Source organism: Alteromonas sp. KUL49 (genome assembly GCF_006538345.1).
GTDB lineage: Bacteria > Pseudomonadota > Gammaproteobacteria > Enterobacterales > Alteromonadaceae > Alteromonas.
In genome coordinates this window covers 403,700-461,370 of sequence record NZ_BJKL01000002.1, presented here as the reverse complement: position 1 = coordinate 461,370, position 57,671 = coordinate 403,700, and the positions used below count along the sequence as shown (strand labels likewise).

49 protein-coding genes, 1 other RNA gene and 1 pseudogene (1 of these 51 cut by a window edge) are annotated in these 57,671 nt (G+C 44.6%); 22 read left to right on the top strand and 29 right to left on the bottom strand.

The window, feature by feature from the left end; all coding sequences use genetic code 11:
- From coaE to EYS00_RS05135, 6 genes are all read right to left on the bottom strand, one after another.
- Positions 1–244 carry the 5' portion of a dephospho-CoA kinase gene (gene coaE, locus EYS00_RS05160; protein WP_165399315.1) on the bottom strand. It extends 368 nt beyond the left edge of the window, so the window shows 244 of its 612 coding nt (coding positions 1–244); its start codon is at positions 242–244; its stop codon lies off the left edge, out of view.
- On the bottom strand, positions 244–1,143 hold the full coding sequence (locus EYS00_RS05155) for an A24 family peptidase (RefSeq protein WP_130635481.1): 900 nt from the start codon (positions 1,141–1,143) through the stop codon (positions 244–246). The genes coaE and EYS00_RS05155 overlap by 1 nt, the downstream gene beginning before the upstream one ends.
- 61 nt (positions 1,144–1,204) lie before the next feature.
- Positions 1,205–2,416, bottom strand: a complete 1,212-nt coding sequence (locus tag EYS00_RS05150; RefSeq protein ID WP_130635480.1) for a type II secretion system F family protein — start codon at positions 2,414–2,416, stop codon at positions 1,205–1,207.
- A 73-nt stretch (positions 2,417–2,489) separates the two neighbouring features.
- The gene (locus tag EYS00_RS05145) at positions 2,490–2,918 is read right to left on the bottom strand and encodes a prepilin-type N-terminal cleavage/methylation domain-containing protein (RefSeq protein WP_130635479.1); all 429 of its coding nucleotides are present in this window, start codon (positions 2,916–2,918) and stop codon (positions 2,490–2,492) included.
- 352 nt (positions 2,919–3,270) lie between these two features.
- Positions 3,271–4,125 carry a carboxylating nicotinate-nucleotide diphosphorylase gene (nadC, locus tag EYS00_RS05140; RefSeq protein ID WP_130635478.1) on the bottom strand — a complete coding sequence of 285 codons (855 nt, stop codon included), beginning with the start codon at positions 4,123–4,125 and terminating at the stop codon, positions 3,271–3,273.
- A 19-nt stretch (positions 4,126–4,144) separates the two neighbouring features.
- Entirely contained in the window at positions 4,145–4,633 is a 489-nt protein-coding gene (locus EYS00_RS05135) for a TIGR02281 family clan AA aspartic protease (RefSeq protein WP_130635599.1), read from the bottom strand.
- Between the two features lie 449 nt (positions 4,634–5,082).
- Here EYS00_RS05135 and ampD point away from each other — a divergent pair, with 449 nt between their 5' ends.
- From ampD to lpdA, 6 genes are all read left to right on the top strand, one after another.
- Complete coding sequence (gene ampD, locus EYS00_RS05130) at positions 5,083–5,622, top strand: 1,6-anhydro-N-acetylmuramyl-L-alanine amidase AmpD (protein WP_130635477.1); 540 nt, start codon at positions 5,083–5,085, stop codon at positions 5,620–5,622.
- Positions 5,623–5,684: 62 nt separating this feature from the next.
- On the top strand, positions 5,685–6,551 hold the full coding sequence (gene ampE, locus EYS00_RS05125) for a beta-lactamase regulator AmpE (protein WP_130635476.1): 867 nt from the start codon (positions 5,685–5,687) through the stop codon (positions 6,549–6,551).
- 317 nt (positions 6,552–6,868) lie between these two features.
- Positions 6,869–7,615 (top strand): GntR family transcriptional regulator, encoded by a 747-nt coding sequence (locus EYS00_RS05120; protein ID WP_130635475.1) that lies wholly within the window; start codon positions 6,869–6,871, stop codon positions 7,613–7,615.
- A 172-nt stretch (positions 7,616–7,787) separates the two neighbouring features.
- Positions 7,788–10,463, top strand: coding sequence for a pyruvate dehydrogenase (acetyl-transferring), homodimeric type (gene aceE, locus EYS00_RS05115; protein WP_130635474.1), 2,676 nt, complete (start codon positions 7,788–7,790; stop codon positions 10,461–10,463).
- Between the two features lie 21 nt (positions 10,464–10,484).
- The gene (aceF, locus tag EYS00_RS05110; protein ID WP_130635473.1) at positions 10,485–12,485 is read left to right on the top strand and encodes a dihydrolipoyllysine-residue acetyltransferase; all 2,001 of its coding nucleotides are present in this window, start codon (positions 10,485–10,487) and stop codon (positions 12,483–12,485) included.
- Between the two features lie 131 nt (positions 12,486–12,616).
- Positions 12,617–14,041 carry a dihydrolipoyl dehydrogenase gene (gene lpdA, locus EYS00_RS05105; RefSeq protein WP_130635472.1) on the top strand — a complete coding sequence of 475 codons (1,425 nt, stop codon included), beginning with the start codon at positions 12,617–12,619 and terminating at the stop codon, positions 14,039–14,041.
- Between the two features lie 65 nt (positions 14,042–14,106).
- Here the strand turns inward: lpdA and EYS00_RS05100 are convergent, their stop codons facing one another.
- Both EYS00_RS05100 and EYS00_RS05095 read right to left on the bottom strand, forming a co-directional pair.
- Positions 14,107–15,387, bottom strand: a complete 1,281-nt coding sequence (locus EYS00_RS05100) for a serine hydrolase (protein WP_130635471.1) — start codon at positions 15,385–15,387, stop codon at positions 14,107–14,109.
- A 121-nt stretch (positions 15,388–15,508) separates the two neighbouring features.
- Positions 15,509–16,555 (bottom strand): AraC family transcriptional regulator, encoded by a 1,047-nt coding sequence (locus EYS00_RS05095; protein WP_130635470.1) that lies wholly within the window; start codon positions 16,553–16,555, stop codon positions 15,509–15,511.
- Between the two features lie 209 nt (positions 16,556–16,764).
- On the opposite strand from EYS00_RS05095, the gene EYS00_RS05090 reads away from it, so the two are divergent.
- From EYS00_RS05090 to EYS00_RS05075, 4 genes are all read left to right on the top strand, one after another.
- Positions 16,765–17,043 carry a DUF1289 domain-containing protein gene (locus tag EYS00_RS05090; protein ID WP_130635469.1) on the top strand — a complete coding sequence of 93 codons (279 nt, stop codon included), beginning with the start codon at positions 16,765–16,767 and terminating at the stop codon, positions 17,041–17,043.
- Between the two features lie 65 nt (positions 17,044–17,108).
- Positions 17,109–17,930: an HDOD domain-containing protein gene (locus EYS00_RS05085; protein ID WP_130635468.1), complete on the top strand. Its 822-nt coding sequence runs from the start codon at positions 17,109–17,111 to the stop codon at positions 17,928–17,930.
- Positions 17,931–17,999: 69 nt separating this feature from the next.
- Positions 18,000–18,800, top strand: coding sequence for a YdiY family protein (locus tag EYS00_RS05080; RefSeq protein WP_242618651.1), 801 nt, complete (start codon positions 18,000–18,002; stop codon positions 18,798–18,800).
- Positions 18,801–18,992: 192 nt separating this feature from the next.
- Positions 18,993–19,736 (top strand): YdiY family protein, encoded by a 744-nt coding sequence (locus EYS00_RS05075; protein ID WP_130635467.1) that lies wholly within the window; start codon positions 18,993–18,995, stop codon positions 19,734–19,736.
- Positions 19,737–19,812: 76 nt separating this feature from the next.
- Here EYS00_RS05075 and serA read toward each other — a convergent pair whose 3' ends face one another.
- The 7 genes from serA to ssrS form a co-directional block, all read right to left on the bottom strand.
- The gene (gene serA / locus EYS00_RS05070) at positions 19,813–21,042 is read right to left on the bottom strand and encodes a phosphoglycerate dehydrogenase (RefSeq protein WP_130635466.1); all 1,230 of its coding nucleotides are present in this window, start codon (positions 21,040–21,042) and stop codon (positions 19,813–19,815) included.
- Between the two features lie 89 nt (positions 21,043–21,131).
- Positions 21,132–21,788, bottom strand: coding sequence for a ribose-5-phosphate isomerase RpiA (gene rpiA / locus EYS00_RS05065; protein WP_130635465.1), 657 nt, complete (start codon positions 21,786–21,788; stop codon positions 21,132–21,134).
- Positions 21,789–21,864: 76 nt separating this feature from the next.
- The gene (locus EYS00_RS05060) at positions 21,865–22,482 is read right to left on the bottom strand and encodes a 5-formyltetrahydrofolate cyclo-ligase (protein WP_130635464.1); all 618 of its coding nucleotides are present in this window, start codon (positions 22,480–22,482) and stop codon (positions 21,865–21,867) included.
- A 2-nt stretch (positions 22,483–22,484) separates the two neighbouring features.
- On the bottom strand, positions 22,485–24,128 hold the full coding sequence (locus EYS00_RS05055) for an ATP-binding protein (RefSeq protein WP_130635463.1): 1,644 nt from the start codon (positions 24,126–24,128) through the stop codon (positions 22,485–22,487).
- 88 nt (positions 24,129–24,216) lie between these two features.
- Positions 24,217–25,158 (bottom strand): nucleoside hydrolase, encoded by a 942-nt coding sequence (locus EYS00_RS05050; RefSeq protein ID WP_130635462.1) that lies wholly within the window; start codon positions 25,156–25,158, stop codon positions 24,217–24,219.
- Positions 25,159–25,172: 14 nt separating this feature from the next.
- The gene (locus tag EYS00_RS05045; protein WP_130635461.1) at positions 25,173–26,072 is read right to left on the bottom strand and encodes a ribokinase; all 900 of its coding nucleotides are present in this window, start codon (positions 26,070–26,072) and stop codon (positions 25,173–25,175) included.
- A gap of 21 nt (positions 26,073–26,093) precedes the next feature.
- Positions 26,094–26,276, bottom strand: a non-coding RNA gene (ssrS, locus tag EYS00_RS05040) — 6S RNA.
- 410 nt (positions 26,277–26,686) lie between these two features.
- Here ssrS and EYS00_RS05035 point away from each other — a divergent pair.
- The 7 genes and pseudogenes from EYS00_RS05035 (at position 26,687) to EYS00_RS05005 (ending at position 37,055) form a co-directional block, all read left to right on the top strand.
- A complete protein-coding gene (locus EYS00_RS05035; RefSeq protein WP_130635460.1) occupies positions 26,687–27,253 on the top strand; it encodes a UPF0149 family protein in 567 nt (188 codons plus the stop codon).
- 9 nt (positions 27,254–27,262) lie between these two features.
- Positions 27,263–28,582, top strand: coding sequence for a Xaa-Pro aminopeptidase (gene pepP, locus EYS00_RS05030; protein ID WP_130635459.1), 1,320 nt, complete (start codon positions 27,263–27,265; stop codon positions 28,580–28,582).
- Entirely contained in the window at positions 28,579–29,805 is a 1,227-nt protein-coding gene (gene ubiH / locus EYS00_RS05025) for a 2-octaprenyl-6-methoxyphenyl hydroxylase (RefSeq protein WP_130635458.1), read from the top strand. The genes pepP and ubiH overlap by 4 nt, the downstream gene beginning before the upstream one ends.
- A 7-nt stretch (positions 29,806–29,812) precedes the next feature.
- Positions 29,813–31,000, top strand: a complete 1,188-nt coding sequence (locus EYS00_RS05020; RefSeq protein ID WP_130635457.1) for an FAD-dependent monooxygenase — start codon at positions 29,813–29,815, stop codon at positions 30,998–31,000.
- Positions 31,001–31,872: pseudogene (locus tag EYS00_RS05015) on the top strand (EamA family transporter).
- A gap of 26 nt (positions 31,873–31,898) precedes the next feature.
- Positions 31,899–33,179 (top strand): Xaa-Pro peptidase family protein, encoded by a 1,281-nt coding sequence (locus tag EYS00_RS05010; protein WP_130635456.1) that lies wholly within the window; start codon positions 31,899–31,901, stop codon positions 33,177–33,179.
- Between the two features lie 225 nt (positions 33,180–33,404).
- Complete coding sequence (locus EYS00_RS05005; protein ID WP_130635455.1) at positions 33,405–37,055, top strand: M4 family metallopeptidase; 3,651 nt, start codon at positions 33,405–33,407, stop codon at positions 37,053–37,055.
- 65 nt (positions 37,056–37,120) lie between these two features.
- Here the strand turns inward: EYS00_RS05005 and EYS00_RS05000 are convergent, their stop codons facing one another.
- A complete protein-coding gene (locus EYS00_RS05000) occupies positions 37,121–37,975 on the bottom strand; it encodes a LysR family transcriptional regulator (RefSeq protein WP_130635454.1) in 855 nt (284 codons plus the stop codon).
- Between the two features lie 138 nt (positions 37,976–38,113).
- Between EYS00_RS05000 and gcvT the strand changes: the two genes are divergently transcribed.
- From gcvT to gcvP, 3 genes are all read left to right on the top strand, one after another.
- The gene (gcvT, locus tag EYS00_RS04995; protein WP_130635453.1) at positions 38,114–39,193 is read left to right on the top strand and encodes a glycine cleavage system aminomethyltransferase GcvT; all 1,080 of its coding nucleotides are present in this window, start codon (positions 38,114–38,116) and stop codon (positions 39,191–39,193) included.
- A 28-nt stretch (positions 39,194–39,221) separates the two neighbouring features.
- Positions 39,222–39,611, top strand: a complete 390-nt coding sequence (gene gcvH / locus EYS00_RS04990) for a glycine cleavage system protein GcvH (RefSeq protein WP_130635452.1) — start codon at positions 39,222–39,224, stop codon at positions 39,609–39,611.
- A gap of 93 nt (positions 39,612–39,704) precedes the next feature.
- Positions 39,705–42,602 (top strand): aminomethyl-transferring glycine dehydrogenase, encoded by a 2,898-nt coding sequence (gcvP, locus tag EYS00_RS04985; RefSeq protein ID WP_130635451.1) that lies wholly within the window; start codon positions 39,705–39,707, stop codon positions 42,600–42,602.
- A gap of 192 nt (positions 42,603–42,794) precedes the next feature.
- On the opposite strand, the gene EYS00_RS04980 is transcribed toward gcvP, so the two are convergent.
- Positions 42,795–43,547: a hypothetical protein gene (locus EYS00_RS04980; RefSeq protein WP_130635450.1), complete on the bottom strand. Its 753-nt coding sequence runs from the start codon at positions 43,545–43,547 to the stop codon at positions 42,795–42,797.
- A 212-nt stretch (positions 43,548–43,759) separates the two neighbouring features.
- Here EYS00_RS04980 and EYS00_RS04975 point away from each other — a divergent pair, with 212 nt between their 5' ends.
- Complete coding sequence (locus EYS00_RS04975) at positions 43,760–44,875, top strand: NAD(P)/FAD-dependent oxidoreductase (protein WP_130635449.1); 1,116 nt, start codon at positions 43,760–43,762, stop codon at positions 44,873–44,875.
- On the opposite strand, the gene EYS00_RS04970 is transcribed toward EYS00_RS04975, so the two are convergent.
- From EYS00_RS04970 to EYS00_RS04930, 9 genes are all read right to left on the bottom strand, one after another.
- Positions 44,865–46,343: a serine hydrolase gene (locus tag EYS00_RS04970; RefSeq protein ID WP_130635448.1), complete on the bottom strand. Its 1,479-nt coding sequence runs from the start codon at positions 46,341–46,343 to the stop codon at positions 44,865–44,867. The genes EYS00_RS04975 and EYS00_RS04970 overlap by 11 nt on opposite strands.
- Positions 46,344–46,384: 41 nt before the next feature.
- Positions 46,385–46,564 carry a hypothetical protein gene (locus EYS00_RS04965; RefSeq protein WP_141252465.1) on the bottom strand — a complete coding sequence of 60 codons (180 nt, stop codon included), beginning with the start codon at positions 46,562–46,564 and terminating at the stop codon, positions 46,385–46,387.
- A complete protein-coding gene (locus EYS00_RS04960; RefSeq protein ID WP_130635447.1) occupies positions 46,561–47,232 on the bottom strand; it encodes a TrmB family transcriptional regulator in 672 nt (223 codons plus the stop codon). The genes EYS00_RS04965 and EYS00_RS04960 overlap by 4 nt, the downstream gene beginning before the upstream one ends.
- 93 nt (positions 47,233–47,325) lie before the next feature.
- A complete protein-coding gene (locus tag EYS00_RS04955; RefSeq protein WP_130635446.1) occupies positions 47,326–47,589 on the bottom strand; it encodes a hypothetical protein in 264 nt (87 codons plus the stop codon).
- A 7-nt stretch (positions 47,590–47,596) separates the two neighbouring features.
- Positions 47,597–48,280, bottom strand: coding sequence for a response regulator (locus tag EYS00_RS04950; protein WP_130635445.1), 684 nt, complete (start codon positions 48,278–48,280; stop codon positions 47,597–47,599).
- Between the two features lie 525 nt (positions 48,281–48,805).
- Positions 48,806–50,161: an ATP-binding protein gene (locus EYS00_RS04945; RefSeq protein WP_130635444.1), complete on the bottom strand. Its 1,356-nt coding sequence runs from the start codon at positions 50,159–50,161 to the stop codon at positions 48,806–48,808.
- Positions 50,162–50,208: 47 nt separating this feature from the next.
- On the bottom strand, positions 50,209–53,430 hold the full coding sequence (locus EYS00_RS04940) for a response regulator (protein ID WP_130635443.1): 3,222 nt from the start codon (positions 53,428–53,430) through the stop codon (positions 50,209–50,211).
- A gap of 20 nt (positions 53,431–53,450) precedes the next feature.
- Positions 53,451–53,654 carry a hypothetical protein gene (locus tag EYS00_RS04935; protein WP_130635442.1) on the bottom strand — a complete coding sequence of 68 codons (204 nt, stop codon included), beginning with the start codon at positions 53,652–53,654 and terminating at the stop codon, positions 53,451–53,453.
- 1 nt (position 53,655) lies between these two features.
- Positions 53,656–54,495, bottom strand: coding sequence for an SAM-dependent methyltransferase (locus EYS00_RS04930; RefSeq protein ID WP_130635441.1), 840 nt, complete (start codon positions 54,493–54,495; stop codon positions 53,656–53,658).
- A 149-nt stretch (positions 54,496–54,644) separates the two neighbouring features.
- On the opposite strand from EYS00_RS04930, the gene EYS00_RS04925 reads away from it, so the two are divergent.
- The gene (locus EYS00_RS04925; protein WP_130635440.1) at positions 54,645–55,721 is read left to right on the top strand and encodes a type 1 glutamine amidotransferase domain-containing protein; all 1,077 of its coding nucleotides are present in this window, start codon (positions 54,645–54,647) and stop codon (positions 55,719–55,721) included.
- Between the two features lie 60 nt (positions 55,722–55,781).
- On the opposite strand, the gene EYS00_RS04920 is transcribed toward EYS00_RS04925, so the two are convergent.
- From EYS00_RS04920 to EYS00_RS04910, 3 genes are all read right to left on the bottom strand, one after another.
- Positions 55,782–56,501, bottom strand: coding sequence for a hypothetical protein (locus EYS00_RS04920; protein WP_130635439.1), 720 nt, complete (start codon positions 56,499–56,501; stop codon positions 55,782–55,784).
- 126 nt (positions 56,502–56,627) lie between these two features.
- The gene (locus tag EYS00_RS04915) at positions 56,628–56,993 is read right to left on the bottom strand and encodes a DUF6768 family protein (protein WP_130635438.1); all 366 of its coding nucleotides are present in this window, start codon (positions 56,991–56,993) and stop codon (positions 56,628–56,630) included.
- Positions 56,980–57,510 (bottom strand): RNA polymerase sigma factor, encoded by a 531-nt coding sequence (locus EYS00_RS04910; RefSeq protein ID WP_130635437.1) that lies wholly within the window; start codon positions 57,508–57,510, stop codon positions 56,980–56,982. The genes EYS00_RS04915 and EYS00_RS04910 overlap by 14 nt, the downstream gene beginning before the upstream one ends.
- Between the last annotated feature and the right edge of the window lie 161 nt (positions 57,511–57,671).

Sequence of the window (57,671 nt, the reverse complement as noted above, 5' to 3'; positions counted from 1 at the left end):
CAGCGCTATTGTTGAATACTTTTTCTCTTAGTGCGGGGCGATTTAGCGTTCCATCACTAAGCAATAGCTCTGTACCGAAGTGCTCTACTATGGCCGACAAACCTTTCGTGTCTTTTTCGACGACTTGCCGAGCGACAATATCTGCATCTACGATGGAAATACCTATATTAGCAAAGGCATCTGACACTGCAGATTTACCACTACCGATACCACCTGTTAGGCCAACAACAACTGTCTGTCCCATCAACCAATTAACCAATTTATATAAGCATTAATGATGGAGTCTTTATAAAGCAGAGTTATAAAACCCGCAACCGCAATATAGGGGCCAAAGGGCATTGCCTGCCCATTAACGCTCTGTGCTTCATCGGTTTTCAAGCGGAGAAATATGATCCCAACAATAGCGCCGACTAACGACGAAAGTAAAATAATGATAGGTAGGCCCTGCCAGCCGGTGAACGTCCCCAATGCAGCTAATAGTTTGAAGTCACCATATCCCATTCCTTCTTTGCCAGTCGCTAATTTAAACAACCAATATACAGACCACAGACTGAGATAACCGGCAGCGGCACCAATAATAGCGTCGAACATACCTACGAACACAGATTGAGTGCTGAGTAGAAGCCCTAGCCAAAGTAGCGGAAGTGTGAGTTGGTCCGGTAGCAACATTTTATCGGCATCAATAAAGATTAATGCGATTAAGACGTAACAAACCAGAACTGACCATAATGCGGCTGATGAGGGACCGTAATGCCACGCTGCAAAGGTGCAGACTGCGGCAGTAAACAACTCTACAAGGGGGTACCGTATCGATATCTTGGTTTTACATTGGGAGCATTTGCCCCCTAAGAAAAGGTAACTAATAACTGGGATGTTTTCCCACGCTCTTATTTTATGACCACAATGAGGACAAGTGCTATGCGGTAAGACAAGATTGAATGGCGATTTTGACTCGGTTTTTACTTCGTCGTTGGTGGTTGAAAAATAGCTTTGGTATTCTTCTTTCCAACTATTTTCCATCATAATGGGAAGTCGGTAGATGACAACATTTAAGAAGCTACCCACCATAAGGCTGGTAATAAAAACGATGGCATAGAAAAACGCGGGTAATTCAATACTTACCTGTACAACCGCATCTAGCATAGAGGTTCTCTGATTTATATAGTTGTTGTTTGCAGTGTATTGTACATGGCTGCGTGTATTTCTACACCACGTTACCCATTTCGAATATAGGTAAATACATAGCGACAATAAGTCCGCCTATGACCACGCCCAGAACTGCCATTATCATCGGCTCTAACAGGCTTGTTAGCCCGTCGACCATATCATCGACTTCCGCTTCATAGATAGTGGCGATCTTGCTTAACATCGCATCTACGGCACCAGACTCTTCACCTATGGCAATCATTTGTGTCACCATTTCTGGGAATACCTGAGTCACGCCCATTGCCGTATGCATTGGCATACCGCCAGCCACCTCTTTTCTGATATACAGTATGGCATCTCTGAATACTGCATTGCCAGACGCTCCTGCAGCCGACTCTAATGCTCCGATAAGGGGAACACCTGCAGAAAAAGTAGTTGCCAATGTTCTGGTGAAACGGGCAATTGATGCCTTCTTTAAAATTTCGCCAATCACTGGGATTTTTAAAATGCGTACGTCGAGTTTATCCCTCAATGACGGACTTTTCTTGTAGGTGCGCGCAAATAGATAACCTGCCGTCCCTACACCAGCCGCTAGAAGAATACCGTAGTCTTGCACAAATCTAGAAATACCCAATACAAACTGAGTAAACATGGGAAGTTCAGCACCTGAACTTTTAAAGATATCCTCAAATTGAGGAACAACAAATATCAAAAGAATCGTCGTAACAATAAAAGCAACGACCAGTACGGCAATGGGGTAAAACATTGCTTTCTTGATTTTTGATTTTAGTGCTTCGGCTTTTTCTTTGTAGGTGGCTATTCGCTCGTAGATGGTTTCTAGTGCGCCGGATTGCTCACCGGTAAAGACCAAATCACAATAGAGGCTATCGAATTGCTCTGGGTGTTTTTTTAACGCGGTCGATAAGGGGCTACCTGCCTTGACTTCATTCGCAATGTCACTAAGCATGTTTCGCATGGCGACTTTGCTGTGGCCTTGAGCGATCATGTCTAAAGTTTGTATTAAGGATACACCAGCACCGAGCATGGTGGCGATTTGTCTCGACATTACACAAATGTCAGCGGCATTTATTTTTTGACCACCAGAACCAAACAGCGGTTTGGCGAGCTTCTTAACTTTATTGGCAGAGATACCTTGACGGCGAAGAAGATTCTTTGCTTCAGCGAGAGACGCTGCGGCTATTTCACCCTTGCGGTTATTCCCTTTGCGGTCTTTTCCTTGCCAAGTAAATGTTAAACTTGCTTTGGCCATGATAATGAGACTTTGTGGTCGGAAAGGTCATTAGCCCAGCGGGTGCTGGGCTAATTCATTCAGAAACTTGTGATTAACACAAAGTGGTAGGAGTACACGCTGTAGCCCATGTTACGCGACCACCAGATACACTAGGCGTTAAAACATAAGTTGCAGCATTGCTTGAAGCATCAACAATGCCTGAATTAGGAGAAGCAGTTGCAGTGATCACACCATTCTCAGTACCTACACCAACAATTGCACCTGAAGCGCTTACGTCTGCTGGGATACCACTTGTGCCACCGTCGCAAAGTGCTAGCGAGGTGTCTACAGTTTGAGCACAAATCTCTACCGCCGTTTTTGCTGCCGCCGTTGCGTTTGTGACTTCAGTGAATCGTGCTTTTTCCGTGTAGTTTTGATATGCAGGTAAAGCGATGGCCGCCAATATGCCGATAATAGCAACAACGATCATTAATTCGATTAGTGTGAAACCTTTTTGGTTTTGGGTAGTCATGTTAGTCATGGTATTTCTCCGGTACGTATACAACACGTTTTAACTCTAAAATTGACGGTTCAAATGGACCTGTTACCTGAGTCGCCTCTGGCACGGCCCTGGTACATGTTTTTCAGTATAGAAGGCAATGTGTCACTGACAAGTATCGGAAATTATACCCTTGTTTACCTTTCGATTGTGCTCACTCAACGGTGTGAGAAAAATTCCAGAAAGGTTTGTAAACTTACTATTTATCAACAGTTTGTAATGTTGTTGAAATTTATACTTGGGTATTTTTCAGAACAAGGCGACGAAAAAATAGCGGAGAGATTAGACCAGCGCACTCGGATAATGAGTGCGCTAAAAAGTAACAGGCGTACGTTTATGAAATATGGATCCTAAGCGACAAATCGATAGCTTCCACATGTTTCGTCAGCGCGCCTGAAGATATGTAATCTACACCTAACGTTGCTAATGAACTGAGTCGAGCGTCAGTAATATTGCCAGACACCTCCAGTTTACTTTGGCCGTTATTCAGCGCTACTGACTCTTGTATCTGTTCGTTGGTGAAATTGTCTAACATGATGATATCAGCCTTAGCAGACAACGCCTTTTTGAGCTCGTCGATACTTTCAACTTCAACTTCTACTGGCACTCCAGGCTTCATTGTTTTTGCCGTTGATACTGCTTTTTCAATGCCTCCGCAGGCAAAAATATGGTTTTCCTTAATCAAGAAGGCATCAAACAACCCAATTCGATGGTTTTTACCTCCTCCACACGCAACTGCATACTTTTGCGCTAGTCGGAGTCCAGGCAAGGTTTTGCGGGTGTCGAGAATCTGAGTATTACTGTGTTTGAGGATGTCGGCGTAGTAATGCGTCACAGTTGCCGTTGCCGAAAGGGTTTGTAAGAAGTTTAATGCGGTGCGCTCGCCGGTAAGAATGATTCGAGCGTTACCAGAGAGAGTCGCCAGGGTTGTATTTGCTTCTACCCGATCGCCATCTTTCACATGCCAAGTAATATCTAGTTCGCCATTAAACAGTGCAAACGCTTCAGTTGCCCAAGCTACGCCACAAACCACGCAAGGCTCTCTTGTAATTATGGTTGCGGTGGCTGTGGTTTGTTCGTCGATAAGACAAGCAGTTATGTCATTAGTTAAAAGAACGTCACCACCCAAGTCTTCGCGTAATGCGTTTGAAACTTGTTCGCGAATGGCTACTAGCGTTGGGGCTGTCATAGAATCACACTGTGTTACTTTAGAGGGTACGCAATATTAACCAATCTCCGCGCTGAGTAAACTCCAATTGGCGCAAAACACTCATTCCAAGAAGAATTTCATCCCCTTGCATCCCAGGGTTTAAGTTTGCTTCAACGTCATTGAGTACAATGTCACCAATACGAAGCGTATCTATGCGGGACTCATTGATTCTCACAACGCCATTCGCAGTACTCGCCAATGCTTGCCTGCCAGCTTGCATTTGTAGTCTAGAGGCCAAGTGCGCTGGCACTGCAACATCTGTCGCGCCTGTATCAACTAGGAAAGTCACCTTAGTGCCATTAATAAAGCCGGAAGTAACGTAATGTCCAGCACGATTTTGCTTCAGTCTGACTTCTATGCGATTCCCCACCTGAGAGGAATCGGGAGAAGCGTTTGGATTTACCTGACGGTGCAACAGCTCAGAAAACACCATAATCAACAAGCCAAAAGCGGATATCCAAGCCAGCACAATCATCCACTTACCCATGCTTTTTTGTTCAGTCAAAAGAATTCCTCTTTCAAGTTGTGTGGTAAATGTTGTTTATATCTACGAGAAGTCATGGACCATTCCCTTCACGCCACAGGCCCCTCCATGGGGACTCTGCTTCGGCATCCATGCCTCAGAAGGAAGTGAATGGCCCATGACTTCCCGTTGACTACAGCAATGAAACTCATGAGCCATTCCCTTCACGCCACAAGCCCCTCCATGGGGGCTCTGCTTCGGCATCCATGCCTCAGAAGGAAGTGAATGGCCCATGACTTCCTATCGACTAAAACAACGAAACTCACTAGCCGTTCCTATCACGCAACAAGCCCCCGTTAGTAGCAGCTCTCTGTTCTTATGTAAGACCACGATAGGAAATTATCGTTGCGTTCACAAATATAAGTGTCACACTTTTATAATTAATTGAGCTAAATACAGAAATTTAAACCCGTATGAATTATTACCCATCGGCTGTCCGAGTGGATTGCCCTCATTATGACGAGCGTATCAACGATAGTGATGTCAGCTTGCTTGTTATCCATAATATATCATTACCTCCAGAGGAGTTTGGCGGCGATGGTATACGAGGGCTTTTTACTGGGACACTAGACATCAGTGCTCATTCCTTTTATGCACAGCTCAAGGGGGTAAAAGTATCAGCACACTGTGTGATTTATCGCGATGGCCAGATAGAACAATATGTCCCCTTTAGCCATCGTGCTTGGCATGCAGGTTTGTCTTCCTTTCAAGGTGTCAGCCGTTGTAACGACTACTCTATCGGAATTGAGTTAGAAGGTACTGATACGCTGGCCTATACAGCAGCACAGTATGATGCGCTTGTTGAGTTAACGTGTTTTATCAGAAAGGCTTATCCTCGGATCACCTTGGGTAGAATTGTAGGGCATAATGATATTGCTCCGGGGCGCAAGACGGATCCCGGCATTGCATTTGATTGGGCGTATTTTCGTCAACAAGTTAACCGTAATATTTAGCGGCTGTTGAAATTAGCAGCAACACAACTGAACTTCACTGCAAAAGAGAATAGGGAAGCACTATGATCCTGATGAGTTTGTTATTGGTTTTGAGCATAGAGCGGCTGGTAGCAAAGACGTCTAGGTGGCACGGTGAATTTTACGTTCGTGCCTATCGAGATTGGCTTGAACAAAAAGGGTTGTTATCTGAAAGCACAAAAGAATTAGCCTTGTGGTTTTATATGCTTGCGCCTGCCTTATTAGTGGCGGCCGTAGAGGTTTGGCTCTTGGGCTCAGCATTAACATTTGTATTGCAAACCTTGGTATTGTTTATCGCTATTGGTTGCCCTGCGTTGCGTGCTACGTATAAGTGCTTTCTCAACGCTGCCGATCGCGGTGACTTGCAGGCTTGTAGCATGTATACCGATGAACTTGGTCATTGTGAAAACCAAGGCGATGAGAACTCTGCCAGAGGACAAGGTCGCAGTTTCGGGCAACATCTGACATGGTTGAATTATCAGCACTACGCTGCGGTAATGCTTTGGTTCGTGGCGTTTGGTGCACCTGGTGTTATTTTTTATGTTGTAAGCCGAAGTACTGCAGATTCGTTATGCGCTGCAAAACACCCTCTTGCCACAAGTGCACGACATTTAATGTACGCTCTGGACTTTATTCCAGTGCGAATTACCGCACTAGGGTTATTGTTCATGGGTCACTTCTCTCGTGCGTTGCCCGAATGGGTCAAACATGTGCTCTCACCCGAGACGTCTGCCTATGATGTTTTGACATCGGTTTCTGCAAAAGCAGAGATGCTCAGTGAACAAGAGTTAGAGGCGCAAACTTACAACGCGTCAGTAGAACCTAAAGTATTGGTTAAATTAGCTAAAAGAAATGTAATGTTTTTGCTAGCAGCTACGTCAATACTGACGTTGAGCGGATTCATTGCTTAAAAATAACGTTTAGTTCCCCAACAATTGGTAAAACAAATTTTGACCAATTGTTGGGCTGATGCCCGCTCGAATCACTCTTTTTCTCTCATCAGACCAGTTGCCTTTTTTAACCTTTTTTTCTTATTTTTCAAAAGACAACCTTTCTTATTTACCCTCGTTTTCCCACTTTCTTTCCCTGATAGTATTTACGACGCTCCAGATCTAACCTAAACTAATAAGGTAAATTGGTATTACCAATGAGTGCTGTGAAACCGTATTGTTTACATTTAAAACAACGCACGCAGCGAGATAGATAGGCAGAGGGAAGCAACTCAAGTATGCGTCAGCAACGCAAAAAGCTAGCAGATGTAATTACTGAACAGCTGGAGTCTATGATTCTGGACGGCACGTTGCTGTCAGGACAAAAGCTTCCCCCAGAGCGAGAACTAGCTCTGCAGTTCGATGTGTCGCGACCGTCGCTAAGAGAAGCCATTGGAAATCTGCAAGCAAGAGGTCTAGTAGAGCGTAAACAAGGTGGAGGCACCTTTGTTAATCGCAATTTGAACTCTGCGATGCGAGACCCTTTGATGGCTTTAGTGAGTAAACGACCTGAAACGCAGTTTGATTTGCTCGAATTTAGGCACGCGCTAGAAGGTATGGCTGCTTACTATGCTGCGCTTCGTGGACAACCTGAAGACTATGAAGCGCTAAAACAAGCACTCAATGATTTACCATCGCCAGGGCCGCAAGAAAGTAAGCGAGCGCAGGCTGAAGCGCTAGGGCAGTTTTATGTGATTATGGCAAGAGCCTCTCACAATATGGTACTGCTCCACGTAATGAACACCATGCAAAGCATGCTGGTTGAAAATATTGAGCGCAACTTAGATATGTTGGCGCTGCATACCGATGTAAGTGACGATATAGGCCGTCAGCGTCATGAAATTGTTGAAGCTATAGCGGCGCGAGACCCCGAAGCGGCTCGCCAAGCGTGTAACACGCATCTTGCTTACATTGAGAAAACACTATTGACCATTAACCAGCGAGACAGCCGTGTGCAACGAGCGCTTCGACGGTTAGAAATATAGCGACTTAGGTCGCAGAACAGAATTGCAGCAAGCGGTAGTGGTAGTACACAACACCGCTGCATAAGAAAACACGTTCAAATGAGCGTGAAAAAACAACGTAAATTAAAGTTTCCCTTTTCCCACACCCTATGGCGAAAGGGATTTTCTGTATCAGCAACTATAGGATGGCACCATGACTGATATGATGCACCAAGATGTAGATCCCAATGAAACTAAAGAGTGGATTGATGCGCTAGAGTCGGTTTTAGAAGAGGAAGGCGTAGAACGCGCTCACTTCTTACTTGAAAAACTTATTGATAAAGCACGTCGCAGCGGGGCGCATTTACCGTATGACGCAACGACTGCCTACATCAATACTATTCCAGCAGCACAAGAGCCAAAAATGCCTGGTGATTTGACCATCGAAGCGCGCATCCGTGCGGCTATTCGTTGGAATGCACTGATGATTGTGTTGCGTGCATCTAAGAAAAACCTAGAGCTTGGTGGTCACATTGGTAGCTTCGCATCATCGGCTATGTTTTACGACGTAGGCTTCAATCATTTCTTCAAAGCACCCAATGAAAACCAAGGTGGCGACTTTATCTTCGCGCAGGGCCATATTTCTCCGGGCATTTATGCCCGCTCTTTTATGGAAGGCAACCTCACTGAAGATCAGTTGAACAACTTCCGTCAAGAATGTGAAGGCGAAGGTCTGTCGTCTTATCCGCATCCTCACTTGATGAAGGACTATTGGCAGTTTCCAACAGTATCTATGGGTCTTGGTCCACTTCAGGCTATTTATACTGCTCGTTTCCTTAAGTACTTAACTAACCGCGGTATCAAAGATTGTTCAGACCAGCGCGTATACTGCTACATGGGTGATGGCGAGTGTGATGAGCCAGAAAGCTTGGGTGCAATCGGTCTTGCGTCTCGTGAAGGTCTAGACAACCTTACTTTCGTTATCAATTGTAACCTTCAGCGCCTTGATGGCCCGGTACGTGGTAACGGCAAAATTATCCAAGAGCTTGAAGGAACTTTCCGCGGCGCAGGCTGGGAAGTGGTAAAAGTTATCTGGGGTAGTTATTGGGATGAACTTCTTGCTCGTGATAAATCTGGCAAACTCATTCAGCTTATGAGCGAAACCGTCGACGGTGAATACCAAAACTGTAAGGCTAAAGGCGGCAAGTACACTCGTGAAAACTTCTTCAACAAGTACCCTGAAACAGCGGCGCTTGTAGCAAATATGTCTGACGATGACATCTGGCGTTTGAACCGTGGTGGTCACGATCCAGTTAAAATGTATGCCGCTTATCAAAAAGCGATTGATACTAAAGGTCGTCCGACGGTAATCCTTGCTAAAACCGTTAAAGGTTTCGGTTTAGGTCAATCTGGTGAAGCGCAAAACGTTGCGCACAACGTTAAGAAAATGGACGTTGATTCAATTAAGGCCTTCCGTGACCGTTTCAACATTCCAGTAGCAGACGACAAGATTGCTGATCTGCCTTACTTCAAGTTTGATGATGACAGTGAAGAAATGAAGTATCTTCGTGCTCGTCGTGAAGCTCTAGGCGGTTACCTTCCTGCTCGTCGTGAGCAAGCAGAAGAGCAGCTTGAAATTCCAGAGCTGAGTGCTTTCGATGCTATCTTGAAAGGTTCAGGTGAGCGTCAAGTGTCATCTACAATGACTTTCGTACGTGTGCTCAATGCACTACTGAAAGATAAGAAAATTGGTAAGCGCATTGTTCCAATTATCCCTGATGAAGCTCGTACCTTCGGTATGGAAGGCTTGTTCCGCCAGGTAGGTATTTACGCCAATGAAGGTCAAAAATACGTACCTCAAGATGCAGACCAAGTGGCTTTCTACCGCGAAGATAAGAAAGGTCAGGTACTACAAGAAGGTATCAACGAGCTGGGTGCAATGGCATCTTGGGTAGCCTCTGGTACGTCTTATTCAACCTGTAATGCTACAACTATTCCGTTCTATATCTACTACTCAATGTTCGGTTTCCAACGTGTTGGCGACATGGCATGGGCGGCGGGTGATAGCCAGGCACGTGGTTTCCTATTGGGTGCAACGGCCGGTAGAACGACACTGAATGGAGAAGGTCTACAGCACCAAGACGGTCACTCGCATGTACAAGCTAACCTTATCCCTAACTGTATTACGTACGATCCAACTTACGGTTACGAAGTTGCAGTTATTGTTCAAGACGGTCTACGTCGCATGTACGGTAACAACGAAAATGTTTTCTATTACCTAACATTGATGAACGAAAACTATCAGCACCCTGCAATGCCTGAAGGTGATGATGTTGCTGAACAAATCATCAAAGGTATCTATAAGTTAGAGCGTGTTGAGGCTGCTAAATCTAAGCTTAACGTTCAGCTAATGGGTTCGGGAACTATCTTGAACGAAGTGCGCAAAGCTGCACAGATTCTTGCTGAAGACTACAAAGTTTCTTCTGACGTTTACTCTGTTACCTCATTCAACGAGCTAGCTCGTGAAGGTCAAGATGTTGAGCGTTTCAACATGCTTAACCCAGAAGCAGAGCAAAAAGTTCCTTACATCGGTCAGGTTATTACTAAAGATGCAGGTCCAGCGATTTCTGCCACTGACTATGTGAAGAACTATTCAGACCAAGTACGTGCGTTTATCGACACTGAATACCGTTGTTTAGGTACAGACGGTTTTGGTCGAAGCGATAGCCGTGAAAACTTACGTACTCACTTTGAAGTTAACGCATCATACATCGTTGTTGCATCACTTTACGAACTAGCTCAACGCGGTGACGTTGATAAGAAAGTGGTAGCAGAAGCTATCAAGCGATTTGATATTAACGCTGAAAAACTTAACCCACTTTACGCGTAAGCCAAATAAGGGATTTTACATATGTCAGATATTCAAAAGATTATCGTACCTGATGTAGGCGGTGACGAAGTTGAAGTTATCGAGCTCTGTGTTGCCGCTGGCGACAGCATTGAGGCAGATGAAGGCGTTGTTACTGTTGAGAGTGACAAGGCATCAATGGACATCCCAGCGCCTTTCGAAGGTGAGATTGTAAGCCTGACAGTATCCGTAGGTGACAAAATCAAAGAAGGCGATGTGATTGGTGAAATGAAAGTAGCAGGCGGTGAGACTGCGCCTGAAGCGTCGTCTTCAGACAACGCTGCCAGCGCTGCACCGGCAGAGCCTAAAGTTGAAGCACCAGCGCCAAAAGAAGAGAGCGCGCCTGCTGCTGCGCCAGCTGCTTCTGGTGCAAGCGAAGTGATTGAAGTTGCTGTTCCAGATATCGGTGAAGACGGCGAAGTTGACGTTATCGATGTATTGGTTTCCGTGGGTGACACCATTGAAAAAGAAGATGGTTTGATTACGCTTGAAACCGACAAAGCTACGATGGATGTTCCTTCTACACACGCGGGTACGGTTAAAGAAGTATTTATTAGCACTGGCGACAAAGTCAAAGAAGGCGTAGTAGTCATCAAGCTTGAGATCGCTGGCTCTGGTCCTGCGCCAGCTGAATCTGCATCAACTGCACCTGCTGCACAGGAAAGCGCTGCTCCAGCGCCTGCAGCAGCTAGCAGTGAAACTATTGAAGTCGCAGTACCTGATATTGGTGAAGATGGCGAAGTTGATGTTATTGATGTATTGGTATCAGTTGGCGATACGGTTGAAAAAGAAGACGGCCTAATTACGCTTGAAACTGATAAGGCGACAATGGATGTACCTTCTACCCACGCAGGTACCATCAAAGAAGTTTATATCAGTACAGGCGATAAGGTTAAGCAGGGTACTTTGGTAGTTAAGCTTGAAACTAGCGGTGGTTCATCATCACAAGCTGCGCCAGCGCCAGCGCCAGCTCCTGTTGCTGAGAAGCCAGCAGCTCCAGCACCTGCAGCTAAGCCATCAGCACCACAAGCGAGTGCGCCTGTACCAGCGGCACCAGCGGCAAAAGGTAACGGCAAAGCGCATGCATCACCTTCAGTTCGCCGTGTTGCCCGAGAGTTTGGCGTAGACCTTACGCTAGTCAACGGCACTGGACCTAAAAATCGTATCTTGAAAGAAGACGTTCAAGCTTATGTTAAAGCTGAATTAGCTAAGCCGCGCACAGCAGCTGCAACTTCTAGTGCACCAGTAGGCGACAACGTACTTCAAATCGTTCCGGTTAAGCCTGTAGATCACAGTAAATTTGGCGATATCGAAGAGCAAAAGCTTTCTCGTATTCAAAAGATATCTGGTCCGTTTTTACATCGCAACTGGGCGACTATTCCGCACGTTACACAGTTTGACGAAGCAGACATCACTGATGTTGAAGCGTTCCGTAAAGAACAAAATGCTTATCATGCGAAAATTAAGTCTGGTCTAAAAATTACACCGCTTGTATTCGTGATGAAAGCAGTCGCTAAGGCGCTTGAGAAATACGAATTGTTTAACTCCTCACTGTCTGACGATGGCGAGAGCTTAATCATTAAGAAATTTATCAACATTGGTATTGCGGTTGAAACGCCGGGTGGCCTAGTTGTTCCTGTTATTCGCGACGTGAATAAGAAAGGTATTGAGCAGTTATCTCAAGAACTTATCGAAATATCTAAGAAAGCTCGTGATGGTAAGCTTAAAGCTGCCGACATGCAGGGCGGCACGTTTACCATTTCAAGCCTAGGTGGTATTGGTGGTACTGCATTTACACCTATTGTAAATGCGCCAGAAGTCGCCATATTAGGTGTGTCTAAGTCTGAGATGAAGCCTAAGTGGAATGGTAAAGAATTTGAGCCGCGCCTAATGGTGCCGCTGAGCCTATCTTACGACCACCGAGTAATTGATGGTGCGGTAGGTGCGAGATTCTCCACTGAGGTTGCTGCAAACCTTACTGACTTACGCAGAATCATACTTTAAGTAAAAGGTCGAAAAAGTTTACAATATCAGTAACATTTTCGATTATTTTATACGCCCATTTTGTGGCATTTCGGTTATGCTATTAGACAAACTAATAGCATAACCCTACAAGAACAGGACTGAGGTTCACGATGAGCGAAATTAAAACGCAATTAGTGGTATTAGGGGGCGGACCTGGCGGCTATTCAGCTGCATTCCGTGCAGCCGATTTAGGCATTGAAACAGTTATCATAGACTCACGAGACACTCTAGGTGGTGTTTGTTTGAACGTGGGTTGTATTCCGTCAAAAGCTTTGCTTCACGTTGCTAAAGTCATCAAAGAAGCGAAACATTTGGCTGCTCATGGCGTTACGTTTGGTGAACCAACGTTCGACCTAGATAAAATTCGCGCATATAAGGACGGTGTTGTAGCTAAACTTACTGGCGGCCTAAGCGGCATGTCTAAAATGCGTAAAGTTAAGCACGTTCAAGGCTACGGAAAATTCACAGGCAGCAATGCACTGGAAGTTACTGCAGCTGACGGCTCTACAACAACGGTTACTTTCGAAAACGCAATCATTGCCGCAGGTTCAGAGCCTGTATCTCTGCCTTTCATCCCAGAAGATGATCGCGTAATTGATTCAACTGGCGCGCTTGAAATGAAAGACGTTCCAGAAAAAATGTTGGTACTTGGTGGTGGTATCATCGGCCTAGAAATGGGTACGGTATACGAAGCGCTGGGCTCGAACATCGATGTAGTTGAGTTCTTAGATCAGCTAATTCCTGCTGCTGACAAAGACATTATGAAAGTCTTCATGAAAGACTACAAAGACAAGTTTAATATCATGCTAGAAACCAAAGTAACTGCGGTTGAAGCAAAAGATGATGGCTTGTATGTGTCTTTTGAAGGCAAGAATGCTCCAGCTGAGCAAGTACGCTACGACAAAGTACTTGTAGCCGTTGGTCGTCGTCCAAACGGCAAGCTTATCGGCGCTGAAGCTGCTGGTGTTGCAGTTGACGAACGTGGTTTCATTAACGTAGACAAGCAGCTTCGTACTAACGTTAATCACATTTTCGCGATTGGTGACCTAGTAGGCCAGCCAATGCTTGCTCACAAAGCGGTTCACGAAGGTCACGTTGCTGCCGAAGTTATTGCTGGTAAGAAGCACTACTTCGACCCGCGTTCAATTCCTTCAGTTGCCTACACTGAGCCAGAAGTTGCTTGGGTTGGTCTTACTGAGAAAGAAGCTAAAGAACAAGGTGTTAACTACGAAGCGTCAGTGTTCCCATGGGCGGCATCAGGTCGTGCGATTGCATCAGATGCAACGAATGGTATGACTAAGATGATCTTCGACAAAGATACTGGCCGTGTTATCGGTGGTGCGATTGTTGGTACTAACGCTGGTGAGCTTCTTGGTGAAATCGGTCTTGCAGTAGAAATGGGCGCGGATGCAGAGGACGTTGGTCTTACTGTTCATGCTCACCCAACCCTTTATGAATCAGTAGGCCTTGCAGCTGAGATCTTTGAAGGAAGCATTACCGACTTGCCAAATCCAAAGGCAAAGAAGAAAAAGTAATTTTTTCACAGTAGAATAATGAAAGGGCCAGTCGAGAGACTGGCCCTTTTTCTTTCTGTTTCAGCTTACTTGCTAGCTTGCTGAGTAGACTCAATATGATGCGATAAAAACAACGAAACGAGGTCAAACGATACTGAACCAAAATCCCAAAAGTGTTCGGTTTTTGCGTTAATGTTCACTGCTACCGCCATGTTGTAATCAGGTATTACCATAAGCCAGCTTTGCGCACCTCTTGAAACACCGCCATGATTGGCTTGAAAAAGCTTACCTATGCCTACTCCAAAGTCCGACTCTCTCACCCGCCAACCAATGGCGTAGCCTTGTTCATTGACCTTTCCACTATTCAGTGTCTGTGGCGTCCAAAATGCCTCTCTAGTGGTAGCGCTAATAAAGTCATCATTATTGAACCCAATCCCGAGTCTTACTAAATCAGAGGATGTTGAGATAGACCCACCCCCCGCAAGTCTGTGACTTAAGTCAACGTCTCTCCAAGGTTTGACGAGCTCCCCTTTGTCTTCTTTATGCCAATAAAAGGTCACAAGATTTGAAGCCAAGGATTCATCACTACTCAACTTTTCATTCATATAGGTGTGTTGCATGCCCAAGGGTTGAAGTACTTCATCACGCATAGCATCTTGAAATCGAGAGTTGGTACTTTCTTGTATGACTGTACTCAGTAGAACCGTCCCCAAGCTTGAGTAGCTAAAGTCGTCGCCCGCAGGAAAAAGTAGGTCGCTTTCATCGAACAGTCGCGTCGCGTCCATCACATTGTGGTAGTGCTTGTTTAGTGCAATTGAGCGATATAGCCCTGTTAACTCTGTATTCTCTCCGTAGTGTGGAATTCCAGCCATGTGAGAAGCTAGGTGGCGTGGAGTAATATGGTGCCAGTTGGGATTCAACTGACCCACTGAGAAAGTGGATATTGGGGTGTCTAGCGAAACAAGGTCTCTATCAACTAACTTAGCTAATAATGCCGAAGTGAGTGCTTTTGATGTGCTCCCAACCCGAAAGACAGAGGCAGTTGTCATTGGCGATTTGCTCTCAATGTTTGCCCACCCAGAAGCACCTGCCCAAATGAGTTTTCCGTCAATCGCCACTGCAGCAGATATCCCCGGGCTGTTAATACTTTGTCTGTGCTCTTCAATTATCCTTGATGCTTTTTCACTTGGTATGTGAAAGTTTTGGTCATAAACCTTATTGTCGATTGGGCCAGATTTTGGCACATGAACGTATGACTCACCTAGCATGGGAGCTTCGTGACGGTAAGCGTAAAACTGGTACACGGGCATCAGAAAATAGGTGATAAGGGCAATAATGATGGCTAAGGCAATCAAAAGACGTTTCATGAGTTTCACTCCTAATAAAGAGTGACTACTCTATTGTTACTCTGTCATTAGCGTCTTATCAAAACTGAAGAAACGCTGATCATTTTTGAAAAGGCGCAAAAATATATGTTTTTTCAGTATATTAATTAGGCTTTTCTTGCTCCGATTTTAACTTGCGATAGTCAGTAGGGGTGACTCCAGTGAAATCCTTGAACGCTCTATTGAAAGAGGCAATTGAGTTGAATCCTGCATTAAGCGCATGGGTGAGAATAGGAATCGACTTATCTTGCTGTACAAGTTGTTCACATACTAACGGGATCCGATAGCTATTGAGAAACTTAGAAAAGTTATCGAACCCCAGTTCAACATTAATAAGCGCACGCAACTGATGCTCAGGTAACGCCATTGCGTCGGCCATTTTCGAGACGGTTAATTCACTTTGACAGAAGAATTCAGGTTGCATTAATTGCGTTAACTTTTCGACTTTTGGGCTAGGTATAGGTGTGTCGTTGTTTTTAGTCCTTGTGTTGTGCTCGGTGTTGCGTTGATTTTCGATGTAACGCATGGCAAAAAATGTGGTGAGAACAAACATGAACAACGCATTACTCAGGCTAAATAGCCAGTGGTCTTTTATCGCGCGAAGAAACAGCTCAACCAAAGTAAGCGACAAAGAATACGCGCCGATGATAATGATAGTTTTCAACCTAAAGCCGCGACGGTCTTCGTCCAGATCTTCCCCGTAGTCTCCAAGCGCATCTACAACAATAAAAAAGAGAATAAACATACCGATAATATGGAGGATATCGTGGAAAAACCCTTTGCCTTGAAAAGCGAAGAAAAACACCGCTATCCCGGTTAACCATAAAATTATCCCAACTCGATAGAGCACGGGCAAATTAGTGAAGAGTGACTGGCGGTGTACTTTTTGCCAGTATACAGCGAGTAGGCTGTACGCCGTTAAATCTGTGAGTAACAGCAATAACGGACGAGTCCAGCCATAAATATGGTTTTCAATGGGGGCAGTTAATAGGATATACGCCGCTAAACATACCGCTAGTGCTGTATTTGAATATACCTTTGGTGTTAACTTTGTTGTCATTAAACCAATGAGACACAAAATGCCCGCGGCTTGAAACCGAAAAAGTAAGTCAATTAGCTGAATCTGCGAAAGCGTAATTTCAAGTTGCATGTTTACTACGAATTACTAATAAGTAGATGAAAGCTATCAAAAAGCTATGATTGCTTCGAACTACGGTATATGAAGGGTGCGAGTAATACTACCACTTTGGCCTTTTATATTGTGTATAATCCGCTATACATTTTTGCCAAATTCAAACTGGCATTTCTTTATTGTTGCATGTAGCTTTTAGTCTATCTCCGATTGGACCAACATTTACTATGTCACAACAACCATCTCGTGCGTCTCAACTGGAATTTTTTTCAATTCCTAGTCCGTGCGTTGGTGTTTGTGAGTCAGGACCGCGGGGATTTTGCAAAGGTTGCTACAGAAGCCGTGAAGAACGGCTGTATTGGTTGCAAATAGACGACAGTACTCGACGTACCATTGTTAATGCATGTCAGCGACGTAAAAAAGCAGCGTTAAGGCGAAATGCGAAGCAGCTTGATGAGGAAACTCCTAGTGAGTCGCCAATGCAAGCTAGCTTTTTTGATGAATAAATGCCCGTAGTTTAATGACTTCGGACAAATGAAATTTTAGATAACGTTAAACAGTGGATACTTGCATGTCGTTAGATAAATATGTGGCTTTTGCTACTAAGTCTTTTGCATTACCTGATGTATGTTTACGAATTCGTGGAATATTGGATGATCCTCGTTCTGATGCTGAAGCTATAGGAAAGGTTATCAGTTTAGACCCTTCATTGTGTGCCAAGGTATTACGCTTGGCTAACAGCTCCTTGTTCCGTTTTCCTTCCCAAGTGTCAACAATCACCAAAGCAGTCAACGTTGTTGGTGGTGAAGCTTTATATAACTTAGTAATGGCTGAAACGGCCAATTCAGCGTTTAAATACTTCAACACCAAACTCATTGATTTAGACAAACACTGGTATAAGTCTGTCTATTGCGGCATGGTTGGTCGGTATCTTGGCCGTCAAATGGGTACTCGTGGGAGCGAGCGCTTTTTCGTGATGGGTGTTCTAAAGAACCTCAGTGAATTAGTTGTTGCGAATAAAAGCCCAGATAAATACCAGAAATATTTAAACGACGAGAGTGAATCCTCTCTTGCTGACAAACAACTTACCCATTTCGGCTTTACCTTTGCCGAATGCAGCGGTGCTATTCTAGAAGTTTGGAAGCTTCCTCTCGTACTTTACTACCCGGTAAAGTACTTACACGACCCAGCCAAGCAGGCATCGGATACAGACGTTTCATTGTTTAATGCCGCGAGCTCTTTAGCTGACCTTAAAATGATTCAACCAGATTGCGAATCGGTTGAACTTTTTTTGAACAGTGATATCAATACATTGAATCTTGATAAATCGGCGCTGCTTAAAGCGGTTGAACATGCAGACAAAGAAACCGCAAAAGTTTCGATGATGATGTGAAATATTGCTGTTAATTCAGAAAAATAGTTACGAATTAAAACAATAAACAAAATAAAAGACGCAAGAACAATGACAAAACATTCAGTGTTAAGTTGGAGCGTGCTTGTATGTAGCACTATGGCACCGGCGCTGGTTTATGCAACGCCACGGGATTTGATCGATGATTTATATCACGCCGACATTTCGTCTCCCAATGAAGAACTAAGCTCTTCATTGGACGGTGAGCTTGGTATTTTACTGAGCAGTGGTAATACCTCTGCTAACAGTATCAAAGCCGGGATAAACGCTCACCACGATACCGAAAATTGGAGTAATCGCTATACCGCAGAGTTGCTTTACAAACAGAGTGTGGTGTCAGAGGGAAATAAACAGACGACTGCGCATCGATTTTTCGGCACAGGTCAATTCGACTATAAACTAGGGCGAAAAGATCGTCGACTATTTGTCTACGGTGACTACGAAAACGACCGATTCAATGGTTATGATCATCGTGCTTCACTCGCGGTGGGGTGGTCTCAGCGCTTATGGCGCGATAACATGAGTGCCTTTCGGTACAGTGTTGGGCCTGGCTATTCATTTGTAAAACCTCTCGAAAGTAATAATGTCAATATTGGTGACAGTGTTATCGTGAGAGCGTCAGCTGAGTATGAGTACAAATGGGAGTCGGGCGCTAGATTACGTCAGTTCTTAAGTACCGAAGCAGGTGAGTTTAATACCAAGTCTCGCTCTGAAACATCAGTCTCAGCCAATGTGTTTGGCGAAATGGCAATGAAGTTTTCGGTGGTGCTAAATCATGATTCGGACACCCCAGAAGACGTAGCCTCGTTGAACACTGAAACATCAGTTGCGTTGGTATACCAGTTTTTTTAAGGGTACGTTCAGGTTTCTCGGTGTAAACTCGTTATACTTTTGTAGTGAAACCTGCGTAAACTCGCATGATTGTTTGACTCAATAACAGAGGCGGGTAATATTGCTCCCTTTATACCGTATATTCCCTTAGCGCCGATAATAAAAGCAACATTGAGGTGCTCTAATCCGACTTTTCATTGATCAGGAACGCACATGAAAAAAAGGCTATTAGCTACACTCATTTCATCACTAGTGGTATCAAATTTTGCTTTTGCAGAAGATGAGTTTAAACCATTCACCCTTGAGGGCGAGCTAGGTATTATCGCCACGACTGGTAACACAGAAACTACCTCAATTAACGCCGGTCTAGCAGCGCATCATGAAACGGAAATGTGGAGTAACGACTACATTATCGAGGGATTGTATAAGCGTGAAACCGTAGAGAGAGATGGTGAAGATGTTGAATTTACGTCGGCTCAAAAGTTTTATGCTTCTGCCCAAGGTAACTATAAACTAGAAGATCCTAATAATCGTTTGTTCGGATTCACCTCTTATGAAGATGACCGTTTGAGCAACTTTGATTACCAAGCCACGATTGCAGCAGGTTGGAACCAAAAATTATTTGAAACTGATAAACAGAGCTTTGAATACTCGATTGGTCCGGGTTACGCGTTCGCGGAAACACAAGAGGGTGAAGAGCAGAACAGTTTCATTGTTCGTGCATCAATGGCTTATCAATGGACGATTTCAGATACGGCTAAATTCATTCAAACAGTCAGTACGGAAGTTGGTTCAGAAAATACTAAATCTCGTGCTGAATCTGCACTATCGGCAACGATTAGCGGTAATCTATCCATGAAAGTATCGCTTAAACTCGACCATAACACTGATGTAGCCGACGATATCGATAATTTAGATACAGAGACAGCGGTAACCTTGGTTTACAACTTCTTCTAAATTCCAAGTATCTCGGCTCGAAAACAAAAAACGGCTCCCTTGGAAGCCGTTTTTTTATGACTTAAACACTACTTTACTAGTGAAGAATACGTGTCTTTATAGTGCCAGTGATTTGTTGCAACTGAGCAAGTGCGTCGTAAGCTTTGTCTTCAACTACATCCACTACCACATAACCAATCTCTGCATTCGTTTGTAAGTATTGTGCTTCGATATTGATACCTTTCTCGGCAAACGCTTGGTTAATCTGAGTAAGAATACCAGGTTGGTTTTTGTGTATATGCAGTAATCGCGAACGTCCAGTGTGTTCTGGCAATGACACTTCTGGGAAGTTTACCGCTGATAGTGTAGAGCCGTTGTCGCTGTATTTAGCGAGCTTACCAGCAACTTCAATACCGATATTCTCCTGAGCTTCTTGTGTGCTACCACCCACGTGCGGGGTAAGAATAACGTTATCAAACTGACGAAGCGGAGATACAAACTCTTCGCTGTTTGATTTTGGCTCTACTGGGAATACGTCGATTGCAGCGCCGTTCAAGTGACCACTAGCCATTGCTTCTGTTAATGCATCAATTTCTACAACAGTACCGCGAGATGCATTGATCAAAATTGAGCCTTGCTTCATTTGCGCAAGTTCTTCTTGGCCAATCATATCCTGTGTTTCAGCGGTCTCCGGAACGTGAAGTGATACTACATCAGAGGTATTTAGTAGCTTTTTAAGAGATTTCACTTGCGTAGAGTTACCTAATACAAGTTTGTCTTCAATATCAAAAAATTGCACGCGCATACCCAAGTGTTCAGCGAGGATACTCAGCTGCGTACCGATGTGGCCGTAACCTATAATGCCCAGTGTTTTACCTCGTGCCTCATAAGAGCCAACCGCTGTTTTCTCCCACTCACCACGATGGGCTTTGGCACTTTTGCTGGGTACTTGTCTGAGTAACAAGATGATTTGACCTAACACAAGTTCAGCCACAGAGCGAGTATTTGAGAAAGGTGCGTTAAACACAGGAATACCACGAGCTTGCGTCGCAACCAAATCAACTTGGTTAGTACCAATGCAGAAACAACCGATAGCCACAAGCTTTTGGGCCGCTTCAACCACGTTTTCAGTGATTTGAGTACGTGAGCGAATGCCTACAAAATGCGCATCTTTAACTTTTTCAATGAGTTCGTCCTCCGGAAGGGAAGTCTTGAGGTACTCAATGTTGGTGTAACCGTTGTTCTTGAAGGTTTCCAAAGCACTCTGGTGCACACCCTCAAGTAATAGGATTCGAATTTTATCCTTCGGAAGTGAAACTTTACTCATGAATCAATGTTCTCTCAAAAACTTTAATAGGCATCTAGACGTCTAAACGGAAGTTAGCAGAATTTATCGCCAGTGAAAAGGGATAATTGCTATTCGTAGGTCTCTACGCCGTTATTCGTTGCAGATAGTACGATATCAGCACCACGAAGGGCGAAAATACCATTGGTCACAACACCAGGTATATTGTTGATGCTCTGCTCTAATTCTCTTGGGTTGGTAATACTGAGATTGTGTACGTCAAGAATAACGTTGCCGTTGTCGGTAACAATACCCTGACGATAGACGGGATCACCACCTAACTTAACCAGTTCTCGAGCAACGAAGGAACGAGCCATGGGAATCACTTCAACAGGTAGAGGGAATTTGCCAAGCACAGGTACGCGTTTACTCTCGTCGACAATACATACGAAGGTTTTTGCTGCTCCCGCAACGATTTTTTCGCGAGTAAGCGCAGCGCCGCCACCTTTAATCATATGCTTGTGTTCAGTCACTTCGTCAGCGCCATCGATGTAAACTGATAATTCACCGACGTTGTTGAGTTCGAACACCTCAATACCTAAGGCTTCTAGGCGTTGTGTCGATGCTTCAGAGCTAGACACTGCGCCTTCAATCTTGTTTTTGATTTTACCTAGTTCATCAATGAAAAAATTAATGGTAGAGCCTGTTCCAACACCTACAATGCTGTCTTGTTCTACGTATTGAATAGCGGCTTTAGCCACGGCCTGCTTTTTCGCGTTCTGATCCATGTTCGGGGTCTCTAGGTAAGTTTTGCGGAAGTGTACCTGAAAAGCCTTATTGCCCCTAGTCAAAAACGCTATGATGTTAGTCGTTTTTGAAATGCAATATTCTCGATGGTGTCACTATAGCATCTAGGGGAACGTCCCAGGATTGCACTGGTAGCTGACTGACTTCTTGGCAGTCATGTGCCACGCCAACAAGCTTAGGACGGATCGGCGCATTGCGTATGTTACTCAGCGTTCTGTCGTAGTAACCTCCTCCCATGCCCAGACGATTGCCTTGTCGATCAAATCCTACTAAGGGCATAAGAATCACACTATGGTCACTGATTAAGTGTATATGGTTACAAGCGACCTCAGGCTCAACAATACCGTATTTGTTCTCGGTCATCTGCGTCGTTGGAGTATATGCCAACATGAGCAAGTGGCCTTTATTGACGGGATGAATTACAGGGAGCGTAATGTGCCTTTTATAGGGACCTTGGTGTTGCCATTGAGCGGTTATAAATGACGATAGCGATACCTCACCATCATTTGCTAAATAACCAGCGATAGTGGTGGACTGATGAATAAATTCGCTTTGATTAAGCTGATGTGCAACGGCGATCTCTGCGCTATATTGTTGTTCTGAAGATAGGCTTATTCGAGCCTTGCGTAATGATTTTCTTAACGCTTTTCTATCAAATGAACCATCTCTACTCATTACTAAATTAGTTTACCTATATCGCTGGGGGATAAGAATTGGTTAAGAATATCAATTAGTGCCGTATTGTCGATAGGTTTGGTAAGGATTTCGCTAAACCCATGCTGTGCTAATTCGGCACGCTGATACAATGCATCAGCTGTCAGTGCAACAACGGGGATGTGGGAGGCGGGGCCTGCTTTAATGCGCCTAGTGGCTTCCAGACCATCAATACCCGGAAGGTTGAGATCCATCAAGACTAGGTTAATTGAGTTATTGTTCGCGTATTCTACGCCTTCTTCGCCAGTACTTACGATAGAAATTGGAACGCCCAGTTTTTCGAATACAGTTCTTATCACCACCTGATTGATGTAATGGTCTTCCACTACCAATATGTGAGGATTTTCAATGATATTCAGGTGTCGTGTATTGTCGTTGTTAGAGAGTTTTTGCTGATCAGACATAGTCGATTCGGGGGCAACTACGGAAACAGTCACTCTTGTTCCCTCATTCAGAGCACTTTTAAACTTCATGGTGCCCTTCATCAAATCAATTAGCTGCTTGGTGATATTTAATCCGAGCCCGGTACCTTTGATAGTGTGAGCGTTATCCATGCGCTCGAAGGGTTTGAAAAGTTTATCTTGATCTTCTTGACTAATTCCAATCCCGTCATCTTTTACGGTGAAAACAAGCTTGTCATGCTTGTATTTGATCTGTGCAACAACCTTCTTGCCTGCTGGCGTATATTTGATCGCATTGGATAAAATGTTAAGGGCAATTTGGCTAAACTTGGTGTCATCTAACTCAACCCATTGAGGTACAGATTCGTCAATATTGTAGTCAAACAGGACATTTTCGTCTTCAGAGCGAATTTTCGTCAATGAGAACAGATGAGTGAATAAATCACGAGTATTAACGGTTCTGGCGACGATCCGCATTTTACCTGCTTCAAGCTGTTTCAAATCTAGCACTGAATTGACAATTTCAAGAAGCCGTTCACCGCTCTTACTTATGTGCCCCAATGGCTCAGAAAAAGACAGAGGTAACCGTAGAGATTTTGCCTCCCCTTCTAACAATCGGCTAAACGTATTGATCGCGTTTAACGGCGTTCTTACTTCATGGCTTAAGTACGATAAAAAGTCTGACCTAAATTTATTAGTGCGTTCGAGATCTCTATTTTTTCTGCGCAATTCCAATTGCGCGATGACTGAATGGCTCAGTGTGGTTAACGCTTCTTTTTGAGAGTCTGTCAGCGTTTTTGGTTTATCACTGATTGTACAGAGCGTTCCGATGGCATGACCTGCTGGGGTCACCAAGGGGGCGCCCGCATAAAAGCGAATGTTGGGATCTCCGGTAACCAAAGGGTTGTCATGAAAGCGAGGATCTTCTTTGGCATTCGTAATTTCAAAGACTTCACGTTGCAAGATTGCATGAGAGCAAAATGCGATACTACGCGATGTTTCGGTGGCGTCTAGTCCTACTCTTGACTTAAACCACTGACGGTCAGGATCCACAAGGCTAATTAATGCGATAGGTGTTTCGCAAATTTGTGATGCCAGCAGTGTTAACTCATCAAATAGCTTTTCGGTATCGGTATCGAGTATGTCGTAGCTAAGCAACTCTGCAAGACGTTGAGGTTCACTGTCCGGTACCGGTGCTGATATCATAAATAGTGGTAAACCAAGTTAATTAATCAATAAATACAATAAAAAAGGCGCTAATTCAGCGCCTTTCGAGTAAACAAAAAATCGCTTATTACAAAGCGTAGGTGTCTATGAACAATTGTTCCAGTTTTGCGTGTTCTACACCTGTAGCAACTTTGATGGTATTCGCTTCTGTCCATAATGGGCTTGGGGTTGTACCGGCAGGAGCCACAACGGTTTGGCCGCGGTCTAGTTCACCGGTGCCAACACGTGCATGACCCTCAGTCATAGTAAATAGCTCTGGATGACGCAAATGGGCGATAGGGAAGGCATCGTGGAAGAAACACACACGGTCTTCTCGATTGGCTGAATAGAAATCCATATAGAACTGGGCACTTTCTTGCACAAATCCACCAAGCTTTGAATTTTTCTCTGCAAGCACATCAACAAAAGTTGGTGCGAAAGGTACGTCGTTGGTAACGTCTAGCCCGAACATATTGAGTTCCCAGTCGGCTGCAAAAACGATAGCTGCAGCATGAGCGTCGTTCCAAATGTTGGCTTCGGCCACAGGTGTTACGTTTCCGCGAACAAAGGCCGCACCACCCATAATACTTACGCCTTTAACTAACTTAGGAAGTTCTGGTTCTAATCGTAGTGCAAGGGCGAGATTGCCCAATGGACCAATTGCGACAATGGTAATTTCGCCCGGGTACTGGCGTGCCATATCTACAATAAATTGTGCAGAGCTTCTTGGATCTAGTTCACCTTTTGGTGGCTCAGGTTTGATGTGGCCAAAACCATAGTCGCCATGTACGAAATGAGCATAGCCAGATTCTGGACCTACCCATGGCATACCTACACCCTTAGTAACGGGAATATCTTTTCCTGCCATTTCACACAAAGTAAGAGCATTTTGCGCCGCCATTTCTACCGGTACATTCCCGTAAACAGTAGTTAATCCTAGTACCTCAATGTCTGGAGATTGAAAGGCAAAGAAAATTGCCATAGCGTCATCAATACCGGGATCTGTATCTAAAATAATTTTATGCGTCATAGTAATGCGTACCTTTATGTGTTGGCATTTGCTGACAAAAATAGGTCAACATCTTGAATTGAAGGAATACTTTGGGCTGCACCCTCTCGTGTTACGGCAACTGCCGATGCTGCGCAACCGCGAGTAAGCGCCTGTTTGGCATCGCCGCTCTGTGTGTAGGCCGCTAAAAAATAACCGATAAATGTGTCACCGGCAGCAGTAGTATCAACGGCATCAACTGAAAAAGCGCTAACTTGCAGTTTCTCTTCACCACGTAACATGATTACACCCGCTTTACCTAGGGTGATAATGACTTCGCTGTGTGTCCAATGTTCGCGGAAGTAAGCGATGATATCGTCTAACGATTCTTTCTCCGTAATACCCGCAGCTTCTGTTTCGTTAACGATCAATAAGTCAACACAATGAAGAGGTAGAGATTTTACCGATTCGGTCATTGGTGCTGGATTGAATGCGACTTTAAGACCTTGTGCTTTGGCTTGTTCAAGAACAGCGTCGATACTACTCGTCTCGTTTTGTGTAAGTACCCAATCTCCGGCTTGTGCGTCAGCCAGTGCGCTAGACACTGTTTTTTCCGTAAGCGTTTGATTGGCACCACCAAACAATACAATGGCGTTTTCACCACTGGGTACCACTTGAATGATTGCGTGGCCAGAGGGAGTATCTGAGCAGCTCACTCCACGGCAATCAACGCCCTTTTTAATAAGAGATTGTTTAAATGTTGCATCGGAATGATGAATGCTACCTACATGGCGAGCGTCTGCGCCAGCTTGTGCAAGTGCTATAGACTGGTTTGCCCCTTTACCACCCAGCAATTGCTGGTAATGCGAGGATGCGAGGGTTTCTCCGGGCTGAACAAAGTGTTCGACCTGATACACGTGGTCGATATTAATAGAACCAAAATTAATTATTGCCATTTCTTCGTCCATCGAAAGAGGGCGTCTCCCAGAATGCCGCTGTTCATCGTTCGCCCGTGAACCGAAAAGTTCAGGGCGGAAGAATCACGGTCACCGTAGGCTTCTCGATACGCGTCGAGCTTGCGCAATAGCATCCGTTTCAACTTCCTAAGTTTATAGCATCGGCCAGGGACATGAGTGAACTGGCGAACATCCCAGGAGACATAGTTATTATGTAACACAACAGCGTAGCGCAAATCAGTAACAGGGTGAAGAAAACCCCATTATAAAACATGACTTCTGTTGTTCTCGGCTGTCAGTGGAAATCTTATTCTGACCATTTGGTCAGTGATTATACACTCAAAAATATCAACCTTAAAGCAGACCTTAAAGCAGAATGTTGCCGAGCGAAATGTCCGTATTTCTGGTTTGAGATCATAGAGTAAATCACACTGCCTTGCCACAAAAAGCCTGAGATGATTGTGTTAAATGTTCAGTCTGTAGGCAAGTCGGTGATTAATAGGGCAGTGCGGGTGGTGCCATAAGTTACAAATGCGCCAACATACTATGTGACCTATGGGTTTTGAGAACGCGGTTTGCTACTATTACATCAATTAGATTAAGGACACATCTCTGTGGATAAACAGCTTACATTTGACAAGGTAACTAACGTCTTGTCACAACACGACGTAGTAGTAGACGGTGCCGAAGTTCAAGGCATTTTGTGTGGAATGTTGTGCGGCGGTATGTCGCTAACCGACCAAAATTGGACGTCTGCACTTGCCGATACTATTAATCAGGGAAAGTCATTTAATGACCAAACTACCCACATTTTGACGCAACTGTTCAATCAGCTCTGCCAGCAGTTACTTGAACCAGAGTTTGCGTTGCAACTCTTGATGCCTGAGGACGACGCGCCCATTAACGACCGTGGGGCTGCACTGATCAATTGGGTGCAAGGGTTTATGATGGGCTTTGGTTTGCACCAGCAAGACCTGACAAAATGCTCAGAAGACGTAAAAGAAGCCCTTGAAGATTTCTCTGACATTGCACGTATGGAAGAGCCCATGGACGACGACGAAGAGTCCGAAAAAGCACTCTTTGAAGTGGTTGAGTATGTAAAAATTTCAGCAATTCTATGCTTTAGCGAATTAGGTCGTTCCTTATTAGACGATCAACAAGAGCCGCCTACGGTTCACTAGTGTTAGCCTATGATAAGCCAACAAGAATTTATCGCTCGACAAGACAGATTACTCGCTGAATGCGAGCCGAACAGCGTGTGTTTGGTGCCTGCCGCATCGCTGGTTACTCGTAGTAACGATACGCATTATTTATTTCGTCAAAACAGCAATTTTTGGTATTTGACTGGGTTTGAAGAGCCTGACGCATGGCTTATTCTTTCTAATCACCCTAGATACGGTGAAAACTATCGCGCCATGGTATGTCCTACCAAAGACAAAACCACGGAGATTTGGCAAGGTAAGCGTCTTGGTGCGGATGCTGCGCTGGCGCGATTTAGTCTTGACGAAGCGTTCGATCTGGAAGAGCTTGACGATGCGGTGCTCGAAAACCTTCAAGGTCACGACAATGTTTACTTTGCCCTAGGAGATAATGCTTCAGCAGACACCTTGTTGATGGACGCCATGTCTCATTTGCGAGGAATTCCAAAACGCGCTTTAGCACCATCATCGATTAAGGATATTCGTCCACTCATTCATGAGATGCGTTTATTTAAGTCTGCTTGTGAGATAGCAGTAATGAAAGCGGCAGCTCAAATATCTGCGCGTGCTCATAAGCGGGCCATGACATTCGCTCACTCTGGATGCTACGAGTATCAGATAGAGGCCGAGCTTCATCATGAATTTGCAATGGCAGGTGCTCGTTCACCCGCTTATGGCACGATTGTAGGTGCGGGTAGCAACGCGTGTATTTTGCATTACACCCAAAACAACGCGCAGATTTGTGATGGCGACTTGATCTTGATCGATGCTGGGGCCGAATACTTGGGGTACGCTGCCGATATCAGTCGAACTTTTCCCGTGTCGGGTAAATTCAGCGAATCACAAAAAGCGCTTTACGAAATAGTGCTAGCGGCTCAAGAAAAAGTACTGACCATGGTTGGGCCTGGCACCACACTGACAGAAGCAATGCAATGTAGTGCTGAGGTGATTACTCAGGGCTTGGTAGCGCTCGGTGTGCTTAAAGGAAGCGTAGCAGAGAACTTAGCATCAAAGGCATGGCAGCAGTTTTACATGCACGGCGTTGGTCACTACCTTGGATTGGATGTTCACGATGTAGGTGAATACAAAATCGAAGGCGAAGATAGGCCTTTTAAACCTGGCATGGTGCTGACTATTGAACCGGGAATATACATTAGCGATGACGCTGATGTTCCAAGCCAATATAAAGGTATTGGTATTCGTATAGAAGATAACGTGGTTATAACAGCAACAGGTGCTGAGGTAATTACCAACGATGTCCCTAAGTCCATAGAACAAATTGAGCAGTTAATGAAAGGTAGCCCAGATTGAATTGTGTAGATGTGGTTATTGTTGGTGGTGGCGTTGTTGGAAATGTACTGGCGAAAGGACTAGTCGAACGCACTGACTTTTCTATCACCTTGCTTGATGAGTCGACACCCGATAATCATATCAGTCCAGAGCAAGATAAACGGGTCATTGCACTGGCACAGCGTACAGTCGAAGAGCTTAATGCTTTCGGTATTGGGTTGGATAAACTACAGCAACAGAATCCTGGTGCGATAAAGCATATCGAAGTGTCGGACAAAGGTTGGCTTGGGCTCACAGATCTCTATTGCCAGGAGTTCGGTCTTGATAGTTTTGGGCAAGTCGTCTCATTAAGTGCCCTCACAGAACTTGTTGGAGAGTCTCTAAGTTCGTCACCTGAATCTCGCTTCAAACATTATCAACCCATATCGGTCAATTCAGTTACTCGTTTTAAAGACTATGTTGAGGTTGCTTTGTCGTCTGGTGATACACTAAACGCTAAATGTGTCGTACTTGCCGATGGTGGGCGTTCATCGTTGTCTGACAGTGTAGGCATAACTCGCAATACAAAAGACTACGGCCAGACCGCGATTATTTGCAATTTGCATACGGCAAAACCTCACGAGTTTTCAGCGTTTGAACGCTTTACCACGTCGGGGCCTCTCGCATTCTTACCGTATGATTCTGATATCAATGGCATAGCTTCAAACGGTACTGGTTTCTCAGTAGTGTGGACGTTAGACAGTGCACAGAAAGACGAGATATTATCCCTGTCAGATACGGACTTTATTTGTGCTGTGCAACGCGCTTTTGGTTATCGCGCAGGGCGAATACTGCGCGTGAGCGAGCGTGTGTCATATCCATTAGCACTGCGCTATGCAGAAAACATCACGAGCCACAGAATTGCGCTCGTTGGTAATGCAGCACAAAGCTTACACCCCATTGCTGGGCAGGGGTTTAATCTTGGGCTTCGAGATATTACAGGTTTGGTCGATACTTTAGCGTTGGCAACTGATCCCGGTGAGTACGCTGCTCTGGAGGCATACTCTCAGGCTAGACAAAAAGATAGAAACGCAACCATAAATCTTACTGATACCTTAGTGAGAGTATTTTCAAACGATTACCTTCCAATGGTTGTAGGGCGCAACCTAGCTTTACTCGGATTAGGGGCTGTTAAATCTGCCAAATCGGCCTTTGTGCGCCAGACTACGGGTTTTGGTACACATACGTTTAATAAAGGACTGTAAAACCATTATGCAACATGTTGATGTAGCCATTGTTGGTGGCGGAATTGTGGGCTTGACCCTTGCACTTGCGTTAAAAGATACCCCCTGCACAGTTGCTGTGATTAACAACGGGCCGTTAACTACACCTGTATTAGACAAGCCCACAGCACGGGTAAGTGCCATCAATCAAAGCAACATTAATGCACTGGAACAAACAGGCGCATGGCAGTTGATACAGCACGACAGAGTTAACCCGTATGGTGAAATGCACGTGTGGGACAAAGACAGTTTCGGCGATATTCATTTTAATGCCAGTGAGCTAGCCCAAGAATCACTGGGTGTTATCGTTGAGAACCAAGCGTTGGTCAACGCACTGGCCCAGCGGGTGGAGCAGCTGCCAAATATCACTGTGGTAAACGGCAAAATTGATAGAGTGCTGCCAAGCCCGCAACAAACTATGCTGATGATGTCGCGAGGGCAAGGGAGTGATGATGAGATTGTTACTTGCCGCTTGTTGGTGGGGGCTGATGGCGCAAACTCCTATGTGCGAAAACAGGCAGGTTTTCCACTGACCTTCAAAGGTTATGATCACGTAGCCATTGTTGCGAATGTGCGTACAAGCCGCCCTCATGAGAATGTTGCTCGACAAGCGTTTACGCCAACAGGTCCTTTGGCCTTGTTACCCATGTCTGACCCACATGTATGTTCTATCGTGTGGTCACAGCAGTCAGAAAAAGCCAGTGATCTCATGCGACTTGATGACGCGAGTTTCTGTAATGCCCTTTATGCCGCCTCAAATGGCGTGTTAGGAGAGGTATCTCTTGAAACCAATCGCACGGATTTTCCATTGACTATGCGTTATGCAAGACAATGGGCAAAAGACGGCATCGCCATTATTGGCGATGCCGCGCATACTATCCATCCACTAGCCGGACAAGGCGCTAATTTAGGGATGCAAGATGCACTGTGTTTGGCCAGTTTGATCACTCGCTTGTTTGAGCAACAAAAAGATATTGGCTTACATAAACACTTACGCGAGTTCGAGCGAGCAAGAAAAACTGAAGCGGTAAAAATGATTGCCGCCATGGATGGTTTTGCTTATTTGTTCGATGGCAGTCACCCTTTTAAGAAACTCATTCGAGGCGTGGGACTTTCAGCCACCAATAGTTTACCTGCACTTAAAAATGCATTTGTAAGCCAAGCAATGGGCTTGTAAATGTGGATATTTTTTACCTGTTGGGCGGTAGTACTACAAACTGTTAGAAATGCCTTACAAAGCCAGCTAACGGGCCATGTAAACAGTATCGGTGTAACCCTTTCTCGATTTATTCTCGCCGCGCCAATCGCAGTGGTTTATCTGTTGGGGTTACACAGTCATTCCAGTCAACCCATTCCCTCATTCAATACTGCCTTTGCTATTTATGTTGTACTGGCTGGCGTTTTTCAGATTGCCGCAACATTTTTAATGGTTGTGCTGTTGCGGCAAAAGAACTTTGCTATAGGTGCTGGCCTGGCAAAAAGTGAAGCCATTGTTGCAGGTATTATAGGCTCCTTGTTTTTTGGTAGCAGTTTAAGTGCGCTTGGTTGGTTAGGTATTTGTATTGGCGCCGCTGCGGTATTGATAATGAGCGTTGGCGACAACACTCGACTCCCCAGTTTAAAAACTGTGCTCATTGGGTTGGCTTGTGGTGCATGCTTTGCGTTGACGAGTCTGCTGGTACGTGAAGCCAGTGCGCTTCTTGAACTTCCTTTGCTACACGCTGCGGGGTGGGTACTGCTGTGTACGCTCATCATTCAATCGGTGGGGTTAAGTGCTTATATAGCGCTTACTCAACCAAACACCTTCGTTCAACTGCTGGCTAAAAAAAGCAGGTGCTTGTTATTAGTACCGTGAGTTGTTTAGGGTCAATAGGTTGGTTTACTGCGGTTGCACTGCAGCACGTCGCGTATGTTAAAACACTCGGCCAAATAGAGGTGTTATTAACCCTGCTCTTGGCGCATTATTGGTTAAAAGACAATATAAATCGACAGGATGTTATTGGGCTACTGCTCATCGCTGTAGGGGCGATACTGGTAATGTGGGCCTAATTGACCAAAGAAATGGGAGTATAACAATGAACAAAAGAGATTTTCTTAAGTTTACCGGTCTTAGTGCTGCTCTAGCACCCTTATCAGGAATGTCAGCGGCTGCGGCAATGCCCACGTCTAATGTAGCAACGCTCACACCCATCACGTCTGATGCGGTTCCTATTAGCGTAGACGAGCGAAAAGCGCGTATTAAAAAAGCACAGGCGCTAATGGCTGAGCGAGGTATCTCCGCTATTTTGATTGAGCCCGGTGCGGCAATGGACTATTTTTGTGGCCTTCAGTGGTGGCGCAGTGAGCGCTTAACCGCGTTAGTGATTCCGCAAAAAGGCGATGTTGCGGTGGTGACTCCGTTTTTTGAAAAGCCCAGTGTACTCGAGTCACTTCAGGTGGGCGACGATGTGCATGTGTGGCAAGAACACGAAAGCCCCTTCAAACTCGTCAACGATATTCTTAAATCTCGCGGCATAACATCAGGTAAGTTAGGCATTGAACACAGTGTGCGATATTTCGTTGTGAGCGACCTTCAATCAGAGGCAGGTCACATGGAACTGGTGCCAGCCGAACCCATCACCTTGGGTTGTCGCATGTATAAATCGGCAAATGAACTCGCGCTGATGCACAAGGCTAATGAAATCACCCTAAAAGCTTATGAGTTTGTTTATAGCCAATTGAAAATTGGTATGAGCCAAACCGAAGTCAAAGGCTTGATGAACAATGCGCAGCAACAGCTAGGTGGTAGTCGCACTTGGGCTATGGCGCTGTTCAATGACGCAAGTGCTTACCCCCATGGTACGAAAGCTCAACAGACGATTCGTGAAGGTTCTGTCGTTTTGATGGATAGCGGCTGTGCCGTGCATGGGTACCAATCAGACATCAGCCGTACCTTTGTTGTGGGTACACCCTCACAGAAAGTGGTGGATGTTTGGAACACTGCCCGTGAAGGGCAAAACGTAGCCTTCGCTGCTGCCAAACTAGGTGTGCCGGCAGGCTCAGTTGATGATGCTGTGCGTGCTTACTACAACACACAAGGCTACGGAAAAGACTACGCGTTACCAGGGTTAAGTCATAGAACGGGTCACGGTATTGGTATGGAAGGTCACGAAAGCGTGAACTTTGTGCGCGGTGAATCTACTGTACTCAAAAAAGGCATGTGCTTTTCAAATGAGCCGGGCATTTATATTCCGGGTGAGTTTGGTGTGCGCTTAGAAGACTGTATTTATATGACAGATTCGGGCCCTGCTTATTTTACAGAGCCAGCAGAGAGCTTAGCCAAGCCCTTGGGTAAGTTGGCGGTAAAACGCTTCTGATTTAGCTACCACATACCACCCCAAACAGCCTGTTTTGAATAAAAGTTGGCTTCTTGCACAATTTGAGTGCAGGTGTTACTTTGACCAATAGCTTTTAATAAAATTCAAGATTAAGAGCGTTGTATGGCGTGCTAGGCCTCAGCTAGTCACGCCAATGTCACGTCTAAGGATAGCTAGTGATGATAAAAATGAGGCACATTGCTGGCGTAACAAAATGGAATAAATATGGCCAACAAATCTGTGCTTACCGGCACTTTGCTGGGAAGTATACTTCTATCTTCCGGTGTTCACGCAGCGACGCTGGTAAAACCAACCAATCTCAATGAATTTGATACTGTCAAATCTTCGTCTACAGTGCAAAATCTTAATGTTGTAGAAATAAGAGATGCAATAAAATCCCAATATAACATGGGACAAGACTACAGCCTAAGTGTGTCCACGAGCTTTCTTGATAAAGTGGGTAACACGCACACACGTATGCAGCTTGAGTATCAGGGAATGCCGGTTTGGGGACAGCAAGTCGCTAGCCACACATTAAGAAAATCTGGAAAGATAAATTTAAGCGGAAGTTTGCTGGTTAATATCGAAGCAGATATCAACACCGCTGTGCCTCCTGCACTTTCGTCCAGTGCGGTGCTGTCTCAAGCTCAATCTTTATTGGAGACAAAACACGGTAAGCTAGCCCGTATTGAGCGAAACACTCAGCAACTTGTTGTCTATTTTCACGAAGTAACAGGCAAAGCGGTTCGTGCCTACGAAATAGACCTGTTTGGCTTCTTGGAAGCCGGTGGCCCGGTGCGTCATAAATTTATTATTGACGCCGACAGCGGACAGTTATTACGAACTTGGAATGCACTTAATCACGCACAAGTTACAGGGCCTGGAGGGAATGAAAAAACGGGGCGATATCAATTTGGTACTGACTATGAAGCGTTAAATGGTACAGACCTGGGCAACGGCAACTGTTCGCTAGAAAATGAAAATGTAAAAGCGGTGGATTTGCAGCATACCTTCAATGATTTTTGGAGTGACCCGTTTATTTTTCCGTGTTATGAAAACACGCATAAAGATATTAATGGTGCTTATTCACCCATCAACGACGCTTTTTATTTTGGTAATTTGGCCTTTGACATGTACCGCGACTGGTACGACACGGCGCCCTTGCCGTTTCAGTTATCGATGAAAGTGCACTATGGTGTGGATCATGAAAACGCCTATTGGACAGGCGACTCTATGTTGTTCGGTGACGGATTTTCTTTGTTTCACCCGCTCGTAGATGTCAATGTATCTGTGCATGAAGTTAGCCATGGTTTTACCGAGTTTAACGCTAATCTAATTTACTCTGACCAGTCAGGTGGAATGAATGAAGCTTTTTCTGACATTGCCGGAGAAGCCGCTGAATACTATTGGAAGGGAGAGGTTGATTGGATAGTTGGTGCTGATATTTTTAAGCAGGAAGACGCAGGACTTCGCTACTTTGCAACACCATCACTCGATGGTGTGTCAATTGATCATGCAGATGATTATATCCCAGGAATGGATGTTCATTTTAGTAGTGGTGTATACAACCGAGCATACTACTTAATGTCTACACTGCCTAATTGGGATCCACAAAAGGCGTTTGATGTATTTGTTTTGGCTAACCAAGCGTATTGGCTCAATGACGAAACCTTTAATACTGGTGCGTGTGGTCTTGTTCAAGCCGCGTCAGACCTAGAATACGATTGGCTATCGGTTTATGCCTCGTTGTTGGCGGTTGGGGCTGAGTGTCAATCGAATAACATTGATGAAGATGCCGACGGTATGTCTGATATCGCAGAAATGGTATTGGGCTTTGACCCATCTAATCCTGACGACGCATTGTTGGACTTTGACAAAGACGGCCTAAGTAATCGCGCTGAGTTGTCCACAGGGACCGATCCAAAAGATTTAGATTCTGATGATGACGGGCTAATGGACAGTGAAGAGCTCACCATGCTCGGTACTGATCCTAGGGTCACTGATACTGACGATGATGGTATTTACGATGGTTGGGAGTTTGAGTACGGTTTAAATCCTATCAACGACAGTGACGCGTTACTCGATTTAGATGCCGATGGTATTTCCAATTTGCGTGAATTTATTGACGGGACCGACCCTTCAGATCCCGATGATTTTATCACTCAAGGTATTATTACGACGTTGATCTATGATTTTGAGAACGGTGATGCCAGTGACTTCGAGCTTAGCGAATTTGGTGATGCTGGATTTGAATTGTACGAGGGGGTTGCGGCAGAGGGGATTTTCAGCCTTGGCTCTGCTGATATCACACATAACCAATTCGCAGCGGTTGAATTAAATATTGAGTCAGAGGCAGGTGTACTTACCTTTGATTTGAAAACTTCCACAGAATTTGGTTGGGATTACTTCGAGTTGTATATTGATCGAAGCTTTGTTTTCAGCCAATCCGGAGATATCGACTGGCAGCCACTCAGCTTTGAGTTAACTGAAGGTGAGCATGAAATTATCTTCGCTTATTACAAAGATGGAAGCGTAGACTCCTTCGAAGATAAAGTCTGGATTGATAACGTTTACTATACAGGCATGGCTACAGATACTGATGGCGACGGAATGACCGACAACTGGGAGTTAGCATTTGGTTTCGATGTCAATGTCGATGACAGTGCGTTGGATGCAGACCAAGACGGACTCACCAATCTCGAAGAGTTTACCGCCAAAACTAACCCGACTCTAGCAGATACTGATGAAGACGGGTTATCGGATGGAGATGAGTTAAATACTGTTCTGTCTTCTCCGGTAGTGTTTGATACTGACGGTGACTGGATTGGTGACGGAATGGAAGTGTCACTTTCTCTTGACCCGTTAGATGCCACCGACGGCGCGCTTGATCTAGATATGGATGGCTTTACTAATAGTATTGAGGCCAAATACGGTTCTTTGCTAGATGATGAGACCAGCGTACCTGCGGCACATAGCGCGATTTATCTAGACTTTTCGGATGCTGAACTAGATGACATATGGTCGCTTCCTGCCTTAACCGAATCATGGCATGTGAGAGAAGGTCAACTGGTTAACGATCCTATTTCAAACGATAAGGCTGCGGTAATTTCAGTCACAGACGTGTTTAACGAAGGTAGTTTGTATTTTGATGTTATGGGTTCGACAGAACTAGACGCCGATATGTTTGAGCTGTGGTTAGATGGCACCTTGCTGGTTGAATACTCAGGTGACTTCAGTGAGCGCGTTAAGGTTGATATTCCTCAAGGGGAAAGCACATTAACTTGGGCGTATCGCAAAAACTTGGTAGCGAGCTCTTTGCAAGACTCTGTTGCAGTTACCAACCTTATTTTCTTTACGCCAGATGCTGATACAGACAGTGACGGATTAACTGATGCGGAAGAATACGAAACCTACAACACCCTCGTGATGAACCCTGATTCGGATGGCGATACACTATCAGACGGTGACGAGGTGAATACTTTGGGTACGGATCCTCTCTCTGAAGACACAGACGGTGATAACGTAAACGACAACCTCGATGCTTTCCCAACAGACGCAACCGAAACCGAAGACTTAGACGGTGATGGTATCGGTAACAACGCAGATACCGACGATGATGGTGATGGTGTTGATGATACTTCTGATGCCTTCCCGTTAGACGCTTCAGAAACTGTTGACACCGACGGCGACGGCATTGGTAACAACGCAGATATCGATGACGATGGTGACGGAGTAGCTGATACGAGAGATTATTATCCCCTTGATGCAAGTCGACACGAGAAACCCTCTGGCGGTTCATTCAATGGTGCAATTATTGTCCTACTCCTTGGAATGACAGCGTTAAGAAGACGCCGTTCGGTTCAACAACGAAGCTAACTTCATTCGCTGCTGAATCGTCAAAAGCCCACTTCAATTTAGGTGGGCTTTTTTACATGTGAAAATTAAGTGTTCGCTTTCAAACGCATAGTAAAAAACTCAGCCAACGTTTTACTGATTACCGGGTGCTGTGTGTCTTGGTTAAACAAACAGATATTCACTTTACCGAGTTTTGGCAGAAACCTATTGTTAAGTACCTTGAGGTTTTTCGGCATACTCGAGCGCGCCAACGCCGTTATACCTAAACCTTGCTGCATAGCAGCCACCAAACCGGTTAAGTCGGCGTTGGTGTAAGTAATTTTCCACGCGTGGGTTTGTTGCTTTAATTGGTCTATGACTCGGCTTCGGTACATACAACCGTCTGGGGCAAGTACTAGGGGAATAGTATCGCCAACAAGAGGCTTACTGGCATCGCCCACCCATACTACATCATCTTCTAACACCACTTCGCCGTCGGTATCTTCATCCGGATTAGCGAGGGCGAGTATCAAATCAAAATGATCTCGCTGAGACGCATGGAGCAAATCACGACTCAATGCAGACGTAACTTCCAATGATACGTCGGGATAGCGCTGTGAGAATTCGCCGATCAACCCCGGTAGTAGAGTAGAGGCAAACTCATTGGGAATACCCAAACGCAAACGGCCGCTCAATGGTGCAGGGGTGAGACTCCTGAAAATAGAATCATTCAGTGCCAGTATTTCTTTGGCTTTAGGGTATAGCCAGTTGCCATCTGCACTGGGTAGGTGTCGTTGTCCTACCTTAGTGAACAGTTTTCTGTCGAGCTGGGTCTCAAGCTTTTTTATTTGCAGGCTAATAGCAGGCTGGGAGCGCCCCAAAAAATCCCCCGCTTTAGCGTAACCGCCAAGCTCAATAACACTTACAAAAGTGCGTAACGTATCGAGTGAAAGCTGTTTCATTAAATATTTGAATTCCTGATGAAGAAACCTTAATACATTATATTCTTAAATGTATTGATAAGAAATTCCAATTTGTTGTGTTTTACGAGTCTCACTATACTCAATTCCGATTTTTCATATACACAGTGAGTAAGTGGAATGAGCAACACCACAGCCCTTCATGCAAAGCACCTTGAAGCTGGTGCGAAAATGGTGGACTTTTTTGGTTGGGATATGCCAATTAATTACGGTTCACAAATCGAAGAACACCACGCGGTGCGTCAAGATGCGGGTATGTTTGATGTATCACACATGACCATTGTTGATGCCACTGGCAGCCAAGCAAAAGCGTATCTCCAGTACTTACTTGCCAACGATGTTGCCAAGCTAAAAGACAAAGGCAAAGCCTTGTATAGCGGCATGTTGAACGAAGAAGGTGGTGTTGTAGACGATCTTATTGTGTATCACTTCGACGAGACTAACTATCGCTTGGTAGTTAACTCTGCTACTCGTGAAAAAGACATGAACTGGCTACGCAGCAAAGCGGAAGGCTTTGACGTAACCATTACCGAACGCCCTGAATTTGCCATGATTGCCGTGCAGGGACCAAACGCCAAAGAAAAAGCAGCGACTTTATTCAGCGCAGCGCAAAAAGAAGCAGTAGCAGGTATGAAGCCTTTCTTTGGTGTGCAAGCTGAAGACTTATTTATTGCTACTACCGGTTACACAGGTGAAGCTGGTTACGAGATCATGGTACCGGCAGAGCAAGCCGCTATGTTCTGGCAAAGCCTGTTAGACGCAGGTGTTAAACCTTGCGGACTAGGTGCTCGTGACACTCTTCGTTTAGAAGCTGGCATGAATTTATACGGCCAAGACATGGACGAAACTATTTCTCCATTAGCCGCTAACATGGGCTGGACCATTACGTGGGAACCGGCAGACCGTGATTTTGTTGGTCGCAGCGCACTGGAAGCCCAGCGCGAAGCAGGTACTCACAAACTTGTGGGGCTAGTTATGACCGACAAAGGCGTGCTTCGCCAAGGCCTAAAAGTAAAAACAGATAACGGCGAAGGCGTTATCACTTCTGGTACCTTCTCGCCCACACTTGGACATTCTATAGCCATGGCTCGTGTGCCAGCAGGCGTGGGTGAAACCGTAGAGGTGGAAATGCGCAAAAAGTGGGTTACAGTAAAAGTGGTTAAGCCCTCCTTTGTTCGCAACGGAAAAAGTGTTTTATAAGTTAACAAGATAATAAACAGGAAAGACAATGAGCAACATCCCAACTGATTTACGCTACGCAGCAACTCACGAATGGGTTCGCCCTGAAGGTGACGGTGTTTTCACTGTAGGTATCTCTGAGCACGCTCAAGACCTATTAGGCGATATGGTTTTTGTTGAACTACCTGATGTAGGTGACAACGTAAGCACTGGTGACGATATCTGCGTTGCTGAATCTGTTAAAGCTGCGTCTGACGTTTACGCACCAATCACTGGTGAAGTGGTAGAAGTTAACGAAGACTTGGAAGATTCTCCTGAGTTAGTTAACTCTGACCCATACGGCGACGGCTGGTTGTTCAAAATCAAAGCTGACGATGCGTCTGAAGTAGAAGGTCTACTTGACGCTGAAGGCTACGAAAGCAGCATCGAAGAAGAGTAAATCTTCACGCAGCTGTACGAATAAAAATTAAAAAAGGGGCTACGTTGTGTGCCCCTTTTTACCAAGTAAAACATTGTGAGTGCTTAACACGTTATGTCTAATTCTTCTTTTTCTTTGACTCAGTTAGAGCAAAAAAATGCCTTTGTTCGTCGTCACATTGGTCCGGGCGAGCAAGAAATGCAAAGCATGTTAGACGCCATTGGCGCAACATCTATCGATGATCTCATTTCGCAAACGGTACCTGCGGATATTGCACTACCTAAGCCTATCGAAACAGGCGAAGGTGCCACCGAAGTTCAAGCGCTAGCTGAGCTAAAAGCCGTTGCGTCGAAGAACAAAATTAACCGTTCTTTCATTGGTATGGGCTATTACGATACTCACGTACCCAATGTAATTCTGCGAAACGTGTTAGAAAACCCGGGTTGGTATACTGCTTACACACCCTATCAGCCAGAGATTGCCCAAGGTCGTTTGGAAGCCATTTTAAACTTCCAGCAAGTGACTATTGACCTTACTGGTCTGCCACTCGCGTCGGCATCACTGCTTGATGAAGGTACTGCTGCGGCAGAAGCGATGGCACTTGCTAAGCGTGTATCCAAAAACAAAAAAGCCAACTTATTCTTTGTTGCTGATGACGTACATCCACAAACACGCGACGTAGTAGAAACTCGCGCGGAAATGTTTGGATTCGGCATTGTCACTGGCCCTGCGGCAACCGCTGCTGAGCACGATGTATTTGGTGCATTGTTGCAGTACCCTTCAACCACAGGTGAAGTGGCTGATATCTCTGAAGTGATTGCTGCGGTACAAGCTAAAAAAGGTATTGTGGCAGTAGCTGCTGACCTTATGAGCTTGGTGATGCTTAAGTCACCCGGTGAGCTTGGTGCAGACGTTGCTCTGGGTAGTGCACAGCGATTTGGCGTACCTATGGGGTACGGTGGTCCACACGCGGCATTCTTTGCTACTCGCGACAACTACAAGCGTTCACTGCCTGGCCGTATTATTGGTGTGAGTAAAGACACCCGTGGCCGTCAAGCATTGCGTATGGCACTGCAAACCCGCGAACAACACATTCGCCGTGAAAAAGCTAACTCCAATATTTGTACTGCGCAGGTGTTATTGGCCAATATGGCATCATTCTATGCGGTATACCACGGTCCAGAGGGACTAAAAACTATTGCACAGCGCATTCACCGCTTTGCCGATATTCTTGCCGCTGGCTTAACTCAAAAAGGGTTAACCCTCAAGCACAGTACCTTCTTCGATACCCTTACCGTGAATGTAAGCAACAAAGATGAAGTACTTGCTAAAGCTTACAGCTTAGGTATGAACTTACGTGCCGACCTAGAAGGCGCGGTTGGTATCGCGCTTGACGAGACGACTACTCGCGACGACATTAACGCACTGTTTAGTTTACTTGTTGGCGACGACCACGGCCTAAGCATCGACGCTTTGGACGGTGACATTACTGCGAATGGTTCTACATCTATTCCAGAAGCACTTGTTCGTACCAGTGACATACTGACGCACGAGGTATTCAACCAGTATCATTCTGAAACTGAAATGCTGCGTTATATCAAGTCACTTGAAAACAAAGACTTGGCATTGAACCACTCAATGATTTCATTGGGTTCATGTACCATGAAGCTAAATGCGACTGCGGAAATGATCCCTGTTACTTGGCCTGAGTTCGGTCAGCTTCACCCTTTTGCACCGCTAGACCAAGCTACGGGCTATCAAGAAATGATTGCCGAGCTTAGCGACTGGTTAATCAACATTACTGGTTACGACGCGCTTTCTATGCAGCCTAATTCAGGTGCGCAGGGTGAGTATGCAGGTTTATTAGCCATTCAGCGCTACCACGAGAGCCGTGGTGAAGGGCACCGTAACGTGTGCTTAATTCCAAGCTCTGCTCACGGTACTAACCCGGCTTCTGCACAAATGGTAAGCCTGAACGTGGTAGTGGTTAAATGTGATGACAACGGTAACGTAGACCTAGACGACCTTCGCGCTAAAGCCGAAGAAGTGGGCGAAAACCTATCATGTGCAATGATTACTTACCCGTCTACCCACGGTGTTTACGAAGAAACCGCACGTGAAATTTGTGACATTGTTCACCAATACGGCGGCCAAGTTTACATGGACGGTGCCAACATGAATGCGCAGGTGGGGATTACCTCTCCGGGCTTCATTGGTTCAGATGTATCTCACTTGAACCTGCACAAAACTTTCTGTATTCCACATGGTGGTGGTGGCCCAGGTATGGGACCTATCGGTGTTAAGTCGCATCTTGCGCCTTTTCTACCTAACCATACGGTGATTAACGTAGAAACCGCTGGCGACGATTGTGGCGCTGTAGCTGCTGCACCATGGGGCAGTGCGTCTATTTTGCCAATTAGCTACATGTACATCAAAATGATGGGTTCTGCGGGTCTGCGCTTAGCGACGGAAGTGGCTATTCTTAACGCTAACTATGTAGCAAAAGCACTAGAAGGTCATTACGAGGTACTTTACAAAGGCAACAACGATCGTGTTGCTCACGAATGTATTATCGACCTACGTCCGCTTAAAGAGTCATCGGGCGTGACCGAAATGGACATTGCTAAGCGCTTAAATGACTACGGTTTCCACGCGCCGACGATGAGCTTCCCAGTGGCGGGCACGCTAATGATTGAGCCAACTGAATCAGAGGCAAAATACGAGCTAGACCGCTTCATTAATGCCATGATCAGTATTCGAGAAGAAATCGCCAAAGTAGAAAGCGGCGAGTGGCATGCAACTGATAACCCACTGTACAACGCGCCACACACTTTGGCTGATATTTGTGACAACGACTGGAACCGCAGCTATACCCGTGAACTTGCGGCATACCCTGTACCTGAAGTTCACCGTAACAAGTTCTGGCCTAGCGTAAACCGTATTGACGATGTATACGGTGATCGTAACTTGATCTGCTCTTGCCCTTCGATTGAGAGTTATTTGGAGGAGTAGGGGAAAGCACCTCGAGTAGAGAGGTATCCTTTAACTGAGTGCCAATTGTTAAAAAGCGAGCCGTTACGGCTCGCTTTTTTGATTCTAGTGCGGTAAGTATTTAAACAGGCTTTTTGTTTTTTGGTGTCATTTGATTCGAACTGGGGCAATTCCAGTTAGTAATCATTAGTGCCGCTCTCTTAATAAATAAACCTAGTGGATAGAAACAACCTGCGCACATGCATTATTGCGACGAAAGCGAGTTGCTAGTAATCCAATTAAACCGATAAAAACTATAAAAAACGAGTTGGCCGCTGAAACCGCGGTAGCTTGAGCAAGTTCAATATTGTCGATGCTAAAAGCGTCTACCCCACCAGTTCGAGTTCCATTGGTGAATGAAAATTCGTCGATACCGTCACCAAGCGACACAATACCCACAAATCCAGTTTGTAGCTCTGCTAAATCGTAGAGAGTAAATTCGGTATCGAATACCTTCATATGAACTGTTGTAACAGCACTTGATTTGTTGACCTCAATGAAATCGAACCCAAATCCAATATATGTGTTATTGAGTTCAACTGCGTATTCTGCTGGCTCTTTATTCAAATCGTCTGGATCTAAATTAAGAGTCATCACTTCGTTGGCAACACCAAGATAATCGACAGAAGTAGAGATCCCTTTGGTCACCGAAACGGTTATGTTTGAGCCGAGTAATGTCAGAGAGTTTGTTGGACTGGTGGTGGTTGGTTCATCTGACAAGTCATCAAGATAAATTGAACTGCCGTTTAATGCTTGAAGCCAATGGCTGCGATCAGAAAATACCAGAAACTCACTTGTCGTTAAAACGGGAGTTGCACTAGCAACGGGAACACACAATATGTGGGCCATGATGATTAGGCACAGTGCTGTGAACCTTTTACTGATCTTGTTCGCTGGGTTAGTTAACTTGTTGTTTAAATGTCTCACTAGAATTCCCTACTACAATCTAAAATGTAAATCTAAGCTTGTTTCGTAATAGAGAATCGCATCAAATTGTGCAGGGAATATGCAGTCAGTAGATTGAGCAGATCATTTCTTTCATAAACAGCTAATTTCTTGCATTCTTTGAGTTTTCGATATGCTGTTGAATAATAATGGGCTACATCTAACGATAAGAATTGACAACCACAAGGACACTAATGTCTGAAAAAATCGACCATGTTGTGATAGGCGCTGGAGTGATTGGCCTTGCCATCGCCCGTGAGTTGGCACTGGCCGGCCGCGAGGTTATTGTGCTTGAGGCGGCACCTATCATTGGCTCGGGAATTAGCTCCCGTAATAGCGAGGTGATTCATGCAGGCATTTATTATCCGCAGAATTCATCAAAAGCCTTTCATTGTGTTCGAGGCAAACAGCTTCTTTACGACTATTGTCAGTCAAATCACATAGAACATCGTCGCTGTGGCAAGCTCATTGTCGCTGGGAATGCCGAGCAGCAAGAGATGCTCAAGCAGGTTTATCAAAAAGGCCTAGCCAATGGAGTTAGCGATTTAAGGTTTCTGTCTAAAACCGATGTGATGCAGCTAGAGCCAGAATTAGAGGTATATTCAGCCATCATGTCTCCCTCTACGGGGATTATCGATTCACATGGTTTAATGACCCAATTGCATGCCGATATTGAGCGTTTAGGCGGCATGGTGGTGTGCAATACACCAGTACAAAGCGGCGAGCTAGAAGGCGGCGAGTGGCATTTGCAATTAAATGACCAAGAGCAAAGCCGAATTCGATGTAAGCGAGTAGTCAATGCCACTGGGCTTTCCGCCGTTAGCCTTGCTAAGGCGTTGACAACAGATTCCAATCATTTGCCGCAAGCGGCGTTTGCAAAGGGGAGTTATTTTTCGCTGTCGGGGAAAGCTCCATTTTCAAGGCTGGTGTATCCACTGCCAGAAGCTGGTGGTTTGGGAGTTCACTATACGCTGGACTTACAAGGTCGTGGACGGTTTGGCCCCGATGTAGAGTGGATCGATAACATTGATTATCAGGTAGATGCTAGCAAAGTAGCTGCTTTTAAACACCGCGTTGCAGACTATTGGCCAGGGGTTGAAGCACGAGAGCTGCAACCTGATTATGCAGGTATTCGACCAAAGCTAATGAGAGAAGGGCAACCCGCTGAAGATTTTGTGATTCAAAATGGCGCAAGTTTCGGACGAGCCGGGCTTTTCAATTTACTGGGAATAGAATCGCCCGGTTTAACGTCTTGTTTGTCGATTGCGCAAGACGTAGCGCAATTGGTTATGCAACCCATCACTGATTAAACTTAAACCAGTATTCTCGATACTTCAGATACCGCTGTTTGTCACTTGCTTGCATAAAAACAATATCTTCAATGCTATTCGGTAAAAACTCCACACTGAGTGTATGCGGCGCATTTCCAACAAGTAAGGCGCTTTGTAAGCTTCCCCACTTTAGGAGGTAGGTGCCGTCTGAATGTTGGCTTACTACAATGTTACCTAAAGTGTCGTGGCTAAAGTTGCCAACATACATGGCGTTTAGTTGTAGGGCTTTTTCAGGGATTACAGAACTCTTGTTCTCATAAAAGCGAGTGGCTGATTCTTGTACAAAAGCTTCGTAATCCTCAATAATCTCGTTTATTTCTTCTTCTGGTTTATCTAATGCTATGGCGTATACCAGCTTTTCTAGCGCGTAGGCTAAGTCGCCGCCCCATTTATCTTGGTTACTTAAAACCACTAAACCAATTTGTTTTTCGGGCATGATCGACATGTAGGTACTGGCACCCGAATACCCACCTCTGTGCTCTAAAATACGCTGATCAAAAATATCGCGATTAAACCACCCCCAACCATAGCTCTGCTCATGGCCAAACATAGAGTGAGTTATGAGTGACTCATGGGACTTGGCAATGACTTCTTTAGGTATTACTTGAGTACCCTCCAAAATGCCCCCATTAACCTGTGCGAGTAGGAATTTTGCCATGTCTTGGGCGGTAGTAATCATTCCGCCAGCAGCGTGCATACTGTCATCTGTTTTGATGAGATAAACGGGAGTTGTTGGCGTAGGCGACTTAACTGAATAGCCTTTGGCAAGTGCCCAATCGTTGCTCGTGGCATCGCTCATGAGCGCTGAGGTTTGATTCATACCCAATGGCTTGAAAATATTGGTCGCTAGCTGAGTTTGCCAATTGGTTTCAAACGTATTGTCCATCCAATGACTCAAAATATTGTAACCCACATTGGTATAATCAAATGTGCCGAGCGGAGCATTAGGGTTAACGTAAGAGTCTTCCAACAGTTGATTAATCAGGTCGTTGTCATATTGCCCGGTGTAAGCGGTCACTTGTATCAATGGCCAACTGTCTATACCGCTGGTGTGACGTAACAAATCCGTGATGGTTACTTTGTCGCTTTGAATCGCAGGTTTGAAATCAATATCGGGAAACATAGCATTCAAAGTAGTATTCGTATCAACTTTTCCACTGTGTTCCATCAGTAGCGTATTTAATGCGTAGAACGCTTTGGTCATAGAGGCTATATAAAACACCGTATTTTCATTAACAGGCGTTTGGTTTTGAATATCTGAGTACCCAAAATAGCCCTCGTAAATGACTTCATCGCCCTTCACAACAGCTACTGCCGTACCTGAATTCAACTGAATGATGCCTTTGTTGTTAAGGATGTACTCATCCACTTTATCAAACGGGTTTGCCATGATTGACCCTGACAACAGGGTCATAATCAAAGATAGGCATAGTGTTACTTTTCTCACGGTTTATGTCCTTTTTTCTATACGTGCGAAACTAGGTTGAGCTAGATTTTGTATCGTGCTTTGTAACGCTGAAAAACAACATTCTCGGCGCTTAACGGATGAAGATGTTCTGTGTCTGTAAGCACGGTTTTGGCTTGCTCAAGCTCGTTGTTTTTCAAAAAATCTTTGAGGTCAGTGAGTACTTGGCCGTACAAAATTTGTGTGTGCATTGTCATACTCATGAGGGCACTTTGACTCTGAAAGGCCTGAATGACTTTCTTTTGTTTTTCGAAAGCATAGCGAGTACAAATTGAGATCCATCACAACTTATGCTGAATGCAACGTCATCCGTTTTTTCATGAATAGGTGCGCCATGTCTGCGAAGTGTTGTGATAACGCCAGGAAGATCCGCGTTCTCGTAGAGTTTAACTCGCACTTCTACCCCACGTTTGGCAGCGTTAACCAATGCATCAGAGAGCAGAGGAAGTGCCTCTGGCTCTATATCCCCAAGAACTATCGATTCGGCCTTTTCTATCATTTTGAGGCTGGTTTCAATCACCTGATTGCGGTTATCTATTTGATAAATCTGCTCGTCGATATCAGGTTGAATAACCGATTCTAATTGCTCACTTAATTGTTCAAGGGTGTGTTCAAACTGCTTCCTGTGCTTATCAAGCAGTGTTTGCCAGTCTACCGCGTTGAACATTTTGTTGTTGCCAGACGCCGAAATAACTCCACCTTTTTGACCCAACGTATCCAGTGCTTTATACACATTGGCAGCGGGTTTATTGATACCCTTTCCAATGGAGTAGCCTGTACTTACACCGTTCTTAAGCAAATACAGGTATATCTCACTTTCGAGCTGAGTGAAGCCTAATGTTTGAAATTGTGTAGTAATCTCTTCGTACATTATTTAATTATTAGTAGTTAGTGCTACTAATAATTAAATAGATCAAAAGGAAGGTTGTCAACTGTAGGTGTAAAATCTCTACGCGGATTGCTACTAGGCTTTTATTAATGATGTTATTGCGTGAATTTTTGATTCAAAATCCAGCACTTTAGCGAGGAGCTTCTTAACGGCTAATTCATTGTTCTCATACATGCCATCTTCTATTGCCTCTAGTTGCATAGATATACCCGATAATGATGTTCTCAAATCTTTTGAGACTAGATGAAGGTCTGTTCCCAGTTCGCGGCAAATCTCTTCGTGATTAGACTTGGCCTCTTTACCAATATGCTTTGCAGTTTTAGGCGTACAAATCGTCATAGGAGCATCAGCTTCGCTGTGGTACTGGTTCGTATTTATAGCCAGCGCCATAAATGGAACGAATGAGTTCATGCTCTGTTTCTAACTTTTTTAGTTTTTTCCGCAGATTACGAATATGGCTGTCTACCGTGCGGTCGTTTATTTCTCGGTAGTCTCGGTAAACTCTATCCATAATATGGTTTCGATTGAAAATACGGTTCGGGTTTGAAAACAATAAGTCGAATAGGGCAAATTCTACGGCGGTGAGTTCGACAACAATATCACCAAGCTTCACACTGAAGTCTTTGCTATCCAGTATTAGTGTCTGTTTTGGGGGGATTATTTTGTTTAATCGTCGCAGATTTGCTTTTGTACGAGCGACGAGTTCTTTCGTACTGTATGGTTTGCAGACATAGTCGTCAGCCCCTAACTCTAATCCCAGTAATCGATCAACTTCTTCAATCTTCGCTGTAGTCATGATTATTGGCACATCAGAAAAATCACGTACTTCCTTGCATATGTCGATTCCACTCTTTGATGGCAAATCAATATCTAACAGGATCAAAGCGGGATTATTTGTTTTGGTCCAAGCAACAACATGAGCGCCATCAGCCATCCAGTGTACTTTATAGTTGGCATTCTCCATGTACATTATGACAATTTCAGCAATATCTTCATCGTCTTCTACAAGTAAAATGGTGGGGGTATTCATGCTACCTTTTAACTCACATCGGGTTGTGCTTAGATTCGGAGCTTACCATATCGTCTGGAATTGCTTTCAAAATCATTCTGGGTTTAATGAGTTTTAATCTGGGCTTTTGGGACTCTACGCAAGGCTAGAATTGTTAGCGCAAGCACAAAAATCGTGATTGATTTGGGCTCTGAAACAGAGAGTCTCGGCGTTAGGGTAATATCATTACGCCGCTCAGTGAGAGTTATAGATACGTTGTTTATGTTTGCTTTACTACTGGATACTTCCCAACTCGTATTGGTCTCAGAGGCAACGTTTTGAATAGCCCTGGCATTTGCAACATTCTCCCAAGCTAATAGCGTCCAGAGAAAAGTCACAATCGCTAATTTCAGTTGTAATGTATGCATACTTTTTGTCCCACAAAAACTAGAAGAGATAGACTTAATCTCTCCTATAGTCAGAATCTAATCGAACAGACTAGGATAGAAATATGCAGAGAATATGCAGAGTAGCAGAATGAATGGAAACTTCAGACGAATTTAATCGTTACCCTCTTGCTGGCAAGGACATTATGGGTAGTCTTACAACAACACCTAGCCCGCCTAAATCAGAGTGGGCCGCTGAAACCCCTCCCTCGTGAGCGTTGATAATAGACTCAACAATTGAAAGCCCTAAACCAGAGCCTCCATTGGAACGGTTTTTGGTGTTTTCGGCCTGATAAAGGCGATTGAATAGGTTCTCCAAATCTGTATCGGCAACGCCCGGAGCGGTATCTTCAAAGGTAATAGTAACCTCGTCTTGCTCGGTAGACATTGTTATGCGGATCACGCCATTAGAGTCTGTATAGCGAATAGAGTTTTTAATCAGGTTATTAAACGCTTGTAGCAGGCGACCTCTGTCGGCGTAGACATGTATGTCTTGGTTAGACTCATAATACATGTTCAACGAGAGCTTAGATCTAATGGCTGATGCTTGGAAGGATTCAACGGATTCTTCGATAATAGAGGTAATTTCTTCCTCTCGCTTGTTTAAAACTAAAGAATCACTCTCCATCAATGACAAGTGATACAAGTCTCCGACCATATGATTGAGATTACTCAACTTCTTTTGAAGTAAGCTGTATGACTTCTCACTGTGATCGAGGGCGCCGTCTTCCATTGCCTCTAGTTGCATTTTGATGTTGGCGAGTGGTGTGCGTAAGTCATGAGTAACATCTGCAAGCATTTTGTTTTTCTGTTCCATTAACTTGGCTAATCTCTCAGACAGGTCAGATGCCAGAATAAATACCGTGAACAGTCCCATGGCAATGAATGCCCCGGGTAGAACTACAAAGTTCACCATTATATAGAACTCGAGTAGTACCTCGTTCCTTGTTTCACCCTGCATAAGCGCGATGCTCCCCGCAACGAGCTGAAATATTGCTAGGGTGATGTACGCTGACGCTGCTCCAATTTCGGCAGGCATGGTTTTCTTGGGGTGCTTCAGAATTATAATTCCGACGCAAAACAACAGTAGCGCGTTATAAAATACGTATAACGACATACTTAAACCTGCATAAGGTTCTATCGCTGTGAAATAAAAGGTCAATAACAAGATAATTGCACTACTACCAAATATATATTTTATCGGTAGCTTGTTTTCACTACGAAGAATATGTCCCCATGCCGCTAAAACAACTGACAACACCGAGAGCGTGCATACGATCATCCAATGTAGTGCAGACGAATCAAATTCACCCTTGTTGATGTTGAAAATTCGCTGAAACACAATAGCGAGGTAGGTTAGTGTCCATAAAAGAGAATACCGTTCTCTTCCCATGGTGCGCCAAGAGAGGTAGAAAATAATGGCGAGAATTGAACTCGTCGTAAGTAATGTCAGTTCAATAAAGAGAATAGCATTCATATAGCGTCTGTATTTTCTATTGCGTTTAATGTGACGTTAACTTCACACTACAGTAAATCACCAACTTTCTTCTTCATCTCAGTTAGCCCTTGATGCAATAGCTCAACCTGATCGCCGAAGTCTTGAATAGTTGACGGTTCATTGTGTTGAATGGCCAGTTCAATTTCAGTGGCAAGCTCTGCTAGTGCAAATCCACCAATGTATTTTAGTGCAGTTACATACATGTGGGCGACTTTGGAGATAGTAGGGTAGTCGCAGGCGTCTATGGCGCCTCTTAGCGAGTCTAGTTCACCTTGCAGGGCGATAAAATCGCTGAGGAGTTCTGTGTATAGGGCTTCATCACCCCTGAGTTTTCTCAACGCTTGTGGTTTGTCGATGAAGGTCAGTGTGTTTAGGTTCGTAGCCCTTTCAACAAGTTTTGGCTGTGGTTTTGATACCTGTGTAGAAGGGCGATCATCAATGGCTTTAGCCATAACATCAAAGAATTTTTGCGGATCAATAGGCTTGTTAATGTGTCCATTCATGCCAGCGGCATGGCTTTTGTCTATATCCTGCTGCATGGCGTGTGCTGTCATCGCAATAATTGGAAGCGTTAGCTTTAACTCGTTTCTGATAATTCTTGTTGCCGTTAACCCGTCCATCACTGGCATTTGAATATCCATTAATACGATGTCGAAGGTGTTGTCGTCTTTGAGAATATCCAAAGCTTCTTGACCATTGTTTGCTAGGGTAACCATAGCGTTGGTGTCGGCGAGCAAGCCCAAGGTTACTTTCTGATTGAGTGAATTGTCTTCAACAAAGAGCAGTCTTTTGCCTGTTAAATCGGGGATCTGTACTGTGTCTATCGGAACACTTTTGCTTGGGATGTTGAGGCAAAGCTCTTGCAATTTATCGATGAGTTCGCTGGTTCCCAAAGGTTTCTTAACGAAGGTATGAATGCCAAGTTGTTTGGCTTGTTCCTTCATTTGAGGGGAGTCGAACGCCGAGAGCATGATGACTTTTGGCTTTTTGATGGAAAAGCCCTGTTTCATGATTGCAGCAACTTCTAAGCCGTCAATATCAGGCATTTTCCAGTCTAAAATGAGTACATCGTAGGGCGCCTTTGTTGCAGTAGCGTGACGCAGTTTGATGATGGCCTCTTGTCCGCCAGCTGCAGTATCCGCTTTGATATTGGCGATAGAGAGCGCCTCGGAAATAGCACGTCTAGATAAACTAACGTCATCGGCAATAAGTACCTTAAGCGCAGATAACTGCTTTGATGGCGACATGATTTGCTGAGTTGGATCCCGCTTGACCTTCACGGTGAAGTAAAAGCTCGAACCCTTACCTACTTGGCTCTCAACCCAAATCTTACCACCCATTAGGCCAGCAAGTTGCTGACAGATTGCCAAGCCCAATCCGGTACCGCCATACCGGCGAGAAATAGTTTCGTCGCCTTGGTTAAAAGGTTGGAATAATCTGGCTTTTTCTTTACTGCTTAGTCCAATACCGGTGTCTTTAACTTCAAACTCAAGCTCTATATCGTCAGTGCTTTCCACACAGCGCACACTCACCGATATCAAGCCGTCTTCTGTGAACTTTACTGCGTTGCTGACCAAATTACTCAGTATTTGCTGCACACGAAGTGGGTCACCTAATAAGTGGAGCGGTACATCCCTTGCGATGTACTGAATGAGTTCAACCTGCTGCTCGTCGGCACGAGCTAAATGAAGCCTTACGGTTTGGTTTATCAGTGCATCTAAATTAAATGGTGTGGACTCAATATCGAGCTTTCCGGCCTCGATCTTTGAAAAATCTAATATGTCATTAATTAGGCCAAGTAAGGTATGTGATGCACCTTCAATTTGAATCAGGTTGGTTTGTTGCTCCTGATTTTCAGCGGCTCGCTGCGACAACTTAGTAAGGCCAATAATGGCGTTTAGCGGTGTGCGAATTTCATGACTCATACGAGCGAGAAAGTCAGATTTTGCTTCGGTGGCTTTTTTCAGGTCGAGGGTAATGTCATTCAGCGCTTTTCGTTGTTGGCGAGTTCGTAGCCACAAACCAATGACCAATATCAAGGATAGAATTACACCGCAGATGAAGTATAGCTGAAAGGTATTTTGCTTTTGCTGAATGAGGTTACGCTGTTCTTTTAACAGGTTGTCTTTTTCCAGCAATTTAATGGTTTCTTCTTTTTCCGATATAGCTAACCGCACACGGTTAAGTGCCAAAGATCTCGATTGCTGCTCATTGAAGCTTTGTTCATAAGCCTGTTGGTATTGCTTCGAATAGTCCAGAGCCGCACGATAGTTCTCTGTAGTTTCTAACAGCGAGATTAATTGTTCTAGTGCTTCGAGTAGATGTACTTTGTCGTTCTGCATTGCGTCTGTATTTAGCGATTTTTCAAGCTCAGTAATGGCGAGTTCAATATTACCTTTTAGTCTATATATTTCAGCGAGTTGCAGTACGTATCCGCTTTCGTTGTATAGGAAGCCCACTTTGCGGTCTGCTTCAGCAGCTTCATTAAGCTTTTTAAGTGCTTCATTGAGATTGTTTTGCGCGATGTGCAAATCTGTCATGGTGCTATAAACAATGCTAATAAATGGATATTCATCTTTTTTCAGCAGGTCATTTGCAAGTAGCAGGCTCACTTGCGCTTCTTTATATCGCCCTAGCTCTGTATGCGCAAAGCCCTGAAGGTAGTATGCGATACCTTCATTTCTCGGGCTATTAAGTCGTTGCGCGGCAGCCAAATAGCGTTTGCCAATAACCAACAATTGCTCGTAGTCTTTTAAGGAGCTGTAGACGTTTCCTAGTGTCGAGTAAACGCTCAAAATACGTTCACTTTCCAGACTAATGTACAAATCTAGCGCGTTATACAAGGCTTCTAATGCACTGGCGTGCTCCCCTGATAGATCAAGAATTAACCCCTCCAGTCGGTAGGATTCTGCGAGTACATTTTTGTTGTGATGCTTGTTCGCTAATTCTCTGGCTTCAAGTAGAACTTCGTATCCTGAGATATAGTTTTGCCGCAATATGAAGTTGTACGACTTCATAGTTAAATAGATGGCATGGTCATTATGTTCAGGGTTTAATGCGAAGAAAGTGTCCAGTTCAGCTAACGTAGCTTCCAGTGTAGAGTCGTTGGTCTGAATAAGTTCCGTTAGTGTATTTAGCTGGGGAAGAGAGTAGGTAGACGTAGCGTCGTCCAGTGCTGCCTCTACGGCAAATACACTGAGCACTGTCACCATTAAAATGGCGATTACTTTAAGGTAAAGACAACGCATACTTTTCTACTGAGCGTTCCTTAGTAGTGAATAACTCGAACAGCTCTTTTGGCATCACTAAAACGCTTTTCTAACTCGTCCCAGTTTTTGTCTTCAAAGAGTTTCACGTCTTCGTCTGATAAGCCGTATTTTTTTGCTGTTCCAATAGGATCTTTCTTGTACTTTTCCAATAACTCGCTGTTGGTATCTAACTCTACTAAAAATTCTTCAATTGATTTAGCCATCTTAATTTCCTTTTTCACTTAAGTTAGGGTTTCGGTAGTTACTTACTTCTTGCTCTGTTAAACCTAGCTTGGCGAGCCTATCTTGGCGATATTTTGGCAAGCCTAACGATGGAACAACTAGCGTCGAAATCAACGTAGTTGGAGTATTTACAAGTTCACTAAGTCGAATCTTTTGAATCTTAGGCTCGCATACGGGCAACGTTGCGGCCTCATAAACAATGAGTTCATGATCTTCAGGGTAGTTTTCTAGCAATATTTCAGTAAGCAAAACCAACCCTGGTTTATTGTGTTCAGAATTTAGCACTTTAAGTGTAGCTTCACCCGCTAATCCAATCTGCCATATGATTTGGGTCATGTATGGGTCTATGCGGTAATCGCGAAACAGGAATTGTGTGGCCTCGTAAGATTGGCAACCATATTGCGACGGGTCGATGCCTAGGTCAGCTATAAGGCAATCTTCTGCTGATATGCCTGGTAGCATTGTTGCACTTAAGCCTAGTGCGCGGACTTTTCTAATGGCGTCGTGAGAGGGCGTAACGAATACACCGGCGTGACCATAAAAGGCAGCGCACACTTTGTTACCTTCAACTACAGCTTGAACGATACGGTCAGCCATTTGCTCATAAGTATGGGCGCGAGATTTACCTTCCATGTACAAGTCATCTAAAGATACACAGTTGGGATTGAGCGTTGTAACAATATGCTCGCCGACCTTATTCATAATACCCATGAATACTATGTCGGCGTTCTCAATATGACTTTTTGCGGCAAGTGTTATTTGGCCTGCAACACTGATCCCAGTACCAACAACGACTAACTCTCCCTTTTTAGCTGTGCTCATGACTTCCTTTTTCAATTTTTGCGCATGACAACTCAATCACTATAAATTAGATTCGAACAATATGCTATATCACCTTTCTGGATTGATTTCACATTCGTTTCACGCCAAGAGAAGTAGTTTGTTATTAACAACTTGAAGGAGAGATTAGCGTGATTAAAAAACTGGTAATTAGCGTTGTTATTTTAGTGGGGCTCATGTCGGCATCGCTATACGGGGCAAAGTCTTGGGTTAAAGGGTTGCTTCCTGATAAGTCTCATTTCGAAACGCTTAAACAAACACAAACTCAAGATCTTACTTATGTCACACAAGATGTACCTAGCTATCGCGGAAAGATTCTCGCTGTGGTTACCAGTGTTGATCGAATGGGGGACGACAAACAAACGGGTTATGAACACACTGAGTTGGCAAGAGCCTATTGGGTATTTGTGGCGAACGGGTTTGAAGTTGATATCGCCAGCCCTAAAGGCGGAAAGCCACCCGTTGTGATAGACGGTGAAGATATGGGACGCTTTGACTATGCCTTTTTGAACGATGCCGACATACAAAGCAAGGTTAACAACTCGATGCCGCTTTCGGAGATAAATCCTGATGACTATGAAGCGGTATATTTTGTAGGCGGAAAAGGCACCATGTTTGATTTTCCAGACAATCCGGATATTCAACATATTACTAAATCACTGTATCAAGGTGGCAAAGTAGTGAGTGCTGTATGTCATGGTCCAGCTGCTTTGGTCAATGTGTTACTGGACAACGGAGAGTCGCTGATCGCCAACAAGCAGATCAGCGGATTTACCAATGAAGAAGAATTATTTTTGATTCCAGATGCAAAACAAATTTTTCCATTTCTATTAGAAGATAAATTGCGAGAACAGGGCGCGCAGTTCAACCCTGGTATGGTGTACTTAGAGCAAGTAGTACAAGACGGCAAGCTCATTACTGGGCAAAATCCGTGGTCGGTATGGAAGATGGCAGAAATGGTGGTTGCTGAGCTAGGGTACGAGCCCAAGGTGCGAAAACTGACTCCAGAAGAGTATTCAGTGGCCCTATTAATGACTTATAAGCTGCAAGGTTTTGACGCAGCGATAGCCATGGTAGAAGAGCAGCCAGAGGTATTTCAACGGATATTAATTCTAATGCATGGAATCATGGCATTGATGAAATGGGACATTGTTGAAGGCATCGATTTGTTCTCTATTGCTAGCAGAATCAGAGATTTGACCGCTTAGTAAGTGTTGATTGTTAAACCTAGCCGCAGTATTTGACTGCGGCTTTTTATTGTCAGTTTCTTAGTGCTGTTCGCCATAATACTGATAGCCAGAGTAGGTATCGGTTGAGGTTTCGTCGATTTTGGTGAAGAAAGCGAATCGACCTTTCATATCCAGTGTTGTTTGGTGGGGCAATATTGCGCCCTGACGTTTTGTGAAGCTGAAGGTCATTTTTAAATCGCTGATGGTTGCGCTAAATATCGGTGAAAAATCGGCATTGTTAACCACAATAATTTTCTCGATAAATCCTAGTTCTTCGTTGTAGCGTAAGGTGCCTTGGAGTTTTCCATTCGCATCATCACCCAGTTTTGCTATTTGTACTGGAAATCCTATCTCTGTGATTTCTCCATTGCTCGCAATGAACTCAAGTTCGTTTAGGTTGATGAGTTCACGTAAGTCTATCAACAGGCTATTTCCTCCATTTTTGGAATGCTCAAGTTTCTCAGCCTTAAACGCATTTTGCTGTGCGTTGGTTGGGGCATTATTGTTGATACTGACGAGTTCCCACATGTTCTCACTTTCGTGATTAGGATCATATCGTTCAACACTTTGACTAATATCGCCCTCTTCGTTTTCAAAACGAGACACTGTATATGCCCATTGCTGCCTTGGCGTTTGTTCAACCGCTATAATGGCTTGTTCAATTTTCTCTTCGAGTTGTTGTGTGAGTGTTTTGTCTGACGCAGATGTGGCGCTAACGTGAATAGCCAACGCCAAAGGTAACCAGTGTTGAATACGCATAGTTTTCTCGTTATTGATAAAAAAGAAAATAGCGTAAAAAAAGTGATGTGAAACCCTTGTGAAATAAGCCTTAGATCCTCTCCCTTGCTCTCACAACGCACTATAAACACATCACTTTTTCACTTGTTATTTGTCGCGATACTGACTGAGCTCAAGTTCCAAATGCTTAATTGAGCGGAGTAGCGATACTCGATTCATTTCCATCCAGGTCCATAGTTTCATCATAGCTTGTGCAAACAATACAATCACAAAACTGATGCCCCACAACACCCTGTCGTCCAATGAACTCGCGGTAAAAAACTGATAACCCGAGTAAAACATGAGTACGGTTAGTGCAATGGTAATTGCTGTAATCAGTATCATCCAACCTCGCAGGCTACCTTTAAAAGTGTCGGCCAACATGCCAAATAAACCATGCTCCTGTTTGAGCATGGCGTCTAACTGGGCTTGCTCATTTTCTAACTCACGCTTGATATGCTCATCTATCTTCATTTTCATTCTCCAACAATGTCTTTAGTCGGCCTCTGGCCCTGTGTAGCCGAGATTTTATGGTTCCGGCTGATATATTTAGCACCACGGCAATTTCGGTGATTTTAAGTTCGTCGAGGTAAAACAAGTGCAAGCATTGTTTATCTAACTCATTCAGTTCCGCTCTGTCCCAAAGATTACATGGACTTTGATCTACGCTCTGTGGCGCTGCTACTGCGGCGTCAACATCATCCGCTGATGTTTCGTAGCGACTTGCTTTACGTTGTGCATCAACGACACGCCAGCGTAAAATGCGATAGAGCCAAGGCTTAAACAAACTCGGATCCCGCAAATTCCGCAATGATTTAGCAGCGCTCAGCCAAGTATCTTGCACTATGTCTTGGGCCATATCTGTGTTTCGACAAAGCTTCACCGCAAAGCTAACTAACCCTCTGTGGTGCTGTTTTACCAAACTGTGCCAGGCTTTTTTATCACCGGTTTGCGCATCCAATACCAGAAGTGCGCGCTTCGCGTTTTGCATTATTTCCCTCTCTTTTGCCCTAATGACGAGGTAGGGAACAAAAAGGTTCGATGTATAACGAAAATGTTTATATCAAAATCAGCCCTATGACTTGTCACTAATCTCTTTTGATGTGATTTTTATAGCGGCAGACTGTCAGTATTTTTAACAAAATGTAAAAG

Coding starts and splice junctions, on each gene's coding strand:
- EYS00_RS05155 (WP_130635481.1), bottom strand. CDS start 1,143: ATGCTAGATGCGGTTGTACAGGTAAGTATTGAATTACCCGCGTTTTTC.
- EYS00_RS05150 (WP_130635480.1), bottom strand. CDS start 2,416: ATGGCCAAAGCAAGTTTAACATTTACTTGGCAAGGAAAAGACCGCAAA.
- EYS00_RS05145 (WP_130635479.1), bottom strand. CDS start 2,918: ATGACTAACATGACTACCCAAAACCAAAAAGGTTTCACACTAATCGAA.
- nadC (WP_130635478.1), bottom strand. CDS start 4,125: ATGACAGCCCCAACGCTAGTAGCCATTCGCGAACAAGTTTCAAACGCA.
- EYS00_RS05135 (WP_130635599.1), bottom strand. CDS start 4,633: ATGGGTAAGTGGATGATTGTGCTGGCTTGGATATCCGCTTTTGGCTTG.
- ampD (WP_130635477.1), top strand. CDS start 5,083: ATGAATTATTACCCATCGGCTGTCCGAGTGGATTGCCCTCATTATGAC.
- ampE (WP_130635476.1), top strand. CDS start 5,685: ATGATCCTGATGAGTTTGTTATTGGTTTTGAGCATAGAGCGGCTGGTA.
- EYS00_RS05120 (WP_130635475.1), top strand. CDS start 6,869: ATGCGTCAGCAACGCAAAAAGCTAGCAGATGTAATTACTGAACAGCTG.
- aceE (WP_130635474.1), top strand. CDS start 7,788: ATGACTGATATGATGCACCAAGATGTAGATCCCAATGAAACTAAAGAG.
- aceF (WP_130635473.1), top strand. CDS start 10,485: ATGTCAGATATTCAAAAGATTATCGTACCTGATGTAGGCGGTGACGAA.
- lpdA (WP_130635472.1), top strand. CDS start 12,617: ATGAGCGAAATTAAAACGCAATTAGTGGTATTAGGGGGCGGACCTGGC.
- EYS00_RS05100 (WP_130635471.1), bottom strand. CDS start 15,387: ATGAAACGTCTTTTGATTGCCTTAGCCATCATTATTGCCCTTATCACC.
- EYS00_RS05095 (WP_130635470.1), bottom strand. CDS start 16,555: ATGCAACTTGAAATTACGCTTTCGCAGATTCAGCTAATTGACTTACTT.
- EYS00_RS05090 (WP_130635469.1), top strand. CDS start 16,765: ATGTCACAACAACCATCTCGTGCGTCTCAACTGGAATTTTTTTCAATT.
- EYS00_RS05085 (WP_130635468.1), top strand. CDS start 17,109: ATGTCGTTAGATAAATATGTGGCTTTTGCTACTAAGTCTTTTGCATTA.
- EYS00_RS05080 (WP_242618651.1), top strand. CDS start 18,000: ATGACAAAACATTCAGTGTTAAGTTGGAGCGTGCTTGTATGTAGCACT.
- EYS00_RS05075 (WP_130635467.1), top strand. CDS start 18,993: ATGAAAAAAAGGCTATTAGCTACACTCATTTCATCACTAGTGGTATCA.
- serA (WP_130635466.1), bottom strand. CDS start 21,042: ATGAGTAAAGTTTCACTTCCGAAGGATAAAATTCGAATCCTATTACTT.
- rpiA (WP_130635465.1), bottom strand. CDS start 21,788: ATGGATCAGAACGCGAAAAAGCAGGCCGTGGCTAAAGCCGCTATTCAA.
- EYS00_RS05060 (WP_130635464.1), bottom strand. CDS start 22,482: ATGAGTAGAGATGGTTCATTTGATAGAAAAGCGTTAAGAAAATCATTA.
- EYS00_RS05055 (WP_130635463.1), bottom strand. CDS start 24,128: ATGATATCAGCACCGGTACCGGACAGTGAACCTCAACGTCTTGCAGAG.
- EYS00_RS05050 (WP_130635462.1), bottom strand. CDS start 25,158: ATGACGCATAAAATTATTTTAGATACAGATCCCGGTATTGATGACGCT.
- EYS00_RS05045 (WP_130635461.1), bottom strand. CDS start 26,072: ATGGCAATAATTAATTTTGGTTCTATTAATATCGACCACGTGTATCAG.
- pepP (WP_130635459.1), top strand. CDS start 27,263: ATGATAAGCCAACAAGAATTTATCGCTCGACAAGACAGATTACTCGCT.
- EYS00_RS05020 (WP_130635457.1), top strand. CDS start 29,813: ATGCAACATGTTGATGTAGCCATTGTTGGTGGCGGAATTGTGGGCTTG.
- EYS00_RS05010 (WP_130635456.1), top strand. CDS start 31,899: ATGAACAAAAGAGATTTTCTTAAGTTTACCGGTCTTAGTGCTGCTCTA.
- EYS00_RS05005 (WP_130635455.1), top strand. CDS start 33,405: ATGGCCAACAAATCTGTGCTTACCGGCACTTTGCTGGGAAGTATACTT.
- EYS00_RS05000 (WP_130635454.1), bottom strand. CDS start 37,975: ATGAAACAGCTTTCACTCGATACGTTACGCACTTTTGTAAGTGTTATT.
- gcvT (WP_130635453.1), top strand. CDS start 38,114: ATGAGCAACACCACAGCCCTTCATGCAAAGCACCTTGAAGCTGGTGCG.
- gcvH (WP_130635452.1), top strand. CDS start 39,222: ATGAGCAACATCCCAACTGATTTACGCTACGCAGCAACTCACGAATGG.
- gcvP (WP_130635451.1), top strand. CDS start 39,705: ATGTCTAATTCTTCTTTTTCTTTGACTCAGTTAGAGCAAAAAAATGCC.
- EYS00_RS04975 (WP_130635449.1), top strand. CDS start 43,760: ATGTCTGAAAAAATCGACCATGTTGTGATAGGCGCTGGAGTGATTGGC.
- EYS00_RS04965 (WP_141252465.1), bottom strand. CDS start 46,564: ATGAGTATGACAATGCACACACAAATTTTGTACGGCCAAGTACTCACT.
- EYS00_RS04960 (WP_130635447.1), bottom strand. CDS start 47,232: ATGTACGAAGAGATTACTACACAATTTCAAACATTAGGCTTCACTCAG.
- EYS00_RS04955 (WP_130635446.1), bottom strand. CDS start 47,589: ATGACGATTTGTACGCCTAAAACTGCAAAGCATATTGGTAAAGAGGCC.
- EYS00_RS04950 (WP_130635445.1), bottom strand. CDS start 48,280: ATGAATACCCCCACCATTTTACTTGTAGAAGACGATGAAGATATTGCT.
- EYS00_RS04945 (WP_130635444.1), bottom strand. CDS start 50,161: ATGAATGCTATTCTCTTTATTGAACTGACATTACTTACGACGAGTTCA.
- EYS00_RS04940 (WP_130635443.1), bottom strand. CDS start 53,430: ATGCGTTGTCTTTACCTTAAAGTAATCGCCATTTTAATGGTGACAGTG.
- EYS00_RS04935 (WP_130635442.1), bottom strand. CDS start 53,654: ATGGCTAAATCAATTGAAGAATTTTTAGTAGAGTTAGATACCAACAGC.
- EYS00_RS04930 (WP_130635441.1), bottom strand. CDS start 54,495: ATGAGCACAGCTAAAAAGGGAGAGTTAGTCGTTGTTGGTACTGGGATC.
- EYS00_RS04920 (WP_130635439.1), bottom strand. CDS start 56,501: ATGCGTATTCAACACTGGTTACCTTTGGCGTTGGCTATTCACGTTAGC.
- EYS00_RS04915 (WP_130635438.1), bottom strand. CDS start 56,993: ATGAAGATAGATGAGCATATCAAGCGTGAGTTAGAAAATGAGCAAGCC.
- EYS00_RS04910 (WP_130635437.1), bottom strand. CDS start 57,510: ATGCAAAACGCGAAGCGCGCACTTCTGGTATTGGATGCGCAAACCGGT.